Origin of the sequence: Blastococcus goldschmidtiae (assembly GCF_031845325.1) — a bacterium.
In the GTDB taxonomy this organism is placed as follows: Bacteria; Actinomycetota; Actinomycetes; order Mycobacteriales; family Geodermatophilaceae; genus Blastococcus; species Blastococcus goldschmidtiae.
In genome coordinates this window covers 1-56,326 of record NZ_JAVREI010000010.1, presented here as the reverse complement: position 1 = coordinate 56,326, position 56,326 = coordinate 1, and the positions used below count along the sequence as shown (strand labels likewise).

Annotated in this window: 57 protein-coding genes (1 of these 57 cut by a window edge); 22 read left to right on the top strand and 35 right to left on the bottom strand. The window is 73.4% G+C overall.

All coding sequences use genetic code 11. The features are described 5' to 3' along the window. The 7 genes from ftsR to RM425_RS14280 all read left to right on the top strand — a co-directional run. A protein-coding gene (gene ftsR / locus RM425_RS14310; protein WP_311345889.1) for a transcriptional regulator FtsR crosses the window boundary here: on the top strand, positions 1–674 show its 3' portion. The gene continues 64 nt to the left of window position 1, outside the view; the window shows 674 of its 738 coding nt (coding positions 65–738); its start codon lies off the left edge, out of view; it ends in the stop codon at positions 672–674. 118 nt (positions 675–792) lie between these two features. Continuing rightward, positions 793–1,293: a bifunctional nuclease family protein gene (locus RM425_RS14305; protein WP_311345888.1), complete on the top strand. Its 501-nt coding sequence runs from the start codon at positions 793–795 to the stop codon at positions 1,291–1,293. A gap of 232 nt (positions 1,294–1,525) precedes the next feature. Continuing rightward, entirely contained in the window at positions 1,526–2,095 is a 570-nt protein-coding gene (locus RM425_RS14300; RefSeq protein ID WP_449495089.1) for a MerR family transcriptional regulator, read from the top strand. A 449-nt stretch (positions 2,096–2,544) separates the two neighbouring features. Continuing rightward, positions 2,545–3,165, top strand: coding sequence for an aminoglycoside phosphotransferase family protein (locus tag RM425_RS14295; protein WP_311345887.1), 621 nt, complete (start codon positions 2,545–2,547; stop codon positions 3,163–3,165). 217 nt (positions 3,166–3,382) lie between these two features. Then, positions 3,383–6,424: an aminomethyl-transferring glycine dehydrogenase gene (gene gcvP / locus RM425_RS14290; RefSeq protein WP_311345886.1), complete on the top strand. Its 3,042-nt coding sequence runs from the start codon at positions 3,383–3,385 to the stop codon at positions 6,422–6,424. 63 nt (positions 6,425–6,487) lie between these two features. Next, positions 6,488–7,081 carry a DinB family protein gene (locus RM425_RS14285; RefSeq protein ID WP_311345885.1) on the top strand — a complete coding sequence of 198 codons (594 nt, stop codon included), beginning with the start codon at positions 6,488–6,490 and terminating at the stop codon, positions 7,079–7,081. Positions 7,082–7,083: 2 nt separating this feature from the next. Then, positions 7,084–7,812: a class I SAM-dependent methyltransferase gene (locus RM425_RS14280; RefSeq protein WP_311345884.1), complete on the top strand. Its 729-nt coding sequence runs from the start codon at positions 7,084–7,086 to the stop codon at positions 7,810–7,812. Positions 7,813–7,833: 21 nt separating this feature from the next. On the opposite strand, the gene RM425_RS14275 is transcribed toward RM425_RS14280, so the two are convergent. Both RM425_RS14275 and coaA read right to left on the bottom strand, forming a co-directional pair. Further along, positions 7,834–8,037, bottom strand: a complete 204-nt coding sequence (locus tag RM425_RS14275; RefSeq protein ID WP_311345883.1) for a DUF5999 family protein — start codon at positions 8,035–8,037, stop codon at positions 7,834–7,836. Positions 8,038–8,213: 176 nt separating this feature from the next. Further along, entirely contained in the window at positions 8,214–9,167 is a 954-nt protein-coding gene (coaA, locus tag RM425_RS14270; RefSeq protein ID WP_311345882.1) for a type I pantothenate kinase, read from the bottom strand. A 123-nt stretch (positions 9,168–9,290) separates the two neighbouring features. On the opposite strand from coaA, the gene RM425_RS14265 reads away from it, so the two are divergent. Beyond that, positions 9,291–10,097, top strand: a complete 807-nt coding sequence (locus RM425_RS14265) for a GNAT family N-acetyltransferase (RefSeq protein ID WP_311345881.1) — start codon at positions 9,291–9,293, stop codon at positions 10,095–10,097. Between the two features lie 92 nt (positions 10,098–10,189). Here RM425_RS14265 and RM425_RS14260 read toward each other — a convergent pair whose 3' ends face one another. Continuing rightward, complete coding sequence (locus RM425_RS14260) at positions 10,190–10,735, bottom strand: YbhB/YbcL family Raf kinase inhibitor-like protein (protein WP_311345880.1); 546 nt, start codon at positions 10,733–10,735, stop codon at positions 10,190–10,192. Positions 10,736–10,900: 165 nt separating this feature from the next. Here RM425_RS14260 and RM425_RS14255 point away from each other — a divergent pair, with 165 nt between their 5' ends. Both RM425_RS14255 and RM425_RS14250 read left to right on the top strand, forming a co-directional pair. Beyond that, positions 10,901–11,644 carry an HAD family hydrolase gene (locus tag RM425_RS14255; protein WP_311345879.1) on the top strand — a complete coding sequence of 248 codons (744 nt, stop codon included), beginning with the start codon at positions 10,901–10,903 and terminating at the stop codon, positions 11,642–11,644. Then, positions 11,641–14,040 (top strand): glycoside hydrolase family 65 protein, encoded by a 2,400-nt coding sequence (locus tag RM425_RS14250; protein ID WP_311345878.1) that lies wholly within the window; start codon positions 11,641–11,643, stop codon positions 14,038–14,040. Before RM425_RS14255 ends, RM425_RS14250 begins: the two co-directional genes overlap by 4 nt. A 4-nt stretch (positions 14,041–14,044) precedes the next feature. Here the strand turns inward: RM425_RS14250 and RM425_RS14245 are convergent, their stop codons facing one another. The 5 genes from RM425_RS14245 to RM425_RS14225 form a co-directional block, all read right to left on the bottom strand. Further along, positions 14,045–14,749: a M50 family metallopeptidase gene (locus RM425_RS14245; RefSeq protein WP_311345877.1), complete on the bottom strand. Its 705-nt coding sequence runs from the start codon at positions 14,747–14,749 to the stop codon at positions 14,045–14,047. 64 nt (positions 14,750–14,813) lie between these two features. Next, complete coding sequence (locus tag RM425_RS14240) at positions 14,814–15,002, bottom strand: hypothetical protein (RefSeq protein ID WP_311345876.1); 189 nt, start codon at positions 15,000–15,002, stop codon at positions 14,814–14,816. Between the two features lie 50 nt (positions 15,003–15,052). After that, complete coding sequence (locus RM425_RS14235) at positions 15,053–15,256, bottom strand: VOC family protein (protein ID WP_396137052.1); 204 nt, start codon at positions 15,254–15,256, stop codon at positions 15,053–15,055. Positions 15,257–15,464: 208 nt separating this feature from the next. Further along, positions 15,465–16,139 carry a response regulator transcription factor gene (locus tag RM425_RS14230; protein WP_311345874.1) on the bottom strand — a complete coding sequence of 225 codons (675 nt, stop codon included), beginning with the start codon at positions 16,137–16,139 and terminating at the stop codon, positions 15,465–15,467. A gap of 26 nt (positions 16,140–16,165) precedes the next feature. Then, the gene (locus RM425_RS14225; RefSeq protein ID WP_311345873.1) at positions 16,166–17,470 is read right to left on the bottom strand and encodes a sensor histidine kinase; all 1,305 of its coding nucleotides are present in this window, start codon (positions 17,468–17,470) and stop codon (positions 16,166–16,168) included. Positions 17,471–17,607: 137 nt separating this feature from the next. Here RM425_RS14225 and RM425_RS14220 point away from each other — a divergent pair, with 137 nt between their 5' ends. Continuing rightward, on the top strand, positions 17,608–18,531 hold the full coding sequence (locus RM425_RS14220) for an ABC transporter ATP-binding protein (RefSeq protein WP_311345872.1): 924 nt from the start codon (positions 17,608–17,610) through the stop codon (positions 18,529–18,531). Beyond that, positions 18,528–19,319, top strand: a complete 792-nt coding sequence (locus RM425_RS14215; RefSeq protein ID WP_311345871.1) for a hypothetical protein — start codon at positions 18,528–18,530, stop codon at positions 19,317–19,319. Before RM425_RS14220 ends, RM425_RS14215 begins: the two co-directional genes overlap by 4 nt. Before the next feature lie 105 nt (positions 19,320–19,424). On the opposite strand, the gene RM425_RS14210 is transcribed toward RM425_RS14215, so the two are convergent. Next, positions 19,425–20,033 (bottom strand): hypothetical protein, encoded by a 609-nt coding sequence (locus RM425_RS14210; RefSeq protein ID WP_311345870.1) that lies wholly within the window; start codon positions 20,031–20,033, stop codon positions 19,425–19,427. Positions 20,034–20,551: 518 nt separating this feature from the next. Between RM425_RS14210 and RM425_RS14205 the strand changes: the two genes are divergently transcribed. Beyond that, positions 20,552–20,791, top strand: coding sequence for a hypothetical protein (locus tag RM425_RS14205; RefSeq protein WP_311345869.1), 240 nt, complete (start codon positions 20,552–20,554; stop codon positions 20,789–20,791). A gap of 30 nt (positions 20,792–20,821) precedes the next feature. Here the strand turns inward: RM425_RS14205 and RM425_RS14200 are convergent, their stop codons facing one another. Further along, a complete protein-coding gene (locus RM425_RS14200) occupies positions 20,822–21,223 on the bottom strand; it encodes a hypothetical protein (RefSeq protein ID WP_311345868.1) in 402 nt (133 codons plus the stop codon). A 166-nt stretch (positions 21,224–21,389) separates the two neighbouring features. Between RM425_RS14200 and RM425_RS14195 the strand changes: the two genes are divergently transcribed. The 3 genes from RM425_RS14195 (at position 21,390) to RM425_RS14185 (ending at position 23,484) form a co-directional block, all read left to right on the top strand. Beyond that, positions 21,390–22,166 carry a glycerophosphodiester phosphodiesterase gene (locus RM425_RS14195; RefSeq protein ID WP_311345867.1) on the top strand — a complete coding sequence of 259 codons (777 nt, stop codon included), beginning with the start codon at positions 21,390–21,392 and terminating at the stop codon, positions 22,164–22,166. A gap of 37 nt (positions 22,167–22,203) precedes the next feature. After that, positions 22,204–22,950 carry a thymidine kinase gene (locus tag RM425_RS14190; RefSeq protein ID WP_311345866.1) on the top strand — a complete coding sequence of 249 codons (747 nt, stop codon included), beginning with the start codon at positions 22,204–22,206 and terminating at the stop codon, positions 22,948–22,950. Between the two features lie 189 nt (positions 22,951–23,139). Then, positions 23,140–23,484 carry an RNA polymerase-binding protein RbpA gene (locus RM425_RS14185; RefSeq protein ID WP_040339339.1) on the top strand — a complete coding sequence of 115 codons (345 nt, stop codon included), beginning with the start codon at positions 23,140–23,142 and terminating at the stop codon, positions 23,482–23,484. Between the two features lie 81 nt (positions 23,485–23,565). Here the strand turns inward: RM425_RS14185 and RM425_RS14180 are convergent, their stop codons facing one another. From RM425_RS14180 to RM425_RS14170, 3 genes are all read right to left on the bottom strand, one after another. Then, entirely contained in the window at positions 23,566–24,093 is a 528-nt protein-coding gene (locus RM425_RS14180; protein ID WP_311345865.1) for an FxsA family protein, read from the bottom strand. Further along, positions 24,090–25,709, bottom strand: a complete 1,620-nt coding sequence (lnt, locus tag RM425_RS14175; RefSeq protein WP_311345864.1) for an apolipoprotein N-acyltransferase — start codon at positions 25,707–25,709, stop codon at positions 24,090–24,092. Before lnt ends, RM425_RS14180 begins: the two co-directional genes overlap by 4 nt. Positions 25,710–26,385: 676 nt before the next feature. Beyond that, a complete protein-coding gene (locus tag RM425_RS14170; RefSeq protein ID WP_311345863.1) occupies positions 26,386–27,246 on the bottom strand; it encodes a lysophospholipid acyltransferase family protein in 861 nt (286 codons plus the stop codon). 167 nt (positions 27,247–27,413) lie between these two features. On the opposite strand from RM425_RS14170, the gene RM425_RS14165 reads away from it, so the two are divergent. After that, the gene (locus RM425_RS14165) at positions 27,414–28,259 is read left to right on the top strand and encodes a hypothetical protein (RefSeq protein ID WP_311345862.1); all 846 of its coding nucleotides are present in this window, start codon (positions 27,414–27,416) and stop codon (positions 28,257–28,259) included. Between the two features lie 29 nt (positions 28,260–28,288). Here the strand turns inward: RM425_RS14165 and RM425_RS14160 are convergent, their stop codons facing one another. Genes RM425_RS14160 through RM425_RS14150 form a run of 3 tightly spaced genes read right to left on the bottom strand, consistent with a single transcriptional unit; the run spans position 28,289 to position 32,108 of the window. Beyond that, complete coding sequence (locus tag RM425_RS14160; RefSeq protein WP_311345861.1) at positions 28,289–30,463, bottom strand: intein-containing Rv2578c family radical SAM protein; 2,175 nt, start codon at positions 30,461–30,463, stop codon at positions 28,289–28,291. 42 nt (positions 30,464–30,505) lie between these two features. Then, positions 30,506–30,979, bottom strand: coding sequence for an Lrp/AsnC family transcriptional regulator (locus RM425_RS14155; RefSeq protein WP_311345860.1), 474 nt, complete (start codon positions 30,977–30,979; stop codon positions 30,506–30,508). Further along, on the bottom strand, positions 30,954–32,108 hold the full coding sequence (locus RM425_RS14150; protein WP_311345859.1) for a M24 family metallopeptidase: 1,155 nt from the start codon (positions 32,106–32,108) through the stop codon (positions 30,954–30,956). The genes RM425_RS14155 and RM425_RS14150 overlap by 26 nt, the downstream gene beginning before the upstream one ends. Positions 32,109–32,184: 76 nt before the next feature. On the opposite strand from RM425_RS14150, the gene RM425_RS14145 reads away from it, so the two are divergent. Further along, positions 32,185–33,102 carry a 5'-3' exonuclease gene (locus RM425_RS14145; protein ID WP_311345970.1) on the top strand — a complete coding sequence of 306 codons (918 nt, stop codon included), beginning with the start codon at positions 32,185–32,187 and terminating at the stop codon, positions 33,100–33,102. A 9-nt stretch (positions 33,103–33,111) separates the two neighbouring features. On the opposite strand, the gene RM425_RS14140 is transcribed toward RM425_RS14145, so the two are convergent. The 8 genes from RM425_RS14140 to RM425_RS14105 all read right to left on the bottom strand — a co-directional run bounded on the left by RM425_RS14140 (position 33,112) and on the right by RM425_RS14105 (position 40,886). Continuing rightward, the gene (locus tag RM425_RS14140) at positions 33,112–33,471 is read right to left on the bottom strand and encodes a DUF4333 domain-containing protein (protein WP_311345858.1); all 360 of its coding nucleotides are present in this window, start codon (positions 33,469–33,471) and stop codon (positions 33,112–33,114) included. Positions 33,472–33,515: 44 nt separating this feature from the next. After that, on the bottom strand, positions 33,516–36,353 hold the full coding sequence (locus tag RM425_RS14135) for a DEAD/DEAH box helicase (protein WP_311345857.1): 2,838 nt from the start codon (positions 36,351–36,353) through the stop codon (positions 33,516–33,518). Positions 36,354–36,466: 113 nt separating this feature from the next. Then, positions 36,467–37,363, bottom strand: a complete 897-nt coding sequence (locus RM425_RS14130; protein ID WP_311345856.1) for a diacylglycerol/lipid kinase family protein — start codon at positions 37,361–37,363, stop codon at positions 36,467–36,469. Positions 37,364–37,374: 11 nt separating this feature from the next. Continuing rightward, positions 37,375–38,283 (bottom strand): twin-arginine translocase subunit TatC, encoded by a 909-nt coding sequence (gene tatC, locus RM425_RS14125; protein ID WP_311345855.1) that lies wholly within the window; start codon positions 38,281–38,283, stop codon positions 37,375–37,377. Positions 38,284–38,308: 25 nt separating this feature from the next. Then, complete coding sequence (gene tatA / locus RM425_RS14120; RefSeq protein ID WP_311345854.1) at positions 38,309–38,644, bottom strand: Sec-independent protein translocase subunit TatA; 336 nt, start codon at positions 38,642–38,644, stop codon at positions 38,309–38,311. Between the two features lie 67 nt (positions 38,645–38,711). Continuing rightward, positions 38,712–38,906 carry a hypothetical protein gene (locus RM425_RS14115; RefSeq protein WP_311345853.1) on the bottom strand — a complete coding sequence of 65 codons (195 nt, stop codon included), beginning with the start codon at positions 38,904–38,906 and terminating at the stop codon, positions 38,712–38,714. Positions 38,907–38,916: 10 nt separating this feature from the next. After that, positions 38,917–39,909 carry a helix-turn-helix transcriptional regulator gene (locus RM425_RS14110; RefSeq protein ID WP_311345852.1) on the bottom strand — a complete coding sequence of 331 codons (993 nt, stop codon included), beginning with the start codon at positions 39,907–39,909 and terminating at the stop codon, positions 38,917–38,919. Continuing rightward, complete coding sequence (locus RM425_RS14105) at positions 39,906–40,886, bottom strand: helix-turn-helix transcriptional regulator (RefSeq protein WP_311345851.1); 981 nt, start codon at positions 40,884–40,886, stop codon at positions 39,906–39,908. The genes RM425_RS14110 and RM425_RS14105 overlap by 4 nt, the downstream gene beginning before the upstream one ends. 115 nt (positions 40,887–41,001) lie before the next feature. On the opposite strand from RM425_RS14105, the gene RM425_RS14100 reads away from it, so the two are divergent. Beyond that, positions 41,002–42,129 (top strand): DUF3866 family protein, encoded by a 1,128-nt coding sequence (locus RM425_RS14100; protein WP_311345850.1) that lies wholly within the window; start codon positions 41,002–41,004, stop codon positions 42,127–42,129. Between the two features lie 49 nt (positions 42,130–42,178). Here the strand turns inward: RM425_RS14100 and pafA are convergent, their stop codons facing one another. The 6 genes from pafA to RM425_RS14070 form a co-directional block, all read right to left on the bottom strand. Continuing rightward, positions 42,179–43,537 (bottom strand): Pup--protein ligase, encoded by a 1,359-nt coding sequence (gene pafA, locus RM425_RS14095; protein WP_311345849.1) that lies wholly within the window; start codon positions 43,535–43,537, stop codon positions 42,179–42,181. Positions 43,538–43,619: 82 nt separating this feature from the next. After that, positions 43,620–43,970, bottom strand: coding sequence for a hypothetical protein (locus tag RM425_RS14090; RefSeq protein WP_311345848.1), 351 nt, complete (start codon positions 43,968–43,970; stop codon positions 43,620–43,622). Between the two features lie 83 nt (positions 43,971–44,053). After that, positions 44,054–44,929 (bottom strand): proteasome subunit alpha, encoded by an 876-nt coding sequence (gene prcA, locus RM425_RS14085; protein ID WP_311345847.1) that lies wholly within the window; start codon positions 44,927–44,929, stop codon positions 44,054–44,056. A 3-nt stretch (positions 44,930–44,932) separates the two neighbouring features. Next, the gene (gene prcB, locus RM425_RS14080; protein WP_311345846.1) at positions 44,933–45,775 is read right to left on the bottom strand and encodes a proteasome subunit beta; all 843 of its coding nucleotides are present in this window, start codon (positions 45,773–45,775) and stop codon (positions 44,933–44,935) included. 73 nt (positions 45,776–45,848) lie between these two features. After that, entirely contained in the window at positions 45,849–46,565 is a 717-nt protein-coding gene (locus tag RM425_RS14075) for an endonuclease VII domain-containing protein (RefSeq protein ID WP_311345845.1), read from the bottom strand. Positions 46,566–46,637: 72 nt separating this feature from the next. Beyond that, positions 46,638–46,847: a ubiquitin-like protein Pup gene (locus tag RM425_RS14070; RefSeq protein WP_311345844.1), complete on the bottom strand. Its 210-nt coding sequence runs from the start codon at positions 46,845–46,847 to the stop codon at positions 46,638–46,640. Positions 46,848–47,187: 340 nt separating this feature from the next. Here RM425_RS14070 and RM425_RS14065 point away from each other — a divergent pair, with 340 nt between their 5' ends. After that, the gene (locus tag RM425_RS14065; RefSeq protein ID WP_311345843.1) at positions 47,188–47,913 is read left to right on the top strand and encodes a hypothetical protein; all 726 of its coding nucleotides are present in this window, start codon (positions 47,188–47,190) and stop codon (positions 47,911–47,913) included. Between the two features lie 105 nt (positions 47,914–48,018). On the opposite strand, the gene dop is transcribed toward RM425_RS14065, so the two are convergent. Then, positions 48,019–49,524 (bottom strand): depupylase/deamidase Dop, encoded by a 1,506-nt coding sequence (gene dop, locus RM425_RS14060; protein ID WP_311345842.1) that lies wholly within the window; start codon positions 49,522–49,524, stop codon positions 48,019–48,021. Between the two features lie 294 nt (positions 49,525–49,818). On the opposite strand from dop, the gene RM425_RS14055 reads away from it, so the two are divergent. Next, the gene (locus RM425_RS14055; RefSeq protein ID WP_311345841.1) at positions 49,819–50,721 is read left to right on the top strand and encodes a transglycosylase family protein; all 903 of its coding nucleotides are present in this window, start codon (positions 49,819–49,821) and stop codon (positions 50,719–50,721) included. Positions 50,722–50,779: 58 nt separating this feature from the next. Here RM425_RS14055 and arc read toward each other — a convergent pair whose 3' ends face one another. Beyond that, positions 50,780–52,561, bottom strand: a complete 1,782-nt coding sequence (arc, locus tag RM425_RS14050) for a proteasome ATPase (RefSeq protein ID WP_311345840.1) — start codon at positions 52,559–52,561, stop codon at positions 50,780–50,782. Between the two features lie 160 nt (positions 52,562–52,721). After that, a complete protein-coding gene (locus tag RM425_RS14045) occupies positions 52,722–53,657 on the bottom strand; it encodes a tRNA (adenine-N1)-methyltransferase (RefSeq protein WP_449495088.1) in 936 nt (311 codons plus the stop codon). Positions 53,658–53,752: 95 nt separating this feature from the next. On the opposite strand from RM425_RS14045, the gene RM425_RS14040 reads away from it, so the two are divergent. Next, positions 53,753–54,706 (top strand): RecB family exonuclease, encoded by a 954-nt coding sequence (locus RM425_RS14040; protein WP_311345839.1) that lies wholly within the window; start codon positions 53,753–53,755, stop codon positions 54,704–54,706. A 47-nt stretch (positions 54,707–54,753) separates the two neighbouring features. Here the strand turns inward: RM425_RS14040 and RM425_RS14035 are convergent, their stop codons facing one another. Together RM425_RS14035 and RM425_RS14030 are read right to left on the bottom strand one after the other, a co-directional pair. Beyond that, the gene (locus tag RM425_RS14035) at positions 54,754–55,491 is read right to left on the bottom strand and encodes an HAD family hydrolase (RefSeq protein ID WP_311345968.1); all 738 of its coding nucleotides are present in this window, start codon (positions 55,489–55,491) and stop codon (positions 54,754–54,756) included. 60 nt (positions 55,492–55,551) lie between these two features. Next, complete coding sequence (locus RM425_RS14030; protein WP_311345838.1) at positions 55,552–56,256, bottom strand: class F sortase; 705 nt, start codon at positions 56,254–56,256, stop codon at positions 55,552–55,554. Positions 56,257–56,326 lie beyond the last annotated feature (70 nt).

The window sequence follows — 56,326 nt, the reverse complement described above, 5'->3', positions numbered from 1 at the left end:
TCACCATCGGTGAGGTGCTCGCGGTGCTGCGCGACGACTTCCCCGACGTGACGATCAGCAAGATCCGCTACCTCGAGTCCGAGGACCTGGTGCACCCGCAGCGCACGCCGTCGGGGTACCGCAAGTTCTCCCGGGCCGACGTCAGCCGGCTGCGGTACGTGCTGAGCGCCCAGCGCGACCACTACCTGCCGCTGCGGGTCATCAAGGACCACCTCGAGGCGTTGGACCGCGGTGAGCCGATTCCCGGTACCGCCGCGCCGGCGACCGTGCCCCCGCCCGCACCGGGCGACGGGAGCGGCGAGGCGGCACCCCTGACACCGGACCAGTTCGCGCGGGCCGCCGGGCTGGAGCCCGAGCAGCTCGCCGACTGCGTGCAGTTCGGCCTCCTGGCGACCGACGCCGACGGCCGCCACCCGGTGGCAGACCTCGCCATCGCCCGGGCCGCCGCCGGCCTCGCCCGGCACGGCATCGAGCCCCGCCACCTGCGGGTCTACCGCAGCGGGGTGGAGCGCGAGGCCGGGCTGGTGGAGCAGCTCGTCGCTCCGGTCCTGCGCGCGCGGTCCGAGGAGGCCCGGGCGCGGGCCACCGAGAAACTCCGGGAGCTGGCCGGGTTGTCCGCGCAGCTGCACACCGCGCTGCTGGAGGCACGGCTCCGGGATCTCCTGCGCCCCTGACTCCGGCGTACCGTGGACGGCGTCGCTGTCCCGACCGCCGACCCCTTTCCGCCACACACCGCCCGCAACCGGCCGACGTCGCCGGTCCGTCCGGGCACGCAGCCGAGGGAGCCGTACCGTGCAGGAGCTTCGAGTCGTCGGCGTCCGCGTCGAGCTGCCCGGGAACCAGCCGATCCTGCTGCTCAAGGAGACGCAGGGGGAGCGCTACCTCCCGATCTGGATCGGCGCGGTCGAGGCCGCGGCGATCGCGTTCGAGCAGCAGGGCGTCCGGCCGGCGCGGCCCATGACCCACGACCTGCTCCGCGAGGTCATCACCGCCCTCGGCGCCGAGCTCGAGGCGGTGCACATCACCGAGATGCGGGACGGCATCTACATCGCCGAGCTCGTCCTCGGCGAGGAGCGCGTGGTCAGCGCCCGCCCCTCGGACGCCGTAGCCCTGGCCGTGCGGACCGGGGCACCGATCTTCGGCTCCGAGGAGCTGCTCGACGAGGTGGGCATCGAGATCCCCGACGAGCAGGAGGACGAGGTCGAGAAGTTCCGCGAGTTCCTCGACCAGATCTCCCCGGAGGACTTCGGCGCCGGCTCGGGATCCGGCGGAGGGTCCGGCGGCCCCGCCTGAGCGGGCCCATCCCGACAACATCGGCAGCCCCCCGCGGCGCTCCACTCGAAATGATGAGCGTGGCGACACGCCGCCCCGCTCAGTTGACCGGCCCCCGGGCCCGGCTTACGGTCGGCGAACAACAACGGTGTGACACCTGAGGTCACCGGGCGCGATCCAGACCCGGCGCACAGGAGTGGCAAGCCGTCGACCCGGTCCGTGCGAACGGACCGGGACAGAGGAGGACGCCGACGTGAGCGACCAGGACAAGGGCTCCCAGGGTCAGCTCTTCAGCGACGCCGCAGTCGGGGCTCCCGCGTACGACGAGGTGGACACCGACCTCGTGGGCTACCGCGGCCCGACCGCCTGTGCCGCTGCGGGCATCACCTACCGGCAGCTCGACTACTGGGCCCGCACCGGGCTCGTCGCCCCGTCGGTCCGCAGCGCCACCGGCTCGGGGACGCAGCGGCTGTACTCGTTCCGCGACATCCTCGTCCTCAAGGTCGTCAAGCGGCTGCTGGACACCGGCGTCTCCCTGCAGAACATCCGCAAGGCCGTCGACCACCTGCGCAACCGTGGCATCAAGGACCTCGCCAACGTCACGCTGTTCTCCGACGGCGCCACCGTCTACGAGTGCACCTCCGCCGAAGAGGTCGTCGATCTGCTGGCCGGCGGTCAGGGCGTCTTCGGCATCGCCGTCTCCGGCGCACTGCGCGAGCTCTCCGGTGAGCTGGCCGAGCTCCCCGCCGAGCGTCTCGACGGCGCGCCGATGGCCGCCGCCGACGACGAACTCGCGATGCGCCGCCGCCGCCGCGCCATGTGATCCGTCGTCCTCCGGACGACACTCGCAGCGCCGTGGTCGCCCACCTGGTCTCCTGTGGGCCGGGCACAGCACGCCCGCTCCGGGTCCTCGCGCGAGGTCGGGCTCGGAGGCGAGGAACTCGGTCTGCGTTCATCGACCTCGGTACATGACCGAGGTGCCGCCCGACGCTGCTGATGACCGCTGGGTCGGTCGGTGGCGGCTAGATTTGCGCGGTGTCTCCCTCCGAACCAGGGGTGTCCCAGCTCCTCCAGATGGCCACTGACCGGTACGGACGGGTCGAACTGGTCGAGGAATGGACATGGCCCCACGGCGAGTCGCGCGTGGCTCGGGTGCGCACGGGCTTCGAAGATCTGGTGGTCAAATGGGTGCGGTCACCTCGCACGTTCGCCCGTGAGGTCCGGGCGCTCCGGGAGTTCACCCCGCCCCTCGGGGGAGACGCCTCACAGCTGGTGGACCTCGATGAGGCCGCGCAGAGCCTGGTGTTGACGTTCCTACCTGGCACCCTGGCCAGCAGCTCGCGGTGGTCCGGGCAGCCGGCGATCCACGAGCGCGCCGGGCGGCTCGTGCGCCGGCTGCACGAGAGCGTGACGCCGCGGCCCCTGCCGGACTACGCGCAGCAGCTGCTGGCCGGCTTCGACGCCTGGGCCGTACGCGCGGCAGCGCTGGTCGACGATGAGGATCTCAGCCGGGCGAGGGCGATCGCGGCGACCGTCACCGACCTCGGGCCCGTGGAGGGAGTTGCCGCTCACCGGGACAACTCCGCGCGCAACTGGGTGGTCGACGAGGAGGGGCACGTCCGCCTCATCGACTTCGGGGCCTGCGACGTCGAGCCGTGGTGGGTGGACCTGCAGCGACTCCGGGGCCGGGAGTGGAGTGGCCGCCCTGATCTCCAGGAGGCGTTCTTGGCCGGGTACGGGCGGTCGCTGGACGACCGCACCCGCCATCTCCTGCGCGCCTACTGCGCCAGAGCAGCGGTGAGCACGATCGCCTGGGCAACCGAGCACGACGACCAGCCCTTCGCTGCCGAGGGCCGGGCACAGCTGCAGGCGCTGTTGTCCGAGAGCCAGTAGCCGACCGCCACCGCTCCGCCTGGTGGGGATCCGGCCTCCCCGGAGTGCCGGGCAGGCCGGTCTGACATCGTTCGGCACGGTGCGAGCCGTTCCACCTGCTGCGCTGAGCCCATCTCCGGATCACCCTCGGGGAGCCGCCGGGCCCTGCTCCGAGGGAGCTGTGGGACGTCTGTTCCGGCCCCGTGGCTCTGTCGCTCCCGCTGGTAGCGTTCCGCCAGTGGCAGACCGTGCTGAGACCGTCGCTGGAACCGAGGGCGGAGCGCTTCCGCCGCTGACCGGACCGCTCCCGTCGCTGAACTCACTGGACCCCGCCGGGTCCTTCGCCGGGCGGCACATCGGCCCGCGGGGCGACGAGACCGCCGCGATGCTGGAGGCGGTGGGCCATCCCAGCCTCGAGTCGCTGGCCGACGCCTGCGTGCCCGAGAAGGTGCGGGACCGGACGCCGCTGGCGCTCCCGCCGGCCGCGGACGAGGCGGCCGTGCTGGCCGAGCTCCGCGAGCGGGCCGCCGAGAACGACGTGCACACCTCGATGATCGGCCTGGGCTACTACGGCACCGTCACCCCGACGGTCATCCAGCGGACCGTGCTGGAGAACCCGGCCTGGTACACCGCCTACACGCCCTACCAGCCCGAGATCAGCCAGGGCCGGCTCGAGGCGCTGATCAACTTCCAGACGATGGTCGCCGACCTCACCGGCCTCGACGTCGCCGGCGCCTCCATGCTCGACGAGGCGACCGCCGCGGCCGAGGCCATGACGCTGGTCCGCCGGGCGGGGAGGGCCAAGCCCGACGCGGTCTTCGTCGTCGACGCCGACACGCTGCCCCAGACGCTCGCGGTGCTCGAGACCCGCGCCGAGCCACTGGGCATCGGCCTGCACGTCACCGACCTGTCCCAGGGCTGGCCCACCGACCTGCCCGAGGCCGGCGCCTTCGGCGTGCTGCTGTCCTACCCGGGGGCCAGCGGCGCCGTCCGGGACCACCGCGCCCTGGCCGCGGCCGCCCACGAGGCCGGCGCCGCGGTCGTCGTCGCCGCCGACCTGCTGGCGCTCACCCTGCTGGAGGCACCGGGGGAGTGGGGCGCCGACGTCGCCTGCGGCACCACCCAGCGCTTCGGCGTCCCCATGGGCTACGGCGGACCGCACGCGGGCTACCTGTCCGTCCGCGAGGGGCTGGCCCGCCAGCTGCCCGGCCGGCTGGTCGGGGTCTCCGTCGACGCCGACGGCGACGTCGCCTACCGGCTGGCGCTGCAGACCCGCGAGCAGCACATCCGCCGCGAGAAGGCGACCAGCAACATCTGCACCGCCCAGGTGCTGCTCGCCGTGATGGCCGGCGCCTACGCCGTCTACCACGGGCCGGAGGGCCTGGCCGCGATCGCGGCCCGCGTGCACCGCAGCGCGCACGCGCTCGCCACCGCGCTACGCGCCGGCGGCCTGGCGCCGGCGCACGAGCACTTCTTCGACACCCTGACCGTTCCCGTCCCCGGCCGGGCGGCAGAGGTGGTCGCCGCGGCCGCGCAGCGGAAGATCAACCTGCGCCTGGTCGACACCGACACGGTGGCGGTCGCCTGCGACGAGACCACCACCCCGGCGGTCCTGCGCGCGGTCGCCGAGTCCTTCGGCGTTCCCCTCGACGACGCGGCGCTGGCCCAGGACGGCGGCGACGCGCTCCCGGCCGACCTGCGCAGGCGGACCGCCTACCTGACCCACCCCGTCTTCTCCGCGCACCGGTCCGAGACCGCGATGCTGCGCTACCTGCGCATGCTCAGCGACAAGGACCTAGCGCTGGACCGCACGATGATCCCGCTGGGCTCGTGCACGATGAAGCTCAACTCGGCGACCGAGATGGCCGCCATCACCTGGCCGGAGTTCGCCGGGCTGCACCCCTTCGCGCCGGCCGAGCAGGCCCGCGGCTACACCCGGCTCATCGACGAGCTGTGTGGCTGGCTGGCCGAGGTGACCGGCTACGCCGCCGTGAGCGTGCAGCCGAACGCCGGCTCGCAGGGCGAGTTCGCCGGGCTGCTGGCCATCCGCGGCTACCACCGCTCCCGCGGGGACGAGAACCGGGACGTCTGCCTGATCCCGAGTTCGGCGCACGGCACCAACGCCGCCAGCGCCGTCATGGCCGGCATGCGGGTCGTCGTGGTGGCCTGCGACGAGGCCGGCAACGTCGACCTCGCCGACCTGCGCGCCAAGGTGGAGCAGCACGCCGAGCGGCTGGCCGCGATCATGCTGACCTACCCCTCGACCCACGGCGTCTACGAGACCGAGGTGCGCGAGATCTGCGCCGCGGTGCACGACGCCGGCGGTCAGGTCTACGTCGACGGGGCCAACCTCAACGCCCTGGTGGGCCTGGCCCGCCCGGGCCGGTTCGGCTCCGACGTCAGCCACCTCAACCTGCACAAGACCTTCTGCATCCCGCACGGCGGCGGCGGGCCCGGTGTCGGGCCGATCGGCGTCGCCGAGCACCTGGTGCCCTTCCTGCCGGGCCACCCGCTGGTCGACACCGGTGCCTCCGGGCCCGCCGTCTCCGGTGCGCCGTTCGGCTCGGCCGGCATCCTGCCCATCTCCTGGGCCTACGTCCGGCTCATGGGGCCCGACGGCCTGACCCGGGCCACCGAGCACGCGATCCTCGGGGCGAACTACCTGGCCACCCGGCTGCGCGAGCACTTCCCGGTGCTCTACACCGGCGCGGACGGCATGGTCGCCCATGAGTGCATCCTGGACATCCGGCCGCTCACCAAGGCCACCGGCATCACCAACGACGACATCGCCAAGCGGCTCATCGACTTCGGCTTCCACGCCCCGACGATGAGCTTCCCGGTCGCCGGCACGCTGATGGTGGAGCCGACCGAGAGCGAGGACAAGGGCGAGCTGGACCGCTTCGTCGAGGCGATGGTGACCATCCGCGCCGAGATCGAGAAGGTCGCCACCGGCGAGTACGACCGCACCGACAACCCGTTGCGCAACGCCCCGCACACGCTGGCCATGCTGGCGGGGGAGTGGCAGCGGCCCTATCCGCGGACCACCGCCATCTATCCGGTCCGCGGCCTGCAGGGGCGGAGCTACCTGAGCCCCGTCCGGCGGATCGACCAGGCCTACGGCGACCGCAACCTGGTTTGCGCCTGCCCGCCGCCGGAGGCGTTCGCCGAGCACGACTTCGGTGAGCACGCGCCGCCGGTCGACGGCGCGACCCCCGAGCGCTCGGCCGGGGCGCCCGACGACCTGGGGACGACGGCCGACGTGGTGGGCGCCTCGGCCTGACCCGCCGAGAAGGCCGGGACAACCCGGTCGACGCCGTCGTACCCGCGTGCCAGGGTGTCGCCCGTGACCGCTGGAGACGACGGCAAGGCCGACCTGCTGGACTACCTGCGGGAGGGCCGGCAGATCCTGATGTTCAAGCTCGACGGGCTGTCGGAGTACGACCTCCGTCGCCCCCTGACGCCGACGGGCACCAACCTGCTCGGCCTGCTCAAGCACCTGGCGTACGTGGAGATGGGCTACTTCGGCCCCGTCTTCGGGCCTCCCGCGCCCGAGGCCGAGGCCTGGGTGGCCGAGGACACCGAGGACAACGCCGACATGTGGGCCACGGCGGAGGAGACGCGGGCCGACGTCGTCGCGCTCTACCGGCGGGCGTGGGCGGTGGCCGATGCGACGGTGGCGGAGCTGCCGCTCGACGCCGTCGGCACGGTGCCGTGGTGGTCCGACCCGCAGGTGTCACTGCACCGCGTCCTCGTGCACGTCATCGCCGAGACCCACCGGCACGCCGGCCACGCCGACATCGTCCGGGAGCTGGTCGACGGGTCGGTCGGCAACCAGTCCGTCGGCGACAACCTGCCCGAGCACGACGCCGCCTGGTGGCAGGAGTACCGGGAACGGCTCGAGACCGCGGCGCGCGCCGCTGGGGACCGCGTGTCGTAGCGGTGGCGGACGCGATCTTCGCCGATCCCCGGCTGGCGGCGCTCTACGACACCTTCGACGGCGAGCGGGACGACCTGGAGCCCTATCTTGCGCTCGCCGCCGAGCACGGTGTCCGATCGGTGCTCGACATCGGCTGCGGCACCGGCACCTTCGCCTGCCTGCTCGCCGCCCGCGGGGTGCAGGTGGTCGGCATCGACCCCGCGGCGGCATCCCTGGACGTCGCCCGCCGGAAGCCGCACGCGGAGGAGGTGACCTGGCTGCACGGCGACGTGCGGTCGCTGCCACCGCTGCAGGTCGATGTCGTGACCATGACGGCGAACGTGGCCCAGGTGTTCCTCACGGACCAGGAGTGGGCGGCGACGCTGCAGGCCGCCCGGAGCGCGCTGCGCCCCGGCGGACACCTCCTGTTCGAGAGCCGCCGACCGGAGCGGCAGGCCTGGCTGGACTGGACCCGCGAGCGGTCGTCCGGCCGTGCCGTGGTCCCGGGTGCCGGGCCGGTGGAGACGTGGGTGGAGGTCACCGCCGTGCGGGATGCGCTGGTGTCGTTCCGCTGGACGTTCCGCTTCGGGCACGATCGCGCGGAACTGACCTCGGACTCGACGCTGCGGTTCCGCAGCCGGGAGGAGCTCACCGGCTCGCTGGCCGCTGCGGGCTTCGCCGTCGACGACGTGCGCGACGCCGCCGACCGACCGGGAGCCGAGTGGGTGTTCCTCGCCCGCCGGCCCGGCTGATGCCGGGCCGCGGGACCGTCCTCAGGCGCTGACGAGCTCGGCGGTCAGCCAGGTGTGCGGGTGGGCGATGGCGCGTCCGTCGGGAAGCAGCTCGCCGTCGTCGTCGAAGAGGACGACGCCGTTGCACAGCAGGCTCCAGCCCTGCTCGGGGTGGCTGCGGACGACGGCGGCGAGGTCACGCGCCTCGCTGGTGGCGTCGGGGCACGGGGTTACGTGGGAGCACATGGCGGTTCCGTCCGTCCGGGCCCCGGAGGGCCCTTGTAGCTGAGGGTGAATGGTCCATCACCGGACGGGTCCAGTGTGCGCATGGCAGCACAGGACGAGAAGTGATCCAGGTCACCAGATCATCCCGTCGAGTGGTGCGATGTTGCCAAGAGGCCCGCTGTTACCGGCCCGGCGGATCAGAGCTTGCGGAGCAGGATCCGGCGTACCGAGTGGTCGGCCGCCTTCTGCAGCACGAGCCGGGCGCGCGACCTCGTCGGCGCGATGTTCGAGCGGAGGTTCGGCGCGTTGACCGCTGACCAGATGCCCAGGGCGGTGTCCCGGGCCTGCTCGTCGGTCAGGGCGGCGAAGCGGTGGAAGAAGGCGGAGGAGTCGGCGAACGCCGTGCGGCGCAGCGCCAGGAAGCGCTCCACGTACCAGCTCTGGATGTCGCTCTCCGAGGCATCGACGTAGACCGAGAAGTCGAAGAAGTCCGAGGCGAACACCTCCGGGGCGGTGCCGTCGGAGCGGCGTCCCGCCTGCAGCACGTTGAGGCCCTCGACCACCAGGATGTCGGGACGGTCCACCGCCTGCTGCAGCCCCGGCACGATGTCGTAGGACTGGTGGTCGTACACCGGGGCGAAGACCTCCTCGCGGCCGCTCTTCACGTCGGCGAGGAAGCGCAGCAGGGCCCGGCGGTCGTAGCTCTCGGGGAAGCCCTTCCGCCCCATGAGGCCCCGTGCCTCCAGCGCGGCGTTGGGCATGAGGAAGCCGTCGGTGGTCACCAGGTCGACGCGGGGCGAGCCGGGACTGGCGGCCAGCAGCGTCTGGAGCAGCCGCGCGGTGGTGCTCTTGCCGACGGCGACGCTGCCGGCGACGGCGATGACGAAGGGCACCTTCGCCGTCGAGTCGCCCAGGAACTCGCTCTGCGCGGCCCAGAGGCGCCGGCTGGCGGAGACGTGCAGGCCCAGCAGCTGCGCGAGCGGCAGGTAGACCGTCGCCACCTCGTCGAGGTCGATGCGGTCGCCCAGCGAGGCCAGCGACGCCAGGTCCGCCTCGTCCAGGGGGAGTTGGGAGCCGGCGGCGAGCGCTCGCCACGAGGCGCGGTCGAAGACCGCGTAGGGCGAGATGGAGCCGCGAGTCCCTGCCGTCACGCCCCCATCGTGCCGTCCGGCACCCCGGAGCCCTGCGCGCGGGTCACCCGTGCGGGTAGGGAAGCGCGCCCGGGGGGCTCCGGCAACCGTCCACCGGGACCGGGCCGGTCTAGGGTTCGCCCTGTGTCAGCCCGCCCGGGACTGCTCGAGTGCATCGAGCGGTACTACGCCGCCGCCCCGCTCGCGGACGCGCGGGTCGAGCAGACCGGCGCCCTCGACGTCCCGGTCGGTGACCCCTCGTGGCCCTATCCCGCTCGCCCCACGCGCGGCACGGAGTCGCGGGTCACCGTCGCCGACGTCCGGGCCGCCGCCGACCTGCAGCGGGCCGCGGGACTGCCCGTCGCGCTGGAGTGGATCCCAGAGTGCACCCCCGAGGTGGCGGCCTCGGCCCGTGCGGCAGGCCTCGAGGTGGACGAGCTGCCGCTGCTGGTGGCCGATGAACCGGTCGAGCTGTTGTTCCCCGCCGGGGTGCGGCTCTACGTCGTGGGCGCCGAGGACCCGGAGCTGCCGCACTACCAGGCGGTGTCCGCGGTCGCGTTCGCCCACCCCGGTGGCCCCGCCGACGTGCAGGCCACCCGGCCGGAGCCGGAGCGCCGCGACGCCGCGGAGACGGCGGCGCTGCGCGAGCGCATCGCGACCGGTGCGACCGTGATGATGGTGGCCATCGAACGCGGTGAACCGGTGGCCGTCGGGCTGCACCAGCCCGTGGACATCGACGGCACGGTGGTCAGCGAGATCCTGGGTCTGGCGACCGCGCCCCGGCTGCGTGGCCGCGGGCTGGGCGCCGGCATCGCCTCCGCGCTGGTCGCCCACGCGCGCGAGACGGCCGACCTGGTCTTCCTGGCCGCCGGCGACGACGACGTGGCCCGCGTCTACGAACGGATCGGCTTCGCCTGGCTCGCGCGGGTCGGCGTGGCCGGGCCGCCGTAGACCGCAGGACCTGCCCGACAGCTGCGTAGAGTTCCCGGCCCCGTCCGGAGGCTCGCCCCGAGCGCGCGAGGGGTGCGGAGGACGGGGTCCTTCTACTGCTGCTCGTAGGTGACGACCAGCGTCGCCCGGGCCAGCGTGTGGAAGAACAGGTTGAAGCCGAGCACGGCCGGTGTGGTGTCGCCGTCGACGTCGAGCGTCTCGGTGTCCACCGCGTGCACGACGACGAAGTAGCGGTGCGGCCCGTGGCCCGCCGGGGGAGCGGCACCCACGTACCCGGCGAAGCCCCCGTCGTTGCGCAGCTGCAGCGCGCCGTCGGGCAGCCGGGGCGTGTCCTTGTTGCCCGCGTCGGCCGGCAGCTCCGTCACCGACGCCGGGATGTTGGCCACGGCCCAGTGCCAGAACCCGCTGGCCGTGGGCGCGTCGGGGTCGTAGACGGTGACGGCGAAGCTGCGGGTGCCCTCGGGAAGGCCCGACCACGACAGCTGCGGCGACCGGTCCTCGCCCCCGGCGCCCATCACCCCGCTGACGTGCGGCATCGGCAGGGTCGCGCCGTCGGACACGTCGGTGCTGGTCACCGTGAAGGACGGGACCTGGGGCAGGAAGTCGTAGGGGTTCGGCGGGGTGGGCCGGTCGGCCATGTCGGTCCTCTCGACGGCGGGTCGGACGGGGACGCGTCCTCGTGGCGACCCTAGGCAGCGGAGGGGCGCCGCGCGCGTCGGACGGGCGTGGTCGCGCGGGAACGGAACGCGAGCGTCCCGCCGTCGAGACGGTGCCGGAACCTCCGCGCCGGTAGCGTCCTGGCCGTGCATGAATCCGGCCTGGGGCTGCCCGAGTCCGTCCGCGCCTGCCTCTTCGACCTCGACGGTGTGCTGACCCGCACCGCCACCGTGCACATGGCCGCCTGGAAACGCACCTTCGACGAGTACCTGCAGGCCGCCGATCCCGCGCAGCGGCCGTTCGACCAGGACGACTACAACCGCCACGTCGACGGCAAGCCACGCGCCGACGGGGTCCGCGACTTCCTCGCCAGCCGCGGCATCACCCTGCCCGAGGGGGCGGCCGACGACGCGCCCGACACCGCGACGGTGCAGGGCATCGCCGCGCGCAAGAACGTGCTGGTCCTGCGCGAGCTGGACGAGCACGGCGTGGAGGTCTACCCGGGCTCGGTCCGGTACCTCCGCGCGGTCAAGGAGGCCGGGCTGCCCACCGCGGTGGTGACGGCGTCGGCCAACGGTGAGCAGGTCATCGCCGTCGGCGGGTTCGCCGACCTCATCGACGCCCGGGTGGACGGCGTCGTCGCCGCCCGCGAGGGGCTGCGCGGCAAGCCCGCACCGGACACCTTCCTGGCCGGGGCCCGGCTGCTGGGCGTCGACCCCGCCCATGCCGTCGTGTTCGAGGACGCGCTGTCCGGGGTGGCGGCCGGCCGCGCCGGGGAGTTCGGCTACGTCGTCGGCGTCGACCGGGTGGGGCAGGCCGAGGGACTGGCCGCCGCAGGAGCCGACGTGGTCGTGACCGACCTCGCCGACCTGCTGGGGGACCGGGCATGACCGAGGGTCGGGCCACCTTCCCGATCGAGCCGTGGTCGCTGACCGAGGTGGGGCTGGACCACGCCTCGCTGGGCGTGCACGAGTCGGTGTTCGCACTCGCCAACGGGCACATCGGCATGCGCGGGTCCTTCGACGAGGGTGAGCCCGTCGTCGTCCCCGGCACGTACCTCAACGGCTTCTTCGAGGAGCGGCCGCTGCCCTACGCCGAGGCCGGCTACGGCTATCCCGAGCAGGGGCAGACGGTCGTCAACGTGACCGACGGCAAGCTGATCCGGCTGCTGGTCAGGGACTCCCCGCTGGACCTCAACTACGGGGAGATCATCGGGCACCGGCGCACCCTGGACCTGCGGGCCGGGGTGCTGCGGCGGATCACCGAGTGGCGCTCCCCGGGCGGCCGCAGCGTCCGGGTGACCAGCACCCGGCTGGTCTCCCTCGCCCGCCGGTCCATCGCCGCGATCGAGTACCAGGTCGAGGTCATCGACGACCTCGGCGACCTCTACGTGGCGCTGCAGTCCGACCTGCTGGCCAACGAGACCAACGCCACCGGCAGCGACGACCCGCGGGCGGCGGCGTCCCTCGACCGCCCGCTGGAGGCGGAGTTCTCCGCCGGACGCGGCCGGCGGGCCGTCCTGGTGCACCGGACCGCTCGCAGCCGGCTGCGGATCGCGGCCGGCATGGACCACGTCGTCGACATCCCCGACACCAGCACCGAGGACATCCTGGCCAACGGCGACCTCGCCCGGTACACGCTGGCCGCGCGCATCCCGCCCGGCGGGTCGCTCAAGCTGGTCAAGTTCCTGGCCTACGGCTGGTCCTCCCGCCGCTCCGCCGCGGCCCTGCGCGACCAGGTCGAGGCCGCGCTGGCCACCGCCAAGCTGGCCGGGTTCGACCGGCTCATGCGCGAGCAGCGGGAACTGCTCGACCGGCACTGGGACGAGGCCGACGTCGAGATCGAGGGCGACGACGAGCTGCAGCAGGCCGTGCGGGTGGGCATGTTCCACGTCCTGCAGGCCGGGCTGCGCGGTGAACGCCAGCCCATCGCGGCCAAGGGGCTGACCGGCCCCGGGTACGACGGGCACGCCTTCTGGGACACCGAGACCTACGTGCTCCCGGTGCTGACCTACACCGCGCCGGAGGCCGCCCGCGACGCCCTGCGCTGGCGGCACTCCATCCTGGAGCTGGCCCGCGAGCGGGCCCGTGTGCTGGGGCTGCGCGGCGCGGTGTTCCCGTGGCGGACCATCCGGGGCGAGGAGACCTCGGGGTACTGGCCGGCCGGGACGGCGGCCTTCCACATCAACGCCGACATCGCCGACGCCGTCGTCCGGTACTACAACGCGACCCTGGACGAACACTTCGACCGCGACTTCGGCGCCGAGCTGCTCATCGAGACCGCGCGGCTCTGGGCCTCGCTGGGGCACTTCGACGACGAGCACGGCTTCCGCATCGACGGCGTGACCGGGCCGGACGAGTACACCGCGGTCGTGGACAACAACGTCTTCACCAATCTCATGGCCCAGCGCAACCTGCGGGAGGGGGCGCGGGCGGTGACCCGGCAGCCCACGGTGGCGGGCCGGCTCGGCGTGGCGGACGACGAGGTGGAGCTGTGGCTGCGGGCGGCGGCGCTCATGGCGGTGCCCTACGACACCCAGCACGGCGTGCACATGCAGTCCGACGGGTTCACCCACCACGAGGAGTGGGACTTCGCCGGCACGCCCGCCGACCACTACCCGCTGCTGCTGCACTACCCCTACTTCGAGCTCTACCGGAAGCAGGTGGTCAAGCAGGCCGACCTCGTGATGGCGCTGCACCTGCGCGGTGACGCGTTCACCCTCGAGGAGAAGATCGCGAACTTCGCCTACTACGAGGCGCGCACCACGCGGGACTCGTCGCTGTCGGCCAGCGAGCAGGGCGTCGTCGCCGCCGAGACCGGGCACCTCGACCTGGCCTACGACTACTGGGCCGAGGCGGCGCTCACCGACCTGCAGAACCTGCACCACAACTCCGGGCACGGGCTGCACATCGCCTCGCTGGCCGGCGGCTGGACGGTCGCGGTCGCGGGGTTCGGCGGGTTGCGCGACCACGACGGGGAGCTGACCTTCGCTCCGCGGCTGCCGTCCCGGCTCACCCGGATGCGGTTCCGGGTGGTCTACCGGGGGCGCAGGCTGGTCGTGTCGATGACCCAGCGGCAGGCCACGTACCGGCTGGTCGACGGCGACCCGCTGGAGATCCGCCACCACGGCCGGCAGGTGATCGTCGACCACGACGACCTGGTGATGGACATCCCGCCGGCGCCCCAGGTCGAGCCGGTGACCCAGCCGCCGGGCTGCGAACCCCGCCGCCGGGTCCGCTCCGGCACGCCGCCGCGCGACCACCGGACGGTGGACGAGCACGGCTGAGCCGTCAAGCCAGCAGCCAGCTGCCCCCGAGCAGCAGCGCCCCGACGTCGACGACGAGGAAGAGCCCGACCCAGACCACACCGGGGATCCGGGTCAGCCGGGCCAGCTGGTCGGCGTCGGAGTCCGCCGCCTGCCGCCGGCGGCGGGCGCGCTGCAGCTCGAGCACGGCGCGCGGCGCCGCCAGCAGCAGGAACCAGGTGGTGACGGCGGCGAAGGCAGCCTGGGCCTCCGGCGGCAGCCACCAGGTGGCCGCCAGCACCAGGCCGCCGCTGACCAGCACCGACCAGAGGCCGTACCAGTTGCGGATCTGCACCAGGAGCAGCCCCAGGAGCGCGACCAGCGCCCAGAGCAGCCCCACCGCGTGGCCGGCCGCCAGCAGGGCGGCCGCGCCCAGCCCGAACAGAGCGGGACCGGTGTAGCCGGCGGCGCAGGTGAGCACCATGCCTGCGCCGGTCGGCCGCCCGGACGAGACGGTGACCCCCGAGGTGTCGGAGTGCAGCCGGATGCCGGACAGCCGCCGCCCCACCGCGAGCGCGACGACACCGTGAGCGCCCTCGTGCGCGATGGTCACCGCGTGCCGGGTCCGCCGCCACAACGGGGTGTAGCAGACCAGCACGGCCGCGACGGCAGCGGTGCCCAGCAGAACGGCGGGGGAGAGGTCGGGGGCGGGAGCGCTGACCCGGTCCCAGAACAGGCCGACTGCGTCCACGCGGGGCAGTCAACCGCACGGACCTGGGGGCGCCGTCCAGGCAGCGCCGGTGCGCCTCCGCCGGTCAGTTGCCCGGCTTGACCGCCTTGCCGCGCTCGCGATCGGCCTCGTCGGCCTCGTAGGCGCCGGGCACGGCCGCGGGTCCGTCGTCGGCGCCGGGCGTGATCGGTTTGCGGATCAGGTCGTCCTGGCCGTGCGTGGGGGAGCCGCCCGGCTCGGCGCGCTCGTCGGTGTCGGGGCGTGGGTCGGCCACGGTTCCTCCTGCGGTCGTCGTTCCCGGGCGGCTACCCGCGAGGGGACACCTCAAAGCTGCTGGGTCAGGTTCACCGCGTTCCCGTCGGGATCGCGCACGTGGGCCACGCGCTGGCCCCAGGGCATGTCGTTCGCCCCGGACGTGGCCTCACCGCCCAGGGGGACCACCCGCGCCAGGGCGGCGTCGACGTCGGGCACCTCGATGCTCAGGGCCCGGCCGGGGGCCTCGGGAGCGACGTCGTCGCTCGCGACCAGGCCCAGCGGGGAGTCGCCGATCTGCAGGCCGAGGTAGAACGTCGGGCCGGCGTTCGACGACCTCGACGGACAGGCGCGTGTAGAAGCGCTCCAGCCGATCGATGTCGCCGGTGACGACGATCGGGCGCACGGTCCGGGCCATCGGTCCTCCGGAGGTCAGCGCGGTGTCCTACGAGGGACGCTGCCGGCGCCGGGGACTCATCGGTGCTCAGGCCAGGCCGGCGTCGTGCACGACCAGGGCGACCTGCACCCGGTTGGCTGCCTCGAGCTTGGTGAGCAGCCGGGAGACGTGCGCCTTCACCGACGCGACGCTCATGTAGGCCTCGGCGGCGATCTGGGCGTTGGACAGCCCCCGGCCCACGGCCAGGGCCACTTCGCGCTCCCGCTCGCTCAGCCGGTCCAGCGATCCCAGCGCGGCGGCCCGCCGGACGTCGGGACCGGCTGCCGACCCGTCGGCCTCGGCGACGTGCGCCATCAGTTGGCGGGTCACGGTGGGGGAGAGCATCGGCTCACCCACGGCCACCCGGCGCACGGCGTCGACGATGGCGGCCGGCGGGGTGTCCTTGAGCAGGAACCCGCTGGCACCGGCCCGCAGGGCACGCAGCACCGAGGCGTCGGCGTCGAAGGTGGTGAGCACGATGACCTCGGGCCCGCCGGCACGTGCGCGCAGCCGCTCGGTGGCGGTCAGCCCGTCGACGTGCGGCATGCGGATGTCCATGAGGACGACGTCCGGGGTGTGCTCGGCGACGGCGGCCGGCACCTCGCCGCCGTCGGTGGCCTCACCGACCAGCACGCAGTCACCGGACCCGCCGAGCACCATGGCCAGGGCCGCCCGTACCAGCGGGTCGTCGTCGACGACGAGGACGCGGACCGGACCGCTCACCGCGGCACCGCTCACTCCGGCACCGCTCACTCCGGCACCGGCGCCTGCGGCCAGGGCAGCCGGGCGCGCAGCCGGAAGTCGCCCTCGTCGGTCCAGCCGTGCTCGAGCGAGCCGCCGGCCAGGCCGACGCGTTCCACGAGGCCGACCAGGCCGGTGCCCGAGCCGGGGAGGGAGCCGGGGAGCGGGGTGCCGGGGTCGGTGCCGAGCGGCGCCGGGTTGGTCACCTCGACCTCGATGCCGGAGCCGGGTTCGGCCGTCACGCGTACGCAGGCGACGGTGCCCCAGGCGTGCTTGCGGACGTTGGTCAGCGCCTCCTGCACGACCCGGTAGACGGTGCGGCCGGTGACCGGGGGCACGGCGGCGACGTCGGGCACCCGGTACTCCATGCGCACCCGCAGGCCGGCGGTGCGCGACTGCTCGACCAGCGCGGTCAGATCGGCCAGCGTGGGCTGGGGGCGGTCGGTCAGCGTCCCGTCGCCGGTGTCGCGCAGCACGCCGATCACCTCGCGGAGGTCCTCCAGCGCACCACGGGCGCTGGCCCGGATCACCCCGGCGGCCTGGGCGATCTCGGCGGGCGCGGCGCCCGGGCGGTACTCCAGCGCGCCGGCGTGCATGCTCAGCAGCGAGAGCCGGTGGGCCAGCACGTCGTGCATCTCCCGGGCGATCCGGGTGCGCTCGAGCTGCCGTGCCTGGTCGACCCGGAGCCGCTGCTCGTTCTCGGCGCGGACCGCCCGGTCGCGCAGCGAGACGACCAGCTGCCGGCGGGCGCGCACGAACATGCCCCAGGCGACGACGGCGGCGGTGAGCACCGCGCCGAGCGCCAGCGTCAGCAGCCGGGGCAGATCCGGATCGGGACGCAGCTGGTCGTAGACGACGAAGGCGACCAGGTTGACCGCGCCGAGCACCAGGACCGTGCGCCAGGTGCGGTGCACCGCGACGGTGAACAGGGCGATGAGGACCGCCACCCCGCTCGTGGCCGAGAACGCGCCGACGAGCGCCAGCACCGCTGCCACCGCCACCGGCCGGCGACGTCGTCCCCACAGCAGCAGGCAGCCGATCAGCCCCAGGACCAGGTCGGCGACCAGGACACCGTCCGACGGCGGCTGCGGGCGGGCGCTCGACTCGAACAGCAGCAGGAGACCCAGACCGACGGCCACCAGGAAGACGGCGACGTCGACCAACCAGTCGCGGACCGACCGGCGCACCGGCCGGCGCTCCCCGTCGTCGTCCGCCCCGGGGGAGAGGGAGTCGGCCAGCAGCAGCGCCGGGACGAGCGACGGGTGGTCGACGCCCGGATGCGGCCGGGCCGGTGGCCGGAGGGCGGTGCTCACCACCGCAGGCTACGGACGCCGGCACGCCCGGGACATGGCCGAAGGTCTAGGACACCGCGGGGGACATCGACCTTCGTCGGGGCCGAATCGCCGTTCGGGTGACGCGCGGACGCCGGCGGGCGCGAGAGGGTGACCGCGTGATCAACGTCGAGCACCTGACCAAGCGGTACGGCGCCCAACTCGCCGTCTCCGACGTGTCCTTCTCCTGCGCACCAGGCACCGTGACCGGCTTCCTCGGGCCCAACGGGGCCGGGAAGTCCACCACGTTGCGCGCCGTGTGCGGGCTGACCCTGCCGACCAGCGGCATGGCCACCGTCGGCGGGCGTCCCTACCGCGAGCTGCCCAACGCCGGCCGGCGGGTGGGCGTGCTGCTCGACGCCGGCGCCCAGCACTCGGGCCGGACCGGGAAGGAGACCCTCGCCCTCGCGGCTCTCGTCATGGGCGTGCCCGGCACGCGCGTCGACGAGATGCTCGAACTGGTCGGCCTCGCCGGCAAGCCGGCCGGCAAGCGGGTGGGCAAGTACTCCCTCGGGATGCGGCAACGACTCGGCCTGGCCACGGCGCTGCTCGGCGACCCCGAGGTGCTCGTCCTCGACGAGCCGGCCAACGGGCTGGACCCCGACGGCATCTTCTGGATGCGCGGGCTGCTGCGCGGCTTCGCCGACCGGGGCGGCACGGTGCTGCTCTCCTCCCACCTGCTGCGCGAGGTCGAGGCGGTCGCCGACCAGCTCGTGGTGATCGCCGGTGGCCGCATCGTGGCTCAGGGGAGCAGCGAGCAGCTGCTGGCCAGCACCGGCACCGTCGTGCGGGCCCGCGACCGCGAGGCCCTCACCGGCGCGCTGGCGGCGGCGGGCATCGGCGTCGTCGCCGGTCCCGCGGACGCGCTGATCGCCGACGGCCCGGCCGAGGCTGTCGGCATCGCCGCCGCCACGGGCGGGGTGCCACTGCTGGAGCTCCGCCCGGCCGGGGGAGACCGGCTGGAGGAGCTGTTCCGGTCCCTGACCGGCCCGTCCGCCGGCGGCGCCCCCGCCGCCCCCCAGATGCAGGAGACCCGGGCATGAGCACCGCGACCATCGACCCGACCACGGCACCGAGGGCGGGGGAGACCGCCACGGCGCCCTCCCTGCTGCGGCTGACCCGCGTCGAGCTGCGCAAGGCCTACGACACGCGAGCCGGGTTCTGGCTGCTGCTGGTCGTGGCGCTCGCCTGCGTGGCCGTGGCGACGCTGCAGATGTTCTTCGCCGAGGAGCCGGACAAGACCTTTGCGGCGTACTTCTCGACCACCCAGGTGCCGGTCAACCTGCTGCTGCCGGTCGTCGGCATCCTGCTGGTGACCAGCGAGTGGTCGCAGCGCACCGCGATGACGACCTTCGCTCTCGTGCCGGCCCGCTCCCGGGTGCTCACGGCCAAGGTGCTCGTCGGTGTGATCCTCGGTCTGCTCGGGGTGGCGGCGGCCGGTCTGGCGTCGGCCGCGGCCGCGCTGCTCAGCCCGGTGCTGACGGCCGACTCGTCGGACTGGACGATCACGGCCGGCCAGGTGGCCCAGGTAGCGCTCATGCAGGTGCTGACGATCCTCATCGGTGTCGCCTTCGGCATGCTGCTGCTCAACTCACCGCTGGCGATCGTCCTGTACTTCGTGCTCCCGACGGTGGTGACCATCGTGGCCAACGTGGTGGGCGCGCTCACCTGGATGCGTGACTGGCTGGACCTGTCGTCGACGATGGCGCCCATCTTCGAGGGCAGCCTCGACGGGCAGGGCTGGGCCCAGCTCGCGACGTCGGTGGCGGCCTGGGGGCTGGTGCCCATGGTGATCGGCTGGATCCGCATCGTGCGGAGCGAGATCGGCTGACCCCTCGGTCCGCTACCTCCTCACCGGCGCCGGTACCGATGCATCGCGGTACCGGCGCCGCGGCGGCGGTGGTCGCCGAGGGCCACCCGAGTGCCGGGGGATACGTCACCGTGACGGAATGTCGCCGGACGCGGGGACGAAGAGCCATCGGGCGAAGGTCGCGTCGCCGTCGAGTGCGGTTCTCCACTGCACCCAGATCCGGAAGCCGTGGGCGGTCGCGCGCAGGAGTGGGCCGCCCGCGTCGGCCTGTCGCTCGTCGTAGTCGGCCGAGCCGGGCAGCGGGCGAGGCGACTCGGGCCGCAGGGGAGCGGCGTCCACGCCGGCGCCGTCGAGCGCGGCGCTGATGAACGCGAACCGGCCGCTGGGGACCGCGACGTGGTCGCCCGGCTCTGCCGCGTCCTCGGGATGCGCGAGCGCGGCCGCCACGGCAGCGGGGTAGTCGCCGGCAGAGACCTGCAGGACGGCGACGGCGCCGTCGTCGGCCCGGAACACCTCCAGCCAGCCCTCGTCACCGACCTCCGCGTCGGTCAGCACGACGGCGGCCCGGCCGGGGCCCACGGGGATGCTCGTGAGGTCGAAGTCCAGGTCCGGCACCAGCCGCTCGTAGTAGCCGCCCGTCTCGCCGGACCAGTCGGGCAGCAGATCGCCGTCGAGGGCGAGGAAGGGCTCACCGTTGCTCCAGCAGCGGCCGACGTGGGTCCAGGTGCGCGACATGCGGTCATCGTTCCCCAGGAGCCGGGGAGGGCTGCACGGTGCCTCCGGGCGGCTCCTCGCCAGATTAGTTGACATAATGTGTATTATCGGCGCACGCATCAGGCGTCCCGGAAGGGGTGCGCAGTCGCCGGTCGCCACGTCGACGCATTGACGTCCGGGCATCGGCACATCCACCGCTCGACCGGCTGCACGAAGGTCACCTGCCGTATCGGCGTCTCCATGGCGGAACGCTCGCGTCCCGGTCCAAGCGCCACCGCCGGCGCCCTCGGCTCGGCCGACGTGGCCGCATCGGTCCTCGGACCCCACCCGGTCGACGACTCCCCTGTCAGATGATCTTGCCGGTTCGATGATCACGAACACACCGGACTACGCCACCCGCCTGTTCGCCGGTCGGCACCTCCCCGGTGCGCACTCCCCCCATCCAGCCGCACCACCCGCAATCCGTAACAGTGACGAAAGCACCCTGTGCCCGGCTGCTTCGACGGGCGATCAACGGCAGGTGTTCGTAGGGTCGGGTCATGCAGATCCGACGACCCCTCGCCGCTCTCCTGGCCGCCCTGGCGTTGTTCGGCGGCGGCTCCACGCTGACCGCCTGTGGGGACTGGGGACCGACGACACCCAATGAGGGGCCGACGGACGAGGACAGCGGCGGCGAGGAGAACAACAGGCCCGGAGGGCTGCCGGAGGACGACCTGCCCGACAACTCGGACCCGGAGGACAGCCAGGACCTCGACGAGGACACCTCCGACCCCGACTGATCCGTCCGCGGGGCGCAGAGCGCTCCGGCGTCAGCCGCGTTCGGTGACCCAGAGCCGGTCCAGCCGGCCGGTCGAGTGCACGAGGTCGGACAGTGAGCGCTCGAGCTCGGCCTTCGTGGGCTTCTCGGTCAGCAGCGTCTGCACGTCCTCGAGGGCGCAGCGCAGCTGGTACAGCCGGTCCTGCAACCCGTCGAGCTCGGACCTGGAGACCAGGACGACGTCGGCGGGCAGGCCGGCCTTGGCCGTGGCCGAGCGCTGCTCGTAGGCCCGCTGCCTGCAGGCCTGACCGCAGTACAGGCGCGGGCGGCCGACCGTTCCCTGCTCGGGCAGGACCCGGCGACACCAGCCGCACCGCCGGTCCTCACCGCTCCCCCGGCTGGGCGCGGGGGAGATGGGGGCGTGCGTCACCGTGCCGGTCGCGTGCTGTGCCACATCTCGGCACGCTAGACGCCACCGGCGACAGGACCCGGCGAACACGCCCGAGGCGGTCCCGATCAACCGGTTCGTGCAGGTCTCCGGGGCGCGGGCGACCGCGGGCGCTGCCGCCGCGGCGGGGGTCCCGCAGTGGTAGGTCGGGGCGCCTGACTAGCGTGTCGATGTGCCCCCCGCGCGGTTCGCCTACCTCGACGCGCCGACGCCGCTGGCCATGGCGCACCGCGGCGGTGCCATCGAGCACGTGGAGAACACCCTGCCGGCCTTCCAGGCCTGCGTGGACCTCGGCTACCGGTACCTGGAGACCGACGTGCAGATCACCGCCGACGGCACGCTGGTGGCCTTCCACGACGCCACCCTGGAGCGGGTCACCGACCGCACCGGCCGGGTGGACGCCCTCCCCTGGCCCGAACTCTCCGAGGCCCGCATCGGCGGCCGGGAGCCGATCATGCGGCTCGAGGACCTGCTCGGCGCCTGGCCCGACGTCCGGTTCAACCTCGACATCAAGGCCGCCGGCGTCCTGGCCCCGCTCGTGCGTCTCGTGCACAAGATGGACGTCGCCGACCGCATCTGCCTCGGCTCGTTCTCCGACGCCCGCATCGCCGCGGCCCGCCGGCTGTTCGGCCCGACCGTGTGCACCTCGCTGGGTCCGCGCGGAGTGGCGGCGCTGCGGCTGTCCTCCTACTCCCCCCGCGCGGCCGGCCTCGTGCGGATCCAGGCCGGCTGCGCCCAGGTGCCGCTGCAGCTGGGTGGCCGGGCGCTGGTCGACGAGCGCTTCCTGGCTGCCGCGCACGCCCGGGGCCTGCAGGTGCACGTCTGGACGGTCGACGATCCCGACGAGGCCAGGGCGATGCTCGACCTCGGCGTCGACGGCATCATGACCGACCGCCCGGCCATGCTGCGCGAGGTCCTCGAGGAGCGCGGCCTGTGGACCTCGCGGTGACCGCACAGCGCGGCAGCACGGCCCTCGCCGGCGCACGGTGAACGGCGTCGACACCGCCTCCCCCGACGGGCTGCCCGGACCCTCCGTCATCCCGGCGTCCGGGGACCGGAGGCGACATCCGGCGCCGGCGCACCTGCGCTTCTTCCACGGCCCCATGGACTGCGGCAAGTCGACCCTGGCGCTGCAGGTCGACCACAACCAGAGCCGGCAGAGACGGCACGGACTGCTGCTGACGCAGGGCGACCGGTCGGCCGAGCCGCAGATCAGCTCACGGGTCGGCCTGTGCCGCGCCGCGATCGAGGTCCAGGCCGGGACCGACCTGCGGCTACTGGTCCGCGACCGCTGGGCCGCGGGCGACCGCGTCGACTACCTCATCGTCGACGAGGCCCAGTTCCTCACCGAGGGTCAGGTCGACCAGCTGGCCGAACTGGTCGACGAGTTCCACGTCGACGTCTACGCCTTCGGTCTGACCACGGACTTCCGCACCCGGCTGTTCCCGGGCACCCGGCGGCTGCTGGAGGTCGCCGACGACGTCCAGCGGGTCCAGGTGGAGGTGCTGTGCTGGTGCGGCCTGCCCGGCCTGCTCAACGCCCGCGTGGTCGACGGCGTGATGGTGCGGGCCGGTGAGACCGTCGTCGTGGCGGACACCGCGCCGGCCCAGCTCCCGGGCGCGGAGCCCGGCTCCTCCCCCGCGGTGCGCTACCAGGTGCTGTGCCGCCGTCATTTCGTGCGCGGCCAACTGGGTCCCACGGCAGCCGGTCCAGGGCAGCTCGCCCTCCCCTGAGCGCGCCGGCTCACCCCTCCGGGGGGCGGGAGGGGGCAGGACCCCACCCCATGCGATGATGAGCAACCGTTTGGGCGGAATCTCTTCGCCAATTCTGTCGTTCATCTCTGTGACTCCTCGGTACGTGGGTATGCCCCCTGTACCGGCGTCGAGTCCCGACCGACACCACGTACGAGAGGACGGTGTGCAATGGGCGAGCGTTCCCTGCGCGGCAGCCGACTGGGCAGCGTCAGCTACGAGACCGAACGGAACACTGCGCCCATCGAGCGCCAGTACGCCGAGTACCGGTGCCCTTCGGGCCACCTGTTCACGGTGCCGTTCGCCGACGACGCCGAGCTCCCCGACACCTGGGAGTGCAAGTTCGACGGCGCCGCGGCGAAGCTGGTCGGCGGCTCCGAGCCGGCGCCCAAGAAGGTCAAGCCACCGCGCACCCACTGGGACATGCTGCTCGAGCGTCGTTCCGTCGAGGACCTCGAAGAGGTGCTCGCCGAGCGGCTCGAAGTGCTGCGCGGCCGGCGGACCCGCGCCAGCTGAACACCCCGCACGTCGAACGGCCCCGGTGGGAGATCCCACCGGGGCCGTTTCGCGTTCCGGCGAGCAACGCCGCCGGGTCCGTCAGCGCAGCGGGCGTCCGTCCGGACCCCGGAGCACCTCTCCCTCGATCACGAGCGGCGCGGCGTGGGCGGCGTCGTGCCGTGGCACCTCCGCCGTCCGGACGCTGTCCACGCGGACCGGCGGCCGGAGCCCGACCGGCAACCGGGAGGTGATCAGCCGGGTGAGCGCGGCCCGGACGAGGGACCGGGTGCCCGGGAGCAGGCACAGCAGCCCGAGGAGGTCGCCGATGAACCCGGGCAGCACCATCAGCAGGCCGCCGACGGCGACCAGCCCGGCGTTGCCCAGGTCCCGGCCGGCACCCGGGCTGCGGGTGCGTGCGCTCTCCCGGAGCTCGGTCAGCGCCCTGGTGCCCTGACGGGCCAGCAGGGCCCACCCCAGCGCGCTGGTGGCCAGGGCGAGGAGCACGGTGGCCCCGGCCCCGATCCACTGGGCCACCAGGACGAACACGACCACCTCGGCCAGGGCGAGGAGTCCGACAGCGATACGAATGCGACGTCCCACGCCGGTACCAACGCGCGAGGAGGTCATGGTGCTCCCGGCACGGTGCCCGAGGTCCTCCGCTGCCGGAGCGCGACCGCCACCGCGGCCAACCCCAGCGCGGTGAGCAGCCACTCGGGCCCGGCGCCGAGCCGGCTCGCCAGGCTGCGGGAGTCGCGCTGAGCGATCTCCTCGACGAAGACGTCGGGGGTGAACAGCTCGGAGGAGCGGACGACGGTGCCGTCCGGCGCCACGATCGCCGAGATCCCGCTGGTCGCGACCACCGCGACGCTGCGGCCGTGCTCGACCGCCCGCAACCGGCTCATCGCCAGCTGCTGCTCGCTCTCCGCGGTGTAGCCGAACGTGGCGTTGTTGGTCTGGACGACGAGCATCCCGGCCTCGGCGACGTCGGCGACCAGCCCGTCGTAGACGACCTCGAAGCAGATGAGGTTGCCGACGGTCGTGCCCCCGATCCGGAGCAGGCCCGGCTCGTCCCCGGCCTTCTGGTCGGTGACCCGGTCGACCTGGGTGCTGAAGAACCGGAAGAAGCTCCGGGCGGGCACGTACTCACCGAGCGGGACGGGGTGCCGCTTCACGTAGGTGTCCCCCGGCCCGTCGTCGGGGTCCCAGACGATCGCGGTGTTGCTGATGAAGCGGCCGGGGCCCTGGACGATCGCGCCGACCAGGACGGGTGCATCGATGGCGCGGGCGGCACGGTCGATCTGCCGGGCGGCGTCGTCGTTCAGGTAGGGGTCGATGTCGGAGCTGTTCTCCGGCCACAGCACGAGGTCGGGCTGCGGCTGCTCCCCCGCCTCCACCGCGTCGGCGAGCTCCAGCGTGCGCTGCACGTGGTTGTCCAGGACGGCCCGGCGCTGGGCGTTGAAGTCCAGGCCGGCCCGCGGGACGTTGCCCTGGATCACCGCGACGGTCGACGTCGGCCCGCCCTCGGTGAGCGACGGACCCGGGAGCGGCAGCCACGCCAGCGCGCCGATCACCGGGATCGCGACCAGCCCGGCGAGGGCGCCGGCGAGCGGGCGAAGGGCGTTCCGTCGCCGAGCCCGGTCCGAGCGCAGCACCCGTGCCAGAGCCAGTACGGCCGCGGCCAGCAGGGTGCCGATGAGGGCGACCGCGAAGCTGACCAGAGGCACTCCCCCGTAGGCGGCGAGGGACAGCAGCGGTCCGTCGGTCTGGCTAAAGCCCAGCCGTCCCCAGGGGAAGCCGCCCAGGATCAGCCGGCCGCGCAGCGCCTCGTCGGCGACCCACAGCGCGGCCGCCCACAGCGGCCACCAGCGCAGGCGGGACACCCACGCGGTGGCCGCGCCGAGGAGGGCCAGGTGCAGCGCCTCGAAGACCGCCAGGGCCAGCCAGGGCAACGGACCCACGTAGATGCCGGTCCAGCTCAGCAGCGGCACGAAGAAGGCCAGGCCGCAGACCAGTCCGAGCCACAGGCCCCCGCGGGCGCTGCGGCCGTGCACCGCGAGCGCCAGGGCGGCCGGTCCGAGCACCGCCATGGGGACGAAGCCGTACCCGGGGAAGGACAGCACCATGGCCAGTCCCGCGGCGGCCGCGAGGAGCGTCCGCCAGGGAAGCCGATGGGAGGCGGGGCGGGCCGGCGGGCGGTCCGGCTCGGCCGCAGGAGGGAGCAGCGTGCCAGGTGATGCGGCCACGCTCGTCCTCCCGGGAACCGTCGTCCGGGCAGGCAGGGGGTGCCCCGGCCTCCGGGTTGGTGCCCCCGGTCCGGTCGGACGGGGGGTCGGGACCGCCGCGCTCGTCGCTGCGGTCCTGACCCAGCATCCCATCCCGGCTGGTACCGGGGCCCGGCTACGTCACCGGGCCCCCGGTGGCGCCGGAGAGGTCCCGCGACCGGGTGGGCGCCGACGGACCGCCCTCCTCGGCGCCGCGTCTTCGGGCCGGACGGCCGGGCGCTGGCTGCGCACGGCTCGACCGTTGTCTGATGACGCGGTCCTCGGGGGCTCCGCCGGAGTCACGGGACGCTCCCCCGGTCTCACGCCAGCCCCCTCGACCCGGGTGGCACGGCGCGGCGCAGTGGCCGTCCGTGCCGGCCGGAGGGCCCGCACGCTCGATCCGGGGAGGCACGTCTCGGTGCTCCCGGTGAGGAACTGCAGGGACTGTAAGAACACTCCGCGCCCGATCAGATACCTACGGTAGCGATGTGGGTCACTGTAACCGGATCGTTATCTGCCCCGCGGACGGCGACGGCGCGTGGATCCGGACCGCCGCCGGGGCCATGCGCCCGGCGGGGCGTCCCCAATGAGCGCAACCCTGGGTGGCGTTGCGCCGCACGGGGCCGGTCCCGGCCCCCCGACCCCCGGCCGGGTGGGCTCAGCGGCGGCGCAGCAGCCCGGTGACACGCTCCGGGAGCGTCTTCTTCGGCGCCTTGGGCCCGTGGCCGGCCGCGCGGGCGGAGTCGGCGACCGCCGCCTCCTCCGGCGTGGGCGCGGTGCCGCCGAGGCGTGCGGGCAGCCACCAACTCTCCTCCGGGCCGGCCGGCCGGTCGGGATAGTCCCGCTGCGCCTCCTCCAGGAGCGCCTCCATCGCCGCGCGGGTGCGGCGCAGCAGCGGCTGCACCTTCTCCCCCGGCTCCGGGACGATCGGCGCCCCCAGGAAGACCATGACCGGCACACCGCGGCGCAGCTCCACCTTGTGCCCCTTGGTCGCCACCCGGTGCCCGCCCCAGACCGCGGCCGGGATGATCGGGACGCCGGCGTCGATGGCCATCCGGGCGGCGCCGGCCTTCAGGTCCTTGACCGTGAAGCTGCGGCTGATGGTCGCCTCGGGGAAGACCCCGACGACCTCGCCGTCCTTGAGCGCACGGACGGCGGCGTCGAATGCCGCCGCGCCGGCCTTGCGATCGACCGGGATGTGGCGCATGGCGCGCATGAAGGGCCCGGCGAACCAGTGGTCGAACACCGCCGACTTGGCCATGAACCGGACCAGCCGGTGCTGGGAGATCGCGCCCAGGCCGAGGAACGTGAAGTCGAAGAAGCTGACGTGGTTGCTGCAGATGATGGCGCCACCGCTGACCGGGACGTGCTGGGACCCGCGCACGTCGAACCGGAAGCGGAACAGGTGGAACACCACCAGGCACAGCCGGACCACGAACCGGTACGGGCGGTCCCGGCGGCTCGGCGATGCGCCGAACAGGTCTCTCCGGACGACGTCGCGCCAGCTCGCGGTGTACATGGGCGGACCCTAACCAACCCGCGCGACCGTCGCCCGGCCGGTGGAGGCGGGGCTCGGAGCCCTCGGCCTCGGTGACACGCCGCCCGGAGGGCGGCACGGCGATTCTTCGGCAGATGACCACAGTGGAGAAGTCGCACTGTTGTTGGGGATAACGGTAGTATTCCGACATGTCGCGTGCGTGGCAGCAGCCGTTGCCGGAGATGCCCGCCCCTGCTCCGGAGCGCGCGTGGCGCCGGTGGCCCGCACCCCCGGGCTACGAGACCCAGTGGCGACGGCTGGCCGAGGCCGCCCTGGAACTGGGTGTCGGCCCGGACGAGCTGGCGCAGACCGGCCTGGGGCCGATCGCCACGGCGCGCGAGTGGAAGCCCGCGACCGTGGCGCTGTACAGCAAGGTCGCCCGCTACGGCGGGCTGGCGCTGCCGCGCGCGCCCACCCCGGAGCCCGACCCGGTGCAGCTGGACCTGCGCGCGCTCACCGAGCTGCGGGACCAGGACCCCGAGCACGTGCGCGCCGTCGCCTGGTGCGCCCTGGCGCTCGCGTGGCCGGCTCCGGTCGGCATGTTCCGTTCCCTGCGACGCGACCAGGTGCACGCCGGCAGCCGTCGGCTGGTGCTGCGCACCGACGACGGGGAGTGGGTGGTTCCCGGCGCGCTGACCGCCTGGCACGCGTGGGAGTCCGTGCGCGAGCGGTACCCCGCGCTGGCGGCCAGTCCGTGGGTACTGCCGGCGCTGCGCCGGGGGCCGGGGCTGGACTCGAGGATCGGTGGGCGGCTGTCCAACCAGGCGCTGCAGGTGACCTTCGCGAAGCACGCCGGCCGCACGGCCCACCACCTCCGGGCCACCGCTCCCCCGTCGCGGTACGCGGCCGCGGCCGAACTGGCGGCCGCGTACCGCGAGCTGTCCTACGACTCCTTCCGCCGCCTCGCGCTGGCTGCCGGTGCGCCGCCGGTCTCCGCCCGCGGCGTCGTGCGGGCGGCGCGCTCGGTGGCCCGGGCCGGGCGCCTCGCCGGCTGAGCGACCGGCCCGTCACCGGGCGCGCCCGGTCAGAGCAGCGACAGCTGTTCGCCGGCCGCCGGCGGAGCCGCCGGTGCCGTGGCAGCCGCGCTCTCGCTCGCCGGTCGGACGCCCGGCATCCCACCGGTGGGCAGGCTGCCGCGGGGGAAGCCGACCTCCTCGTCACCGGGCACCCCGCTCACGAGCGTTCCGTCGGCACTGCGCGCCCCTCCCCCGGACTGTCGATCCAGTCCGTGCCGGGCGAGCAGCGGCGCGACCCGCTGCGCCAGCCAGGTGCGGTACTCGGCGGACACGTAGGCGCGGCGGGCGTACATCCGCTCGTAGCGCGGCACCAGCCCGGGGTGCGCGGTCCGGAGCCAGGCCATGAACCACTCGCGGGCGCCGGGGCGCAGGTGCAGCGGAATGACGGTGACGCCGGTGGCGCCGGCCGCCGCGACCGCGCCGAGCGCCGCGTCGAGCGAGTCCTCGTCGTCGGTCAGCCCGGGCAGCACGGGGGCGAGGAAGACCCCGCAGGGCAGCCCGGCGTCCGCGAGGGTCCGGACCAGGTCCAGCCGCGCCCGCGGCGTGGGCACGCCCGGCTCGAGCGCCTGGTGCAGGTCGTCGTCCCAGATGGCCATCGAGACGCCGAGACCGAGGGGCACCTGGCGGGCGGCGTCCACCAGCAGCGGGATGTCCCGGCGCAGCAGCGTGCCCTTGGTGAGGATCGAGAACGGCGTCCCCGACCCGGCCAGTGCGCGGATGACGCCGGGCATGAGCGCGTAGCGCCCCTCGGTGCGCTGGTAGGGGTCGGTGTTCGTGCCCAGCGCGACGTGCTCCCGCGTCCACGAGGCCCGGGCCAGCTCGCGACGCAGCACCTCGACCAGGTTCGTCTTCACCACGACCTGGGTGTCGAAGTCGCGTCCGGAATCGAATTCGAGCCATTCGTGGGTTTTCCGAGCGAAGCAGTTGTGGCTGATGACGCCGTTGGCGATGAAGTCCCCGGTGCCCGTTGTGATGTCGTACATCGGCATCTCGAGTCCGACGGCCTCCACCGCGACGACTCGGAGGTCCGCATCGCTCTTCACGGCGATGCCCTCGACGGCGCACTTCCGGCGGATCGCCGGGTCCGTGAACTGCAGGAACCGCATGTGCTCCTTGAGTCCGCCCCTGAGGCGAATGCTGCGCACCCTGTTCTCGAGGCCCCGGTCCTCGAGGACGGCGTCGAAGTCGAACGCAGCAAGAGCCTGCTGGGTCCGGGTCAGGATCTCGTCGTCCGCGTTGCTGATCCGGAGGACACCCTGGCTGCGGCTCCCTTCTGCATCGAAGATGCCGGCGAGGAATCCGCGCTGCCATGCACCGGTCGCCTCGCTGGGCCACTCGACGAGCTCCCGGACCCGCGCGACGGTTGCAGCGGCGGACGCGCGGATCGCCGTCATGGCCCTCCGGTTCGCGGTGGCCGCCGCGAAGACGAACTGGTCGGTCGCAACCCCCTCCATCGCCAGGTATGCCTGCGTACGGGTCAGTCCGTCCACGTCCGCCAGAGCGAGTCGGAACCTGTGGACGTCGCCGTGTGCGCGCCCGGCCCGCTGGTACCGGTAGACCTTCAGGTTCGCGTCGCCGCGGACCATCCCGGTGAGATAGCCCCGCCGGTACTGCTGGCAGGCAGCGATCGGGGACGTCGCATGTCCGAAGCCGAGCAGAGCGTCGTTGGTCGTGAGGTAGGGCCGGCGCTCTCGCCCGGCCATGGAACCGGTGACGTGCTTCCACCCCCGGCCCGTGAGGAACCGGTGGTCGCCACTTGCGGTCAGCTCTGTGCCATCGGCCAAGGAGACCCGGTATGCCGGTTTCACCGTGGACCAGTGCGCGAGGACGTCCGTCGTGACGTAGTGCCGGTAGGTCCCCCGTCTTTCGGTTCCGACGATCCGGTCACCGACGCGCAGCTCGGAGATCGGCTTCTGCCGGCCGTCGGCCATGAGGACGAGGGTGTCGCCGGCCAGGCAATACACGCACGAATGACTGCATCCCCGGTACGGGTTGATCGTGTACGGGAACGGCATGGCGGAATCGCCGGGCACGCGATTGAGGGCCGAGTGCGACCGCACCTCGTGGAAGGTCAGGCCCGGGAACTCCGGCACCTGCACGCTGCGCAGCAGGCCCCGGATGCTCGACAGGCCCGGCAGGGCCGTGGGCTCGTCGAGATCCAGCCGCTGTGCTTCCCACCGCATGACCACCATACGAACACGTGTTCGAACACATGTCCAGCGGGGTCAGAGGGGTGGACGATCCTCGTAGAGGGTGGAGAGCACGACCGTCGTCCGGGTGGACACGTTGGCGCACGCCCGGATCTCGCGCAGCAGCATCTCGAGCGCGTCCGGTGAGGCGACCCGGACCTTGAGGATGTAGCTCTCCTGCCCGGCGACCGAGTGGCACTCCTCGATGGCCGGGAGGTGGGCCAGCAGTGCCGGCGGGTCCTCGTTCTGGGCGCCGATGGGGGTGATGGAGACGAACGCGGTCAGCGGCAGTCCGAGCAGCCTCGGGTCGAGCGTGGCGCGGTAGCCGGTGATCAGGCCGCGCTGCTCCAGCCTGCGGACGCGCTGGTGCACGGCCGATACCGAGAGCCCGACCTTCTCGGCCAGCTCGGTGTAGCTGGCCCGCCCGTCGCGTGCCAGAGCCGCGAGCAGCAGCCGGTCGACATCGACCGGGACCGCCGCGGACTCAGCCGGGGAGTTCGACGAGCTCACGCGGACCGCCGTTCAGCGAGCGGACGCCGTCCTCGGTGCACACGACGATGTCCTCGATGCGGGCGCCGCACCGTCCGGGCAGGTAGATGCCCGGCTCCACCGAGAACGCCATGCCGGGGACGAGCGGCAAGTCGTTGCCCGCCACGATGTAGGGCGCCTCGTGCGAGTCCAGGCCGATGCCGTGGCCCGTGCGGTGGATGAAGTGCTCACCCCACCCGGCGCCGGCGATGACGTCCCTGGCTGCGGCGTCGACCTGCGCGGCGGTGACACCGGGCCGGACGGCGGCGACGGAGGCCTGCTGTGCGGCGTGCAGGACGGCGTACCACTCGGCGACGTCGGGCTCCGCGTCGCCGCCGACCACGTAGGTGCGCGTGCAGTCCGAGCGGTAGCCGGTCGCCGTCTCCCCGCCGATGTCGATGACGACGACGTCGCCGGCCTGCACCACGCGGTCGGACAGCTCGTGGTGCGGGCTGGCGCCGTTCGGGCCCGACCCCACGATCGTGAAGTCCACGCCGACGTGCCCCTCCTCCAGGATCGCCGCGGCGATGTCGGCGCCGATGGCGGCCTCGGTGCGGCCGACGGTGAGGAACTCCGCCATGCGGGCGTGCACCCGGTCGATGGCGGCGCCGGCCAGCGCCAGCTCCTCGATCTCGGCGGCCGACTTCACCATGCGCAGCCGGTCCAGCACCGGCCCCGCCAGCTCCAGGGTCGAACCCGGCAGTGCCCGCTGGACGCCGAGGGCGTGCTCGGCCCAGGTGCGCGCACCCACGGCCACGCGGGTCGGCGCGGCGCCCAGCCGGGCGGTCGCGGCCCCGGCGAGCAGCGCGAAGGGGTCGTCCGTCTCGTCCCAGGCGAGCATCTCGAGGCCGAGCGCACCGGCCGGGCTCACGTCGACCATCGGGGCCTCGAGCCGGGGGACGACGAGGAAGGGCTCGCCCGCGCTCGGCACGGCCAGCGCCGTCAGGCGCTCCATGGCGTGCGCGTCGTACCCGGTGAGGTACCGCAGGTCCGACCCCGGCGTGAGGACGAGGAGGTCGGTGCCGGCCTCGGCGGCGAGCGAGCGCGCCGCACGCACCCGCTCGGGAGTCACGAGCGGGCCGGTTTTCGGCGGCACGGAGGCGGTTCCCACCGGCGCAGACTATCCACGGGCCCCGACGAACTCCGCACGAGATGCCGAACCGCTAGCGTCGGCGCCCGTGACGACCATGCTGCTGGACGCCGCCGCGCTGTACTTCCGGGCCTTCTACGGCGTGCCCACCAGCGTGACGACGCCCGACGGGCGTCCCATCAACGCCGTCCGCGGCTTCCTCGACATGACCGCCCGGCTGCTCACCGCGCACGGCCCGGACCGGCTGGTCGCCTGCTGGGACGACGACTGGCGGCCCGCCTTCCGCATCGAGGCACTGCCCTCGTACAAGGCCCACCGGGTGGCTCCCGAGGGAGGCGAGGAGGTGCCCGACGAGCTCGGCCCCCAGGTGCCGGTCCTCGTCGAGGTCCTGGCGGCCGCCGGCATCGACCGCGTCGGTGCCCCGGGCTACGAGGCCGACGACGTCATCGGGACCCTCGCCACGCGCGCCCGTGGCCCCGTCGACATCGTCACCGGCGACCGCGACCTGTTCCAGCTGGTCGACGACGAGCGCGGGATCCGGGTGCTCTACACGAACCGCGGCATCGCTGACATCGAGTCCGTGGACGAGGCCGCCGTCGCCGCGAAGTACGGCATCCCCGGCCGTGCCTACGCCGACTTCGCGGTGCTCCGCGGCGATCCCAGCGACGGGCTGCCCGGGGTGGCCGGCGTCGGCGCCAAGACCGCGGCGGCCCTGATCAACGAGTTCGGCGACCTGGCCGGTATCCGCGCCGCGGCCGCCCGCACCGTCGTCGCGAAGCCGCCGCTGACCGCCGCCGTCCTCAAGAAGCTGCACGCGGCCACGGAGTACCTGGACCGTGCGCCGGTGGTCGTCGCCGTGGCGAAGGACATCGACATGCCCGCGGTGGAGGGAGCCCTGCCCCGTTCACCGGCCCACCCCGGCGCACTGGCGGAGCTGGCCGCCCGGCACGGGCTGGAGTCCTCGCTGGGGCGCCTCGGCGCCGCGCTGCGCTGGCCCGCCGACGCCCTCGGCTGAGCCGCGCGGTCAGACCTCGATCCAGCTGTAGGCGCCGTCCAGCGAGTCCGCGATCCGGACCTCGATGGTGACCTCCTCGCGATCGGCGGTCCGTCCGCTGCAGCTGTAGACCTCCCCCGAGGCGACCAGCATCTCCTGCTCGCAGGAGAGCTCGAGGGCGACGCCGTGGCGCTCCTCGAACTGCTCGGCGACGTCCCGCTCGACGGCGTTGGCGTCCAGCAGCGTCGGGCCGAGGAACCGGCCGATCGCCAGGGCGAGGACCAGCAGCAGCGCGATGAGCGCCAGTCCGCCGTACAGGGGACGGCGGGACCGCTGCTGCGGCTCGCCCGCGGCGGACACCTCGGCGGGCGGGAGCTGCGGGTCGCTCATCCCGCTCCTCCCCCGCTCCCGGCGGTCGTCCGGCCGGTCACCGGTCAGCCGCCCACCGCGACGGCGACGACGCCCCGCCGGACCTTGCCGACCGCGGCGCGCGCTACCGACGCCACCGCGTCGTCGGCCACCGTGGCCACCTGGTCCAGCAGGTCGATCAGCTGGCGCATCCAGCGGACGAAATCACCGCCGGACAGCTCGGTGCCCGCCTGCTCCGCGCCGGCCAGCACCCGGTCCAGGCTCTGGCCGTCGGCCCACCGGTAGGCGGCCCAGGCGAAACCGAGGTCCAGGTCGCGCGTCGCCCGCACGCCGTGGGCGGCTTCGACGTCCTGCAGCCGGGCCCTGACCTGCCGCATCTCCGCCACCGCCGCGGTGACCTTCCCGGACGGGATCGCGGGCAGGGACACCAGGTCGCGCCGGGCCTCGAAGACCAGCGTCGAGGCGGCCGCGGCCAGCTCGGCGGCGTTCAGCCCGCGCCACGCCCGCGCGCGCAGGCACTCGGCGACCAGCAGGTCGGCCTCGGACCAGATCCGGGCCAGCCGCCGCCCGTCGTCGGTCACCACCGGGGCGTCGTCCACCGCGCCCATGACCACCGTGTCGGCGGGTACCAGCTGCGCCGGCTCGGGCACGAGGTAGCCCAGCTCCTCGAGGACGTCGCAGGTCGCGTCGAACTGCCGGGTCAGCGAGCCGGTGCGCTCGGCCATCGTCCGGTGCAGCGCCTCGGCCTCCCGGACCGAGCGCAGCCAGCGCTCGGCCACCCGGACCCGCTCCTCCCGGTCGGGCAGCGCGTGCACCGGGTGGCGGCGCAGTGCGGCCCGCAGGTCGGCGAGCACCGGGTCGTCCGCGGCGGCCGACCGGCCCTTGCGCACCATGCGGGCGCCCAGGTCGTGGTCGACGCGGGCGTTGCGCAGGGTGGCGGCGAGATCCCGGCGGGCGTGCGGGCTGCGGTGGTTGAAGTTCTTCGGCACCCGCACCCGCGCCAGCGCGGACACCGGCGTCGGGAAGTCGATCGAGGCCAGCCGACCGGCCCACTTGTCCTCGGTGAGCACCAGCGGGCGGGGGTCGGCGAGATCGGAGACGCCCGGGTCCAGGACGACGGCCAGCCCCTGCCTGCGCCCCGAGGGCACCCGGATGACGTCGCCGGGGCGGAGCGCGGCGAGCGCGTCGGCGGCCTCCATCCGGCGCTTGGCCTGCGAGTCGCGGGAGAGGTCCTTCTCGCGGTCGGAGATGTCGCGGCGCAGCTGCGCGTACTCCCCCACGTCCCCGCGGTCGGAGTGCATGTCGCGCGCGTTCTGCTCGGCCTCGCGCTCGTGCCGTGCCGCGGCGCGCGCCAGGCCGACCACGGACCGGTCGGCCTGGAACTGGGCGAACGACGACGCCAGCAGCTCCCGTGCCCGGGCCCGGCCGAAGGAGCCGACCAGGTTGACCGCCATGTTGTAGCTCGGCCGGAAGCTCGACCGCAGCGGGTACGTGCGGGTGCTGGCCAGGCCCGCGACGACCGAGGGGTCCATGCCGGGCGCCCAGATGACGACGGCGTGCCCCTCCACGTCGATGCCGCGGCGGCCGGCCCGGCCGGTGAGCTGGGTGTACTCCCCCGCCGTCACGTCGACGTGCGCCTCGCCGTTCCACTTCACCAGCCGCTCGAGGACGACGGTGCGCGCCGGCATGTTGATGCCCAGCGCGAGGGTCTCGGTGGCGAAGACCGCCTTCACCAGGCCGCGGACGAAGCACTCCTCGACGGTCTCCTTGAACGCCGGGACCAGCCCGGCGTGGTGGGCCGCCAGTCCGGCGAGGAGGCCCTCGCGCCACTCCCAGAAGCCGAGGACGTGCAGGTCCTCCTCCGGCAGCGAGCCGGTGCGCTCGTCGATGATCGCGGCGATCTCGGCCCGCTCGACCTCGTCGGTGAGCCGCAGGCCGCTCAGCAGGCACTGCTGGACGGCGGCGTCGCAGCCGTTGCGGCTGAACACGAAGGTGATCGCCGGCAGCAGGCCCGCCTTGTCCAGCCGCTCGATCACGTCGAAGCGCGCCGGGGGCCGGTACCGGGGCTTGTGCGAGGACTCCCGCCGGCCGGGACCACCCCAGCCCTCGATCCGCCGCTCGTGCTCGCGGACGTACCGGACCAGTTCGGGATCGACCACCGAGGCGCCGCGCTCGCGGGTGGACAGCGGGCGCGGGCTGTCCCCGTGCTCGGCGGCGTGTGCCGCGGGACGCAGGGAGAACAGGTCGAACACCCGGTTGCCGACGAGCATGTGCTGCCACAGCGGGATGGGCCGCACCTCGCTGACGACGACCTCGGTGTCGCCGCGCACGGTGACCAGCCAGTCGGCGAACTCCTCGGCGTTGCTGACCGTCGCCGACAGCGAGACCAGCGTGACCGACGGCGGCAGGTGGATGATCACCTCCTCCCAGACCGCGCCGCGGAAGCGGTCGGCGAGGTAGTGCACCTCGTCCATGACCACGTAGCCGAGGCCGAGCAGGGCGGGCGACTCGGCGTAGAGCATGTTGCGCAGCACCTCGGTGGTCATCACCACCACGGGCGCGTCGCCGTTGATCGCGTTGTCGCCGGTCAGCAGACCGACCCGCTCGGGCCCGTAGCGCCCGACGAGGTCGTTGTACTTCTGGTTCGACAGCGCCTTGATCGGCGTCGTGTAGAACGCCTTGCGCCCCTCGGAGAGCGCCTTGTGGACGGCGAACTCGCCCACGACGGTCTTCCCGGCGCCCGTGGGCGCGCAGACGAGCACGCCGGAACCCCGGTCGAGCGCCTCGCACGCCTCGACCTGGAACGGGTCGAGCGAGAAGCCCAGCTCGGCGGTGAACTCGGCGAGGTCCGGATGAGCCGTCCGGCGCCGGGCAGCGGCGTACCGCTCAGCGGGGCTGGACATGCCCCCACGTTATGCGCGCTCCCCGCTCCCGGCTCGCCGCCACGATCAGGTTCCCTGATCATGGCGCGTCCTCCCTCACGTCCCGCGGTGAGGGGGGACACCGCACGATCAGGTCAGCTGATCGTGGCGGGGCCGGCGCCCACGACGGTCAGCGCGCCCGGCACGCACTCCACGGCGACCGGCAGGGGCGCGATCACCTCGCCGTCGGCGTACGTCGTGACGCCGGGGCAGGACAGCTGCACGCGCGCGGCCCGGAACACCTGCACCGACGGGTGCGCCACGTGCGAGCCGTCGGCCAGCAGCGGACGGGTCCGGACCAGCCCGCGCCGGGTGGTGGGGCCGACGACGGTGACGTCCAGGAGGCCGTCCGCGGGGTCGGCGCCCGGGCAGATCGGCAGGCCGCCCCCGTACCAGGCGGTGTTGCCGATGGCGATCATCGTGGCCGGCAGCGTCCGGGACTCGCCGTCCAGGCCGAGGGTGATCTCGTAGGGACGCAGCCGGGCGAGCTCCACGAGCACGGCCAGGTCGTACCGGCGCCGTCCGCGCGGCCAGCGCAGCCGGTTGGCGCGGTCGGTGACCGCGGAGTCGAACCCGCAGCACAGCACCGTGGCCCACCAGCGATCGCCCACCCGCCCGGCGTCGAGGGTGCGGGCCTCTCCCGCACGCAGGTCCCCGGCGAGCGCGCGGACGGCGGCGGCGGGGTCGGCCGGCACGCCGAGGGCCAGGGCCAGGTCGTTGCCCGTGCCCGCGGCCACCAGACCCAGCGGCGTCCCGGTGCCCGCCACCGCCTGGAGCGCGGCGTGCGCGGTGCCGTCCCCGCCGACCGCCACCACCGCGGCGGCCCCCGCGGCCACGGCCTCCCGCGCCCTGCTCGCGGCCTCCGCTCCGCTGGTCGCCGGCAGCACCCGCGGGTCCAGCCCCGCGGCGCGGAGCTCCCGGAGCACCGTCTCACCGAGGGCTCGGGCCCGTCCCCGCCCGGCGGCGGCGCTGACGAGGACGGCGACGTCCACGGGGCGCCCGGTCAGCCGCGGGGCGACGTGGACGTGGAGCCCTGCGGCTCGTCCAGGGACGACGGGCGCGCGTCCAGCGGCGAGGCTTCGTCGTCGTCGAGGTCGTGGAAGGCCTCGATGGCCGCCCGCTTGGCGCGCCGCCGGTCCACGAACCGGGCGATCTGGATGGCGACCTCGAACAGGGCGATCATCGGACCGGCCATGAGCAGCATCGTGAACGGGTCCTGCGTCGGCGTCACGAACGCGGCGAAGACGATGGTGAGGAAGAAGATCCAGCGCCGGCTGCGGGCCAGCACCTCGTGGCTCAGCACCCCGACCAGGTTGAGCGCGACGGCGATCAGCGGCACCTCGAAGCTGACGCCGAAGGCGACCAGCAGCGAGAGGACGAACCCGATGTAGTCCTGCGCGGTGAGCGCGATGACCACGCCGTCGCCGGCCAGCGTCAGGAGCAGCTCCAGCCCCTTGGACAGGGAGACGTAGGCCAGGAGCGCGCCGAGGGCGAACAGCAGCGAGGAGACGGCGACGAAGCCGATTCCGTACCGCTTCTCGTTGCGCTTGAGCCCCGGCGTGATGAACGCCCAGAGCTGGTACAGCCAGAAGGGCGCCGACAGGACAGTGCCGGCGAGGAAGGCGACCTTCAGGCGGATGAACACACCACCGAAGACGTCGGTGATGAGCAGGCCGCAGCCCCCGGAGTCGTCGCCGCCGTACCGGAGGTCCTCATCCAGGCCGCAGTAGGGCGCCCGGATGAAGTCCCCGAGGCCGTGCTCGTACCACCAGAAAGAAAAGGCGGTGGCGATCAGCAGTGCCAGCAGCGCCTTCGCGATGCGGTTGCGCAGCTCCGTGAGGTGGGCAACCAGCGACATGGTCGCGGCCTCGTCACGAGGAGCGCGTCGTCGACGCAGCCGGGAACTGCTCACCGTCGACCTGCTTGGTGCGGGTGGGTCAGAGGGGGCGGTCGGACGTGCGGGCCCGATCGGCGCGGGCGCGCAGCTCGGCCGCGCGCGCCTCGGCGACGCGGGCCTCGTCCTGCAGCTGGGCGGACAGGTCCGCCTCGGCGGGCGTCGCCGGAGCTGCGGACGCGACGATCTCGCCGCGGACCGGCGTGGTGTGCGCCGGGTCCTTGGCCTGGACGTCGTCGTCCTTCATGCCCTTCATCTCGCCCTTGAAGATGCGCAGCGACCGGCCCAGCGACCGCGAGGCGTCGGGCAGCTTCTTGTAGCCGAACAGCAGCAGGACGGCCAGGATGATCAGGCCGATCTCCATCGCGCCGAGATTCACTGGTCCTCCAAGGGGTGGGGTCTACCGCGCTGATGCTACGCCCGACGGAGGTTGCTCCCCCGCGACGTCAGCGCTCGTCCGCCGCCGGAGCAGCCCGATCCGTCGTGGCCGCGACCTGATCCAGCAGCGGGCGCACCTCGCGCTCGAAGGCGGTGACCTCCCGCGCCAGCCGGGCGCGGGCCCCCAGGACGCCGAACGCGAGCGCGCCCAGGACGACGACGGACAGCACCACGACGACGATCCACACGACCAGCAGGAGCACGGCTGCGACCCTAGCCGCTGGCGCCGGCCGGAGCCGGCGCCTCGACGCCGTACCGGGCCAGTGCGGCCCGCGCACCGGCGGCGATCTCGTCGGCCAGGCCGGCCGGCTCGTCGACCAGCGCGTCCCCGCCGAGCGAGGCCACCAGCCTGCGGGCCCACGCGAGGTCCGCGGTGCGCACCGTGACGGCGAGCCCGCCGGGCGGGTCCTCCACGGGCGTGGCCGACTCGACCGGGTAGTACTCCGCCACCCAGCGGGCGCGGCGGGTGAGCCGCAGCCGCACCACCGGCGAGCCGGGGTCGGGCTGGTAGACCCCGGCCTCGACGTCCCGGCCGTGCGCCTCCGGCGGCGGAGCGGCCGGCTCGTCGAGGACGACGACGTCGTCGACCCGGTCGAGGCGGAACAGCCGCACGCCCTCGACCCGGCGGCACCAGGCCTCCAGGTACCAGCGCCCGTCGACCAGCAGCAGCCGCATCGGGTCGACGGTGCGCTCGGTCCGCTCGTCGCGGGTGGGCACGTAGTAGTGCAGGTGCAGGGCCCGCTTCCGCTGCAGAGCCTCCCGGACGACCGCAAGGGTCTCCTCCCGGGCGTCGACGCTGACGGCCACCGGCGTCGACTCCGCGGCGTGCCCGGCCGTGGCCGACACCTTGGCCAGCGCCCTGCTGACGGCCTCGCGCTCGGCCAGGCCCGGCAGGTCGAGCAGGGTCTTCAGCGCCACGACGAGCGCGACGGCCTCGTCGGTGGTCAGCCGCAGCGGCCGCACCATGCCCGCGGGGAAGGTGACGTGCACGCGGTCGCCCTCGAAGGACAGGTCGATGAGGTCGCCCGGGCCGTGGCCGGGCAGCCCGCACATCCACAGCAGTTCGAGGTCGCGCTGCAGCTGCCGCTCGGTGACGCCGAAGTCGCGGGCCGCCTCCTGCACGCGGACGCCGTCCGGGCGTGCGGTCAGGTACGGGATGAGCGCCAGCAGGCGGGTCATCCGGTCGGGCGTGCTGGTGACGCTCACGCGGACGCTCCCATCGCGGCCAGGCGGGTGAGCCGGGCGATCACGGCCTCGCGGACCTCGGCGGGTGACTCGACGACGACGTCGGCACCCAGTGCGGCCAGCTGACCGGCCAGCCCCCACGGCTCGGTCGTGCGCAGCTCGAGCCGGTCCTCGGTCCCGTCCTCGGTGGGGCCCAGCGACGTGGCCCAGCGGCGCAGGCCGATCGCCGTGCCGGGGCGGGCGCGCACCACGACCACCTGCTCCTGCCCGCCCACCTGCGAGGCGACCATGGCGCCGAGGTCGAGGTCGGCCGGCGGCTCGAACGCCCCGGCGGGGCCGGTGGCCTTCGGCGTGCCGACGACCCGGGAGAGCCGGAACATCCGCGGCTGCTGCCGGTCGAGGTCCAGCCCGCCCAGGTACCAGCGGCCGTGCCAGGCGATGACGCCCCAGGGCTGCACCCGGCGGCCGGCGGGGGCGTCCTCGTCGGGGCGCTGGTAGTCGAACTGCAGGGTCCGGCGGTCGCGGGCGGCGGCGTAGACCGGCTCGAAGGCGGGCTCGCCGGCGCCCAGCCGGGGCTGGAGCGGGATGCCTCCGCCGGCTTCGACGTCGACCCCGGCTGCCCGGAGCTTCACCAGCGCGCTCTGCGCGGCGCCGGCGAGCTGGGCGGACTCCCACAGCCGGAGGGCCAGGCCGACCGCGGCGGCCTCCTCGCCGGTGAGCTGGATCTCGGGCAGCTCGTAGTCCGCCCGGGCGATGCGGTAGCCGTCCTCGGTGTCGAAGGCGCTGGTGCGGCCGGTCTCCAGCGGCACGCCCATCTCGCGGAGCTCGGCCTTGTCCCGTTCGAACATCCGCTTGAAGGCCTCGTCGGCACGGTCGGTGCCGTCGTCGGCCTCGTAGCCGGGCACCGTGGCGCGGATGCGGGCCGCCGTGACGTACTGGCGGGTGCTCAGCAGCGCGATGACCAGGTTCACCAGTCGTTCCGCCCGCTTGGCCGCCATGCTGCCCAGGCTAGAGGAAGGACCCCCTGCCCCCCGCCACTCGCGCGCTCGCAGCGGGCCCCTGCTGGGGGCCTGCCGACCGGCCGTCCCCCGGGACGCTGGTTAGCCTGCGGACATGAGCTCTCCCGTCCCGACCCGCATCCGCTGGCGGCGTGGCGAGGTGACGGCGCTGGGGCGAGCCGGACACGACTCGCTGGAGCTCACGGTCGCGGTGCCCGACGACGGCGACGTCCGGGCCCTGGCGTACCCCTCGCTGGTCGGCGTGCCGCAGGTCGGCGACACCGTGCTGCTGAACACCACCGCGTGGGCGCAGAACCTGGGCACCGGCGGGTACGCCCTGGTCGTCGCCGTCCCCGACCGGCTGCCGGACGACCCGACCGGCCCCGGGCACCTGGTGAAGGCGCGCTACACGCCGCTGCAGGTGACCGTGCAGGGCGTCGACGAGCAGGACACCGAGCACCACACGACGCTGGCCGAGGCCGACGACCTCGGCGGCATGCCGGTCGTGGTGGCCGACCTGCACTCGGCGCTGCCGGCGGTGCTCATCGGTGCGCTGGCCACCGACCCCGACCTGAAGGTTGCCTACGTCATGACCGACGGCGGGGCGCTCGCGGCCGGGTTCTCGCGCACCATCGACGCGCTGCACAAGTCGCTGGCCGGCGTCGTCACCGTCGGCCAGTCCTTCGGTGGCGACCTCGAGGCGGTGACGGTGCACACCGGCCTGCTCGCGGCCCGGCACGTGCTGGGCGCCGACCTGGCGATCGTCACGCAGGGTCCGGGCAACCTCGGGACCGGGACGCCCTGGGGCTTCTCCGGGGTCGCGGCGGGCGAGGCGTGCAACGCGGTGACCGTGCTCGGCGGCCAGCCCATCGGGGCGCTGCGCATCTCCGACGCCGATTCCCGTCCGCGCCACCGCGGGGTCTCGCACCACTCGCTGACCGCGTTCGGCCGGGTGGCCCTGGGCGGGGTGACCCTGGTCGCGCCGCGCGGGCTGGGCTCGGAGCTCGGGTCGCAGGTCGACGAGGACCTCGCCGGCCAGCCGGCGCGGAACCCCGTCGTGTGGGTGGACACCGATGGTCTCGAGGAGGCGCTGGGCCTGTCCCCCGTGCCGCTGCGCACCATGGGGCGCGGCATGCCCGAGGAGCGCGCGTACTTCCTGGCCGCCGCAGCCGCGGGCCGGTACGCGGCCCTGGCCGTCCCGGTGGACCCCGACGCCGAGCCGGCGGGCGAGCCGGCTCCCTGACCCTGCTTCTCCGCGGAAGAGCAGACAGTTTCTCCGCGGAGAAGCGGCGTCACATGGAGGCGATCAACTTCTCGACGCGGTCGTCCACGGCCTTGAACGGGTCCTTGCACAGGACGGTGCGCTGGGCCTGGTCGTTGAGCTTGAGGTGGACCCAGTCGACGGTGAAGTCGCGGCGCTTCTCCTGGGCCTTGCGGATGAACTCGCCACGGAGCTTGGCGCGGGTGGTCTGCGGCGGCACGTTCTTGGCCTCGAAGATGCGCGGCTCGTGGGCCACCCGGTCGACCTGGCCGGCCCGCTCCAGCAGGTAGTACAGGCCGCGGGTCCGGCTGATGTCGTGGTATGCGAGGTCCATCTGGGCGATCCGGGGCGAGGACAGCGGCAGGTCGCGGCTGGAACGGTAGCGCTCGAGCAGGCGGTACTTGATGGCCCAGTCGATCTCGCGGTCGATGAGGCTCAGGTCCTCCCCGTCGACGGCCTTGAGCACGCGGCACCACAGCTCGAGCATCTGGCGGTGCACCGGCGAGACGCCCTCGCGGTCGGCGAACTCCAGGGCCCGGTCGTGGTACTCGCGCTGGATCTCCAGCGCCGACATCTCCCGGCCGTTGGAGAGCCGCACCTTGCGCCGGCCGGTCATGTCGTGGCTGATCTCGCGGATGGCGCGGATCGGGTTCTCCAGCGTCATGTCCCGGATCGGGACGCCCGCCTCGATCATGCGCAGGACGAGGTCGGTCATGGCGACCTTGAGCAGCGTCGTCGCCTCGCTCATGTTGGAGTCGCCGACGATGACGTGCAGCCGCCGGTACTTCTCGGCGTCGGCGTGCGGCTCGTCGCGGGTGTTGATGATCGGCCGCGAGCGCGTGGTGGCGCTGGAGACGCCCTCCCAGATGTGCTCGGCGCGCTGGCTGACGCAGTAGACCGCACCCCGCGGTGTCTGCAGCACCTTGCCGGCGCCGACGACGATCTGCCTGCTGACCAGGAACGGGATGAGGACGTCGGCCAGCCGGCTGAACTCGCCGTGCCGGCCCACCAGGTAGTTCTCGTGGCAGCCGTAGCTGTTGCCCGCCGAGTCGGTGTTGTTCTTGAACAGGTAGATGTCGCCGGTGACGCCCTCCTCGGCCAGCCGCTGCTCGGCGTCGACGAGCAGGCCTTCGAGGATGCGCTCCCCCGCCTTGTCGTGGACCACGAGCTCGGTGAGGTCGTCGCACTCGGCGGTGGCGTACTCGGGGTGGCTGCCGACGTCGAGGTAGAGCCGGGAGCCGTTGCGCAGGAAGACGTTGGAGCTGCGGCCCCAGGAGACCACCCGCCGGAACAGGTAGCGGGCCACCTCGTCCGGGGACAGCCGTCGCTGCCCCTTGAAGGTGCACGTGACGCCGTACTCGGTCTCGATCCCGAAGATCCGTCGCTCCACGATCCGAGCCTAGGCGCCGGGAGCGACAGTGCGCCCGTCCCGCGCCCGTGGAGCGCTCAGGAGCCGGTGGCGGCCCCGCCCCTCAGGACCGCTCCTCGTCCAGCCGCTGCAGCAGGTCGTCGAACGCCTTCTCGACCTCGTCGTGGTCGTTCTGCGCGGCGCGCTGCTTGCCGTGGATGAGCGCGGCCCGGTTGACCGTCGAGAAGTCGCCGTAGGGGAAGTGGTAGCGCTTCTTGGTCTCCTCGCCGGCGTCGGGATCGACGGCCAGGTGCCAGGCGGCGTAGCCGTCCCAGCCCTGCTCCTGGATCACGGTGTTGCCGTCGTCGGCCGACGGGGCGGCATCGGACCACTGGGTGTCGACGTCGACCGTCCCGTCGCCGATCAGCTGACGGGCACGGCGGACGGCGGCCTGGTTGAGCTCGTAGTTCGGCATGGGCTCCCCGTACCCGGGAGCCTCACCTCACTCGCCCCTGTCGCCGCCGTCCTCGGGTCCGGCGGCAGCCCGCGCGCCCGGCGTCAGCCCTCGCCGCCGTCCTCGGCGTGCCGGCCGTCGTACTCCGCGCCACCGGCGGTGTCCGGGTTGGCGGGGTCGCCCAGTCCGGCGGGCGTGCCCGGCTCGGGGACGCTCGGCGCGTGGGCGCTGGTGGCCGGGGCGTCGAGCGTCGCGTCGGGGGTGGCCTCGTCGCCGAGGAGGGTGCGGAGGGCCGACCCGGTGATCCGCCGGAAGGCCCGCTTGGGACGGCGCCGGTCGAGGACGGCGACCTCGAGCTGTGCGGCGGTCAACTGCGCCGGACCACCGTTGCCTGCGCCCGCGGTGACGGGGCTGACCGCGGACAGCGCCCGGACGCCCACCTGCAGGGCGTCGGCCAGCCCCATGCCCGGCAGGAAGTGCTCGCGCAGGTGACCGGTCACGGCCTCGGCCTGCCCACCCATGACGACGAAGTCGGGCTCGTCGACGACCGAGCCGTCGAACGTCAGCCGGTAGAGCTGGTCGGTCTCCGGGCGGTCCCCCACCTCGGCGACGCACAACTCCACCTCGTAGGGCTTCATCTGCTCGGTGAAGATCGCGCCGAGGGTCTGCGCGTAGGCGTTGGCGATCACCCGGCCGGTGACGTCACGGCGGTTGTAGGAGTAGCCCCGGACGTCGGCCAGCCGGACGCCCGCCACCCGCAGGCTCTCGAACTCGCTGTACCGGCCGACAGCGGCGAAACCGATGCGGTCGTAGATCTCCCCGACCTTGTGCAGCGTCGAGCTGGGGTTCTCGGCGATGAACAGCACACCGTCGGCGTAGGTGACGACGGCGACGCTGCGGCCGCGGGAGATGCCCTTGCGGGCGTACTCCGAGCGGTCCCGCATGACCTGCTCGGCGGAGGCGTAGTACGGCATGGTCATGGGTCAGCCCTCCCCGTCCGTGGTCCGACGGTCGGCGACGATCGTGTCGGCGACGGCGGCGATCTCGGCGTCCGCGAGGCGGACCGCGCCCTCGGCGTCGACCCGGTAGACGATCGGGTAGAGCCGGCGGACCGGGTCGGGGCCGCCGGTGGCGGAGTCGTCGTCGGCGGCGTCGTAGAGCGCCTCGACGACGGTGCGGGTCGCTGCGTCGGCCGGCAGACCGCTGCGCCAGGTCTTCTTGAGCGAGTTCTTCGCGAACAGCGAGCCCGAGCCGACGGCGGCGTAACCCCGCTCCTCGTAGTTCCCGCCGGTGACGTCGTAGCTGAAGATGCGCCCGGGGGCGGTGCCCTCGGCGGCGTCGAGGTCGAAGCCGGCGAACAGCGGGACGACGGCCAGCCCCTGCATCGCCGCACCCAGGTTTCCCCGGATCATCGCGGCGAGCCGGTTGGCCTTGCCGTCGAGGGACATCGTGAGGCCCTCGATCTTCTCGTAGTGCTCGAGCTCGACCTGGTACAGCTTCACCATCTCGATGGCGATGCCCGCCGCGCCCGCGATGCCGATCACGCTGTAGGAGTCGGCCGGGTAGACCTTCTCGATGTCGCGCGAGCTGATCAGGTTGCCCATGGTGGCGCGCCGGTCGCCGCCCATGAGGACACCGCCCTCGTAGGTGACCGCGACGATGGTCGTGCCGTGCGGAGCGAGGTCGGCCATGGACGTCGTGGGCACCGGGCGGCGGCCGGGCAGCAGGTCAGGCGCCGCGCTGGAGAGGAAGTCGGTGAACGAGGAGCCCACCCGGTCCAGGTAGGCGGGCGGGAACCCGCTCCGGCCAGTCGACTGATCGCTCACGCGTCCGCCTCGCTGGCGCTCGGCGCCCACGTGCCCGACGCTGCTGTGCTCACTGTTGAGCTCGCAAGCTCGCTCAAGTATCCGCCTCTCCCGCCTGCTCGCGCCGGCGTGCACCACTGGTCCGCCCGGTGCTCCGCGTGCTGGTGCCGGGCGCGCTCGGACGTCGCTGCGACCCTACCGGCGGCTCCCCCGGCCGGCTGGCCGCCTCCGGCTCGCCGGCCGAGGCCTCCACCAGGTACGCGATCGCCTGCTGCTGGTTGTGGTGCTCGACGTAGAAGACGGCCGCCTGCAGCGCGGCGGGGTCGTCGCGGAACTGTCCGAGCCCGCCGTTGCAGTTGAAGCACAGGAGGGCCCGCACCTTGCCGGTCGAGTGGTCGTGATCGACGTGTGCGGCCGGCGCCGTCCTACAGATCGCGCAGACCCCATTCTGCTGGCGGAGCATGTGTTCGGCTTCCGCAGCGGTGATCCCGTATCTGCGCGTCAGGTGGTACGTCCGAGCCCCGCCCACCTTTTCCAGTGCGCGCTTGCCCCTCGCGTTGTGACAAGGCTTGCAATAGGAGCCGTACCCACTTGTCGACGCGGCTGTTCTGACGAACTCGTCCAGTGAGCGCACGGTGGCGCAGTCGGGGCACCACTTCTGGCCTTCTGCGACGACCAGGCCCGCGGGACGTCGTCTCTGCACCCGAGGTTTCGCGCGCCTCGCCTCCCGTGTGCGTGCTGATCGCTCAGCAAGGTGCTCACGACAGTAGAACGCCAATCCGTCCCTCGACCGAGCATTCTTCGAGAACATCTCGACAGGGCGGTATCCATCGCAGTCCTTGCAGAACTTGACTGCCATTCTCGTGTATTTGTCCGAAACTATTCACTCCCCCCCTTTTTGTACGTACGCCCTCACGAAGTCCTCGCTGTTCTCCTCGAGGACCTCGTCGATCTCGTCGAGGATGGAGTCGACGTCCTCGGTCATCTCCTTGTGGCGTTCGGCGACCTCGGTGTCGACCGAGGCCTCGACCTCGTCGGTCTCCTCGCGCGACCGCGTCGCCTTCTGCTGCCCGCCGGTGTCCTTGGTGGCCATGGCCTGCCCTCCCGTCGTGGGAACTGCTGCTAGGCGCTGAAGCTACCCGCCGGGTGTGACATCGGGAGCTCGTTCCCGAGCACGCCGCGGCCGTCCTCCGGTGGCGGGACTGCTCGCACCCGGCGTCCCGTCGGCATGTTGCAGCCCTGTCATCGGAAGGTCACGGGTTTGCACTCGTGGTCCGCGCGTCGACGGGAACACCACCTGCAGGAGGATCCGCCGCCCGCCACGACATGGCGGCCTCCGGCCGCAGAGCCACACGGCACGGCGGCGGGCACCACGAGAGTCGATGAACGAGGAGACAGACGTGAACCTGCGACTTCGAGCACGACGAGGAACTGTGACGGGCGCCGGCGCGGCGGCCCTGACGGCGGCTGCGGTTCTCGTGGCCCCTGCCGCGGCCGCAGCGCCGGCCGATGAGCTGGAGGACGCCGCCCAGGCTGCGCAGGAGCAGTCCGAGCAGGCGCTGGACGAAGCCCGGGAGACGCTCGACGAGGCCCAGGAGGAGGCCGAGCAGGCCGCCGAGGAGGGCAGCGACGAGGCCCAGCAACGAGCACAGCAGGCCGTGGAGGACGCCGAGCAGGCGCTCGAGGACGCCCGGCAGGAGGCCGAGCAGGCCGTGGACCAGGCCCGCGGGGATGCGGCCGACGTCTTCGGCAGCATGCCGAAGATCGACCCGGGCGACTGGCTGCCGGATGACCTGAGGCGTGACCTGGCGGATCTGCAGGACCTGCCCGCGGACGAGCGGGCCGAGGAGCTGCAGGACATCGCCCAGGAGGGCCTCAGCGGCAGCTACGGCGACGAGGTGGAGAACTGGACCGAACGCATCGGCGGCCTGATCGCATCGCTGCCGCGGGAACTCCGCCAGGACATCCAGTCGCTGTTCGGCCAGGAGCCGGAGGAGGCCCGCGCCGACCTGCGCCAGATCATGGAGGGCGCCGTCGACGGCGAGTACGGCGAGGACGTCGAGGAGTGGGCCGACTGGCTGCGCGACACCGCGCAGCGGTGGGACCTGGCTCGGGCCATCCAGGGCAGCCCGGCCGGCCAGGACGACGGCGGCAACTGACCGCCCGGGACGGCGGAACCCTCGCCCCGGCCGGCCGCGCGCCGGACGGCCCGGCGAGGGCTCCGTCCCGTCGGGTCCGTCCGGCCACCGGGCAGGCGACCGGGATCAGCCGCCGGTGATGGTGTCGACCAGCTCCTGCGCCGTCGCGGAGGCCTCGAACAGCGCGCCGACGTGCTCCCGGGTGCCCCGGAGGGGCTCCATCGTCGGGATGCGCACCAGGTTCTCCCGCCCGAGGTCGAACACGACCGAATCCCAGGACGCCGCCGCAACCTGTGCAGGGAACCGGCGCAGGCACTCGCCGCGGAAGAAGGCGCGGGTGTCGGCCGGCGCGTGCACGACGGCCCGGTCGACCTCCTCGTCGGTCAGCAGCCGCTGCATCGAGCCGCGGGCCACGAGCCGGTTGTAGAGGCCCTTCTCCGGGCGCACGTCGGAGTACTGCAGGTCCACGAGCTTCAGGCGCGAGTCGCCCCACGCCAGACCGTCGCGGGAGCGGTATCCCTCGAGCAGCCGGAGCTTGGCGGGCCAGTCCAGCCGGTCGGCGCAGCGCATCGGGTCGATCGAGAGGTCTTCGAGCACCTCGGCCCACCGGCGGAGGACGTCGTCGGTCTGCTCGTCGTCCTCCCCACGCTGGGCGACGAACTTCTGCGCGTGCTCGAGGTATGCCTGCTGCATCTCCAGCGCCGTCATCCGGCGCCCGTCGCGCAGCCGCACCGTGTGCGTCAGCGACGGGTCGTGGCTGACCGCCCGCAGCGCCTCCACCGGCTCCTCGAGCGAGAGGTCCTGCGGCAGGAACCGGGCCTCGATCATGGCCAGCACCAGCGACGTCGTCCCCACCTTGAGGTAGGTGGACAGCTCCGCGAGATTGGCGTCCCCGATGATCACGTGCAGCCGCCGGTACTTCTCGGCGTCGGCGTGCGGTTCGTCCCGGGTGTTGATGATCGGGCGCTTGAGCGTCGTCTCCAACCCGACCTCGACCTCGAAGAAGTCCGCCCGCGAGGAGATCTGGAAGCCGTGCGTGCGGCTCTCCACGCCGATGCCGACCCGGCCGGAGCCGGCGAACACCTGCCGCGTCACGAAGAACGGCACCAGCCCGCGGATGATGTCGACGAACGGCGTGCGGCGGTCCATCAGATAGTTCTCGTGGGCGCCGTAGGACGCGCCCTTGCCGTCGGTGTTGTTCTTGTACAGCTGGATGGGCTGGGTGCCCGGCACGAGGGCGGCGCGGCGGCTGGCCTCGGCCATCACCCGCTCCCCCGCCTTGTCCCACAGGACGATGTCGCGCGGGTTGGTGACCTCCGGGGTCGAGTACTCCGGGTGCGCGTGGTCGACGTAGAGCCGGGCGCCGTTGGTGAGGATGACGTTGGCCATCCCGGTGTCCTCGTCCAGGTCGTTGTGATCCAGCGCCTGCGCCGGGGTGAGGTCGAACCCACGGGCGTCGCGCAGCGGGGACTCCTCCTCGAAGTCCCAGCGGGGACGGCGCCGCGTCGGCGCGTCGGCCACCGCCCAGGCGTTGACCACCTGGCTGGACAACGTCGTCGGGTTGGCCGTGGGATGCCCCGGCACCGAGACGCCGTACTCGACCTCGGTGCCCATGACCCGCCGCACGCTCATGCCTCAACCCTAGGCCGCTCCGGCCGGCCGGACCGACGCCGCGGCGACCGCGGTCGGTGGCACGCGATCCGATCGCGTCGTACCGTCAGAGCTCCCCGGGGCCGCAGCAGAGCGGTCGCGGGCCGCCCATGGGTAGTCCCGGCCGTCGTGCCGCCCGTGCGCCCTCCGGACATGCCGCGCGCCCCTTCGTTCCGCCCTGCGGTTGTGCTCCTCCGTCTCCCTGGCTCCGTGGGTGGAGCGTGCCGCGCCCGATCCGGGCCGAGCCGCGTGGGGCGCCCGCCGTTCGAGAGGATCATGACCAAGCCCAGCTCCACCTCCGCCACGTCCACCCGCTCCTACCGCGGCCGCGCGATCGGCCTCGCCGCCGCCGGTGCCGTCCTGGTCGGCCCCTTCCTGAGCACCGGGACGGCGTCCGCTGCTGACGGGGCCACGTGGGACCGCCTCGCGCAGTGCGAGAGCACCGGCAACTGGTCCATCAACACCGGGAACGGCTACTACGGCGGGCTGCAGTTCTCCCAGAGCACCTGGGAGGGCTACGGCGGCCACGAGTACGCGCCGCGGGCAGACCTCGCCACGCGGGAGCAGCAGATCGCGATCGCGGAGCGGACCCTCGCCGGGCAGGGCTGGAATGCCTGGCCGGCGTGCTCGGCCAAGCTGGGGCTCGGGCCCGCCGACCGGGCAGGCAGCGCCCCCGCTCCGGCCCCCGCGCCCGCTCCGGCCCCCGCGCCCGCTCCGGCCCCCGCGCCGGCTCCGGCCCCTGCTCCCCAGGCGGCCGCCCCCGCACCGGCGCCTGCGCCCGAGCCCGCACCGGCACCGCGGGCGGCTGCTCCCGCCCCGGCGCCGGCACCCGAGCGGGCCGTCCCGGGTGCCACGTACACCGTGCGCTCCGGCGACACGCTCTCCCGGATCGCCGCAGTCAACGGCCTCGGCTGGCGGGATCTGTACGCCGCCAACCGGGACGTCATCGCCGACCCCTCGGTGATCCTCCCCGGCCAGGTGCTGAGACTGGGTGGCGCTGCAGCCCCGGCGCCCGCGACGTCCTCGGGCGAGTCGTACACCGTGCGCCCCGGCGACACGCTGTCCCGGATCGCCGCGGTCAACGGCCTGGGCTGGCGGGACCTGTACGCCGCCAACCGGGACGTCATCGGCGGCAACCCGGCGCTGATCATCCCCGGCCAGGTGCTGTCACTCGGCTGATCCGCCCGGCACGCGAACGGCCCGGTCACCTCGCGGTGACCGGGCCGTTCGGCGTCCGCTACAGGTACTGGCCGGTGTTGGTGGCCGTGTCGATCGCGCGGCCGGACTCGTTCCCCTTGCCGCTGATCAGCGTGCGGATGTAGACGATCCGCTCGCCCTTCTTGCCCGAGATCCGCGCCCAGTCGTCGGGGTTGGTCGTGTTGGGCAGGTCCTCGTTCTCCTTGAACTCGTCGATGCACGCCTGCATGAGGTGGCCCACCCGCAGACCCCCGGTGCCGGTCTCCAGACGATCCTTGATGGCCATCTTCTTGGCGCGGTCGACGATGTTCTGCAGCATCGCACCGGAGTTGAAGTCCTTGAAGTACAGGACCTCCTTGTCACCGTTGGCGTAGGTGACCTCGAGGAAGCGGTTCTCCTCGATCTCGGTGTACATCCGCTCCACGGTCCGCTGGATCATCCCGGCGATCGTCGCCTCGCGGCTGCCGCCGTGCTCGGCGAGGTCGTCGGGGTGCAGCGGCAGCGTCGGCAGCAGGTACTTGCTGAAGATGTCCCGCGCGGCCTCGGCGTCCGGCCGCTCGATCTTGATCTTCACGTCCAGCCGGCCGGGCCGCAGGATCGCCGGGTCGATCATGTCCTCCCGGTTGGAGGCGCCGATGACGATGACGTTCTCCAGGCCCTCCACGCCGTCGATCTCGCTGAGCAGCTGCGGCACGATCGTCGACTCGACGTCGGAGGACACCCCGGACCCACGGGTCCGGAAGATCGAGTCCATCTCGTCGAAGAACACGATGACCGGCGTGCCCTCGCTGGCCTTCTCGCGCGCCCGCTGGAAGACCAGCCGGATGTGCCGTTCGGTCTCGCCGACGTACTTGTTGAGCAGCTCGGGGCCCTTGATGTTGAGGAAGTAGGACTTGCCCTGCCCCTCGCCCTTGAGCGCCGACACCTTCTTGGCCAGCGAGTTGGCGACCGCCTTGGCGATCAGCGTCTTGCCGCAGCCGGGCGGGCCGTAGAGCAGGATTCCCTTCGGCGGGCGCAGCTGGTACTCGCGGAACAGGTCCGCGTGCAGGAACGGGAGCTCCACGGCGTCGCGGATCTGCTCGATCTGCCGCGAGAGGCCACCGATGTCGGCGTAGTCGATGTCGGGGACCTCTTCGAGGACGAGCTCCTCGACCTCGCTCTTCGGGATCCGCTCGTAGACGTAGCCGGACCGCGACTCGAGCAGCAGCGAGTCCCCCGCCCGGATGGGCTGGTCGGTCAGCGAGTCGGCCAGGTAGACGACGCGCTCCTCGTCGGTGTGACCGATGACCAGCGCCCGCTGGGTGACGCCGTCGACCGGCTCCAGCAGCTCCTTGAGCATCACGACGTCGCCGGCGCGCTCGAAACCGCGCGCCTCGACGACGTTCATCGCCTCGTTGAGCATGACCTCCTGGCCGGGGCGCAGCTCCGGACCGTCCACGTTGGGCGACAGCGTCACCCGCAGCTTGCGGCCGCTGGTGAAGACGTCGACCGTCCCGTCCTCGTGCCGCGCCAGGAAGACGCCGTAGCCCGACGGGGGCTGCCCGAGCCGGTCGACCTCCTCCTTGAGCGCCACCAGCTGCTCGCGGGCGTCGCGCAGCGTGCCGGCGAGCTTGTCGTTGCGCTCGGACAGGAAGGCAGCGCGGCCCTCCGCATCGGCGATGCGCTCCTCGAGCGCACGCGTCTGCCGGGGGCTGTCGGCCACCTTGCGACGGAGGAGGCCGATCTCCTCCTCGAGGTAGGCGATCTGGGTCAGCAGCGCAGCCACGTCACGCTCGCGTCGCGCCTTGAACTCGTCGGGACCATCGATCGGACCTGGGCCCATCGCGCACCTCCGCAGGGTCGGGGGAGCCAGGACGCAAATCTATACACGCGGCACGACAGTTCGCCGTGGGCTCGCGGTCGCCGTGGTGACGTGCTGGAACGGCCCTCCTGCAGGGGCCCGGCCCGAGCTCGCGAGGGCTGGGGGGCAGGAGGGTCCTTTTTCAGATCTTCTGCGCGCGCCGCTGGCGGATGGGGGCCACCGTGCCCTCGGCGAGCCTCCGGGCGGTGACCAGGAAGGCGGTGTGGGCGACCATCCGGTGCTCCGGGCGCACGGCCAGGCCCACCGCGTGCCACGGTCGCAGCAGCGACTCCCAGGCGTGCGGTTCGGTCCACACGCCCTGGGCCCGGAGCGCCTCCACGTAGGTGGACAGCTGCGTCGTCGTCGCCACGTAGCCCACCAGGACGCCGCCGGGCCGCAGCGCGGCCGCCACGGTCGGCAGCACCGCCCAGGGCTCCAGCATGTCCAGCACCACCCGGTCGACGACCTCCGTGGCCGGGTGGTCGGCCAGGTCGCCCAGCCGCAGGCTCCAGTTGTCCGGCACCTCGCCGAAGAAGGCGTCCACGTTGCCGCGGGCGACGTCGAGGAAGTCCTCGCGGCGCTCGTAGCTGGTGAGGGACCCCTCGGAACCCACCGCCCTGAGCAGCGAGCAGCTCAGCGCACCGGAGCCGGCGCCCGCTTCCAGGACGCGCATGCCGGGCCCGACGTCGCCGAAGCCCACGATCTGGGCGGCGTCCTTGGGGTAGATGACCTGCGCCCCGCGCGGCATGGAGAGCACGTAGTCGGCCAGCAGCGGCCGCAGCGCCAGGTACCCGGTGTTCGCGGTGGAGTGCACGACCGAGCCCTCGGGCGCCCCGATGAGGTCGTCGTGCTCGATCGCCCCGCGGTGGGTGTGGAACTGCTTGCCGGGCTCCAGCACGACGGTGTGCAGCCGGCCCTTGGGGTCGGTCAGCTGCACCCGGTCGCCGGCGACGAACGCGCCGGGCACCGGCGCCGGCCGCTCGACGGACACCTCGTCGCGTGCGTCGTCAGGTGCATCGGCGGGCGTCCCGAACGTCCCTGCGGGCACGTCGGGGTCGATCTCGGGCTGGGTGTCCACAGGCGCCGAGCGTACGGAGGTCGGCGGTGTGACCCGTGTCCCCGGTTCGGCGCGGACACTCGGAACTGTCGGTGCCCCGACCTAGCCTCGGACCCATGACGGTGACGGTGGAGACGAACGCGATGCTCGCCCAGGGTCCGGAGCCCGCCGCGGAGCCGGTCCCCACGCCGGCGCAGGCGCCCCGCCGTCCCTCCCTGTCCCCCAGCCGCGCAGCCGACTTCAAGACCTGCCCGCTGCTCTACCGGTTCCGCACGATCGACCGCCTCCCCGAGCGCAAGAGCCTCGCCATGGTGCGTGGGACGCTCGTCCACTCGGTGCTCGAGCGGCTCTACGACCTGCCGCCGGCGCAGCGCACCGTTGACGGCGCCCTGGAGCTGCTCGAGCCGGCCTGGGCGGACCTGCAGACCGAACCGGAGGTGGCGGAGCTGTTCGCGACCGCCCAGGGCGAAGGCGCCGAGACCGACGTGAACGCGCCCGAGTCGGTGGACGCGTGGCTGGCCTCGGCCGGGAAGCTCGTCGAGCGCTACTTCACGATCGAGGACCCGACGCGCATCCAGCCCGCCGGCCGGGAGGAGCTGGTCGAGGTCACCCTGCCGGACGGGCTGCTGCTCCGCGGCTTCGTCGACCGGCTCGACGTCGCGCCCAGCGGCGCGCTGCGGGTGGTGGACTACAAGACCGGCTCGATGCCCCGCGAGGCGTTCGAGAACAAGGCCCTGTTCCAGATGAAGTTCTACGCGCTGGTGCTGTGGCGGACCCGCGGTGTCGTGGCCGCCCAGCTGAAACTGATCTACCTGGGCGACGGCGACGCGCTCACGTACTCACCCGACGAGGCGGAGCTGCTCCGGTTCGAGCGCACGCTCCTGGCGATCTGGTCGGCCATCGAACGGGCGGTCAGCACCGGTGACTTCCGGCCCAACAAGTCCCGGCTCTGCGGCTGGTGCGACCACCAGGCGGTCTGCCCGGCGTTCGGCGGCACTCCCCCGCCGTTCCCGACCGAAGCGGCCGCAGCGGCCGGCTGGCAGACGCTGCCGATCGTCGAGCGCGACTGACCGGAGCTCCGCCGTTCCCGGTGCACGCCGCCCGCACCGGGCCGCACTCATCGGGACGCGGGCCCCACCGTTTCGCGGGCGGCCAGCACGTCGGCCAGCTCGGGCAGCCCGATGCCGGCCAGCGAGTCGACCTGCACCAGACCGGGAGCAGGCGGCACCGGCTGCAGGCCCGCCACCCCCAGCACCGCGGCGCCGGCGGCCAGGCCGGAGGTGACGCCGACCAGCGAGTCCTCGATGACGACGCTCTCGCCGGGGCCGACACCGAGCGCCGCCATGGCCTGCCGGTAGGGCGCCGGATCGGGCTTTCGGGCGGGGACCTCGTCGCCGCACACGGTGACGTCGAAGGGGCCGCCGTCGGCGTAGCCCATCTCGATGTGCCGGATCACCAGGTCGGCCAGCCGACGGGGCGTCGTCGTCACGAGGGCGGTGCGCAGCCCCGCGTCGTGGACGGCGGCCAGCAGTTCCTGGGCGCCCGGCATCCAGATCAGCCGTTCGGTCATCATCCGGGCCACCGCGTCGAGGATCTGGTCCACGTCGGCCTGGATCTGCGGCTCGGTGCGGGTCACGCCGAGGTCGGCGTAGAGCACGTCCATGGCCACGCGCATGCTCGTGCCCACGGTGGCGGCGCGGGCCCCGGCCGACATCCGGCCGCCCAGCTGGCCGGCGAGGTCGAACATCGCCTCGCCCCAGTACTCCTCGGTCTCCACGAGCGTGCCGTCCATGTCGAACAGCACCGCCCGCAGGTCGGCGGGGTTTCCCGGCTCTCGACCGTCCGCTGGAACCATCGCCACGTCCGGGAGTCTAGGAACGCCGGCCGGGCGGTCCCGGCGGGACCGGCGCTCGGCTCAGGCGGGCCGCGTGTCCGTCAGGGTGGCGAAGGCGATGATGTTGTCCTCGTAGCTGCGCGCCGAGGAGTCGAAGTCACCGCCGCAGGTGATCAGGCGCAGCTGCGCATCGGACGTGTTGCCGTAGACCTCGAGGGTCGGGAACTCGACCTTGGGGTGCGTCTCGACCTTGTCGACGGCGAAGACCGCGGTCGTGCCGTCCTCGCGCGCCACCGCGATCTCGTCGCCGGGGCGGAGGGCGCCGAGGTCGAAGAAGATCCCGGGGCCGTGCTCTGCGGAGTCCACGTGTCCGAGCAGGATCGCCGGTCCGGTGGCGCCGGGGGCCGGCCCTCGCTCGTACCAGCCGGCCTGGTCGTCCGCTTCCAGGGGCGGCACCTCGACCGTTCCGTCGTCGTTGAGGCCCAGCCGCATCAGCTCACTGGTGACGTCGATGCTCGGGATGCTGACCGAGACCGGCTCGGCCACGGCCTCCTCGGCAGGGGCCGCCTCGGCGGCGGGTGTCTGCGGACCGGCCGGCGGCGCGGGGGCGGTGGGCGCAGCGGACTCGGACGCAGTGGACTCGGACCGGTCGGTCGCCGCGGCGGGTTGCGGTGCCTGCTGCTGCCCCGTCACCGCCACCACGATGGCGACCGCCGCCACGACGGCCAGCGCGACGGCCAGCGCGATCCAGGTGCGGGAGCCGGGACGGCGGGTGCTCTCGGTCACGGGGGTCCTTTCGGAGGGGTGAGCGGGGGTGTGCCCGGTCGTGGGGGGGGGGGGGGGGGGGGGGGGGGGC

Excerpts from the sequence above, each read along its gene's own strand:
- RM425_RS14145 (WP_311345970.1), top strand. The coding sequence starts at position 32,185 with ATGCTGCTGGACGCCGCCGCGCTGTACTTCCGGGCCTTCTACGGCGTG.
- RM425_RS14090 (WP_311345848.1), bottom strand. The coding sequence starts at position 43,970 with ATGCCGAACTACGAGCTCAACCAGGCCGCCGTCCGCCGTGCCCGTCAG.
- RM425_RS14100 (WP_311345850.1), top strand. The coding sequence starts at position 41,002 with ATGAGCTCTCCCGTCCCGACCCGCATCCGCTGGCGGCGTGGCGAGGTG.
- RM425_RS14160 (WP_311345861.1), bottom strand. The coding sequence starts at position 30,463 with ATGCGGTGGGAAGCACAGCGGCTGGATCTCGACGAGCCCACGGCCCTG.
- RM425_RS14250 (WP_311345878.1), top strand. The coding sequence starts at position 11,641 with ATGACCGAGGGTCGGGCCACCTTCCCGATCGAGCCGTGGTCGCTGACC.
- RM425_RS14215 (WP_311345871.1), top strand. The coding sequence starts at position 18,528 with ATGAGCACCGCGACCATCGACCCGACCACGGCACCGAGGGCGGGGGAG.
- RM425_RS14165 (WP_311345862.1), top strand. The coding sequence starts at position 27,414 with ATGTCGCGTGCGTGGCAGCAGCCGTTGCCGGAGATGCCCGCCCCTGCT.
- RM425_RS14180 (WP_311345865.1), bottom strand. The coding sequence starts at position 24,093 with ATGACCTCCTCGCGCGTTGGTACCGGCGTGGGACGTCGCATTCGTATC.
- arc (WP_311345840.1), bottom strand. The coding sequence starts at position 52,561 with ATGGGCCCAGGTCCGATCGATGGTCCCGACGAGTTCAAGGCGCGACGC.
- RM425_RS14070 (WP_311345844.1), bottom strand. The coding sequence starts at position 46,847 with ATGGCCACCAAGGACACCGGCGGGCAGCAGAAGGCGACGCGGTCGCGC.
- RM425_RS14260 (WP_311345880.1), bottom strand. The coding sequence starts at position 10,735 with ATGGCCGACCGGCCCACCCCGCCGAACCCCTACGACTTCCTGCCCCAG.
- RM425_RS14210 (WP_311345870.1), bottom strand. The coding sequence starts at position 20,033 with ATGTCGCGCACCTGGACCCACGTCGGCCGCTGCTGGAGCAACGGTGAG.
- RM425_RS14040 (WP_311345839.1), top strand. The coding sequence starts at position 53,753 with ATGACGGTGACGGTGGAGACGAACGCGATGCTCGCCCAGGGTCCGGAG.
- RM425_RS14275 (WP_311345883.1), bottom strand. The coding sequence starts at position 8,037 with ATGTGCTCCCACGTAACCCCGTGCCCCGACGCCACCAGCGAGGCGCGT.
- prcA (WP_311345847.1), bottom strand. The coding sequence starts at position 44,929 with ATGACCATGCCGTACTACGCCTCCGCCGAGCAGGTCATGCGGGACCGC.
- RM425_RS14205 (WP_311345869.1), top strand. The coding sequence starts at position 20,552 with ATGCAGATCCGACGACCCCTCGCCGCTCTCCTGGCCGCCCTGGCGTTG.
- RM425_RS14075 (WP_311345845.1), bottom strand. The coding sequence starts at position 46,565 with ATGTTCTCGAAGAATGCTCGGTCGAGGGACGGATTGGCGTTCTACTGT.
- RM425_RS14185 (WP_040339339.1), top strand. The coding sequence starts at position 23,140 with ATGGGCGAGCGTTCCCTGCGCGGCAGCCGACTGGGCAGCGTCAGCTAC.
- RM425_RS14170 (WP_311345863.1), bottom strand. The coding sequence starts at position 27,246 with ATGTACACCGCGAGCTGGCGCGACGTCGTCCGGAGAGACCTGTTCGGC.
- RM425_RS14035 (WP_311345968.1), bottom strand. The coding sequence starts at position 55,491 with ATGGTTCCAGCGGACGGTCGAGAGCCGGGAAACCCCGCCGACCTGCGG.
- RM425_RS14135 (WP_311345857.1), bottom strand. The coding sequence starts at position 36,353 with ATGTCCAGCCCCGCTGAGCGGTACGCCGCTGCCCGGCGCCGGACGGCT.
- RM425_RS14105 (WP_311345851.1), bottom strand. The coding sequence starts at position 40,886 with ATGGCGGCCAAGCGGGCGGAACGACTGGTGAACCTGGTCATCGCGCTG.
- dop (WP_311345842.1), bottom strand. The coding sequence starts at position 49,524 with ATGAGCGTGCGGCGGGTCATGGGCACCGAGGTCGAGTACGGCGTCTCG.
- RM425_RS14055 (WP_311345841.1), top strand. The coding sequence starts at position 49,819 with ATGACCAAGCCCAGCTCCACCTCCGCCACGTCCACCCGCTCCTACCGC.
- RM425_RS14140 (WP_311345858.1), bottom strand. The coding sequence starts at position 33,471 with ATGAGCGACCCGCAGCTCCCGCCCGCCGAGGTGTCCGCCGCGGGCGAG.